The sequence below is a fragment of the Streptomyces sp. NPDC029041 genome (assembly GCF_040637515.1).
In the GTDB taxonomy this organism is placed as follows: Bacteria; Actinomycetota; Actinomycetes; order Streptomycetales; family Streptomycetaceae; genus Streptomyces.
This window is the reverse complement of the sequence record NZ_JBEZWO010000001.1, coordinates 112746-169590: the sequence shown is the minus strand read 5'-3', so window position 1 is coordinate 169590 and position 56845 is coordinate 112746. Positions and strand designations below refer to the sequence as shown.

At 72.9% G+C, this 56845-nt stretch carries 50 protein-coding genes and 2 pseudogenes (2 of these 52 only partly in view); 20 read left to right on the top strand and 32 right to left on the bottom strand.

What is annotated here, in order from left to right; translation table 11 throughout:
• Positions 1–1892, bottom strand: the 5' portion of a protein-coding gene (locus tag AB0F04_RS00775; protein WP_362036259.1) for an excinuclease ABC subunit UvrA. The gene continues 454 nt to the left of window position 1, outside the view; only the first 1892 of its 2346 coding nucleotides appear in the window; its start codon is at positions 1890–1892; the stop codon falls past the left edge of the window.
• An 11-nt stretch (positions 1893–1903) separates the two neighbouring features.
• A complete protein-coding gene (locus tag AB0F04_RS00770) occupies positions 1904–2899 on the bottom strand; it encodes an LLM class flavin-dependent oxidoreductase (protein WP_362036257.1) in 996 nt (331 codons plus the stop codon).
• Positions 2900–3030: 131 nt separating this feature from the next.
• Between AB0F04_RS00770 and AB0F04_RS00765 the strand changes: the two genes are divergently transcribed.
• Positions 3031–3741 (top strand): nucleotidyltransferase domain-containing protein, encoded by a 711-nt coding sequence (locus AB0F04_RS00765; protein ID WP_362036254.1) that lies wholly within the window; start codon positions 3031–3033, stop codon positions 3739–3741.
• Here the strand turns inward: AB0F04_RS00765 and rpmF are convergent.
• The 4 genes from rpmF to AB0F04_RS00745 form a co-directional block, all read right to left on the bottom strand.
• Complete coding sequence (gene rpmF, locus AB0F04_RS00760; RefSeq protein WP_053673734.1) at positions 3724–3894, bottom strand: 50S ribosomal protein L32; 171 nt, start codon at positions 3892–3894, stop codon at positions 3724–3726. The two genes, AB0F04_RS00765 and rpmF, sit on opposite strands and share 18 nt — an antisense overlap.
• Positions 3895–4071: 177 nt before the next feature.
• Positions 4072–5535: a glycosyltransferase family 2 protein gene (locus AB0F04_RS00755; RefSeq protein ID WP_362036252.1), complete on the bottom strand. Its 1464-nt coding sequence runs from the start codon at positions 5533–5535 to the stop codon at positions 4072–4074.
• Complete coding sequence (locus AB0F04_RS00750; protein WP_362036250.1) at positions 5532–6350, bottom strand: glycosyltransferase family 2 protein; 819 nt, start codon at positions 6348–6350, stop codon at positions 5532–5534. The genes AB0F04_RS00755 and AB0F04_RS00750 overlap by 4 nt, the downstream gene beginning before the upstream one ends.
• 41 nt (positions 6351–6391) lie before the next feature.
• Entirely contained in the window at positions 6392–7489 is a 1098-nt protein-coding gene (locus tag AB0F04_RS00745; RefSeq protein WP_362036249.1) for a glycosyltransferase family 2 protein, read from the bottom strand.
• A 458-nt stretch (positions 7490–7947) separates the two neighbouring features.
• On the opposite strand from AB0F04_RS00745, the gene AB0F04_RS00740 reads away from it, so the two are divergent.
• The 5 genes from AB0F04_RS00740 to AB0F04_RS00720 all read left to right on the top strand — a co-directional run bounded on the left by AB0F04_RS00740 (position 7948) and on the right by AB0F04_RS00720 (position 12269).
• On the top strand, positions 7948–8622 hold the full coding sequence (locus AB0F04_RS00740; protein ID WP_362036247.1) for an ABC transporter ATP-binding protein: 675 nt from the start codon (positions 7948–7950) through the stop codon (positions 8620–8622).
• Complete coding sequence (locus AB0F04_RS00735; RefSeq protein WP_362036245.1) at positions 8619–9299, top strand: hypothetical protein; 681 nt, start codon at positions 8619–8621, stop codon at positions 9297–9299. The genes AB0F04_RS00740 and AB0F04_RS00735 overlap by 4 nt, the downstream gene beginning before the upstream one ends.
• 197 nt (positions 9300–9496) lie before the next feature.
• Positions 9497–10582 (top strand): hypothetical protein, encoded by a 1086-nt coding sequence (locus tag AB0F04_RS00730; protein WP_362036243.1) that lies wholly within the window; start codon positions 9497–9499, stop codon positions 10580–10582.
• Positions 10583–10632: 50 nt separating this feature from the next.
• Positions 10633–11454 carry a geranylgeranylglyceryl/heptaprenylglyceryl phosphate synthase gene (locus AB0F04_RS00725; protein WP_362036242.1) on the top strand — a complete coding sequence of 274 codons (822 nt, stop codon included), beginning with the start codon at positions 10633–10635 and terminating at the stop codon, positions 11452–11454.
• Positions 11451–12269, top strand: a complete 819-nt coding sequence (locus AB0F04_RS00720; protein ID WP_362036240.1) for a Moenomycin biosynthesis protein MoeN5 — start codon at positions 11451–11453, stop codon at positions 12267–12269. The genes AB0F04_RS00725 and AB0F04_RS00720 overlap by 4 nt, the downstream gene beginning before the upstream one ends.
• Positions 12270–12399: 130 nt before the next feature.
• Here the strand turns inward: AB0F04_RS00720 and AB0F04_RS00715 are convergent, their stop codons facing one another.
• The 7 genes from AB0F04_RS00715 to AB0F04_RS00685 form a co-directional block, all read right to left on the bottom strand.
• Entirely contained in the window at positions 12400–13992 is a 1593-nt protein-coding gene (locus AB0F04_RS00715; RefSeq protein WP_362036239.1) for a carbamoyltransferase C-terminal domain-containing protein, read from the bottom strand.
• On the bottom strand, positions 13989–15260 hold the full coding sequence (locus AB0F04_RS00710; RefSeq protein WP_362036237.1) for a hypothetical protein: 1272 nt from the start codon (positions 15258–15260) through the stop codon (positions 13989–13991). The genes AB0F04_RS00715 and AB0F04_RS00710 overlap by 4 nt, the downstream gene beginning before the upstream one ends.
• Entirely contained in the window at positions 15250–16764 is a 1515-nt protein-coding gene (locus AB0F04_RS00705) for a radical SAM protein (protein WP_362036235.1), read from the bottom strand. The genes AB0F04_RS00710 and AB0F04_RS00705 overlap by 11 nt, the downstream gene beginning before the upstream one ends.
• A 105-nt stretch (positions 16765–16869) precedes the next feature.
• A complete protein-coding gene (locus tag AB0F04_RS00700; RefSeq protein WP_362036233.1) occupies positions 16870–18378 on the bottom strand; it encodes an asparagine synthetase B family protein in 1509 nt (502 codons plus the stop codon).
• On the bottom strand, positions 18375–19583 hold the full coding sequence (locus AB0F04_RS00695; RefSeq protein WP_362036231.1) for a Moenomycin biosynthesis protein MoeGT1: 1209 nt from the start codon (positions 19581–19583) through the stop codon (positions 18375–18377). Before AB0F04_RS00695 ends, AB0F04_RS00700 begins: the two co-directional genes overlap by 4 nt.
• On the bottom strand, positions 19573–21513 hold the full coding sequence (asnB, locus tag AB0F04_RS00690) for an asparagine synthase (glutamine-hydrolyzing) (RefSeq protein ID WP_362036229.1): 1941 nt from the start codon (positions 21511–21513) through the stop codon (positions 19573–19575). Before asnB ends, AB0F04_RS00695 begins: the two co-directional genes overlap by 11 nt.
• A gap of 16 nt (positions 21514–21529) precedes the next feature.
• Positions 21530–22552, bottom strand: a complete 1023-nt coding sequence (locus tag AB0F04_RS00685) for an NAD-dependent epimerase/dehydratase family protein (protein ID WP_362036228.1) — start codon at positions 22550–22552, stop codon at positions 21530–21532.
• Positions 22553–22900: 348 nt separating this feature from the next.
• On the opposite strand from AB0F04_RS00685, the gene AB0F04_RS00680 reads away from it, so the two are divergent.
• Together AB0F04_RS00680 and AB0F04_RS00675 are read left to right on the top strand one after the other, a co-directional pair.
• Positions 22901–24640, top strand: coding sequence for an ABC transporter ATP-binding protein (locus AB0F04_RS00680; RefSeq protein ID WP_362036226.1), 1740 nt, complete (start codon positions 22901–22903; stop codon positions 24638–24640).
• Between the two features lie 11 nt (positions 24641–24651).
• Positions 24652–26508, top strand: coding sequence for an ABC transporter ATP-binding protein (locus AB0F04_RS00675; RefSeq protein ID WP_362036224.1), 1857 nt, complete (start codon positions 24652–24654; stop codon positions 26506–26508).
• A gap of 182 nt (positions 26509–26690) precedes the next feature.
• Here AB0F04_RS00675 and hemA read toward each other — a convergent pair whose 3' ends face one another.
• Positions 26691–27887, bottom strand: coding sequence for a 5-aminolevulinate synthase (gene hemA / locus AB0F04_RS00670; RefSeq protein ID WP_362036222.1), 1197 nt, complete (start codon positions 27885–27887; stop codon positions 26691–26693).
• A gap of 202 nt (positions 27888–28089) precedes the next feature.
• Between hemA and AB0F04_RS00665 the strand changes: the two genes are divergently transcribed.
• Positions 28090–29682, top strand: a complete 1593-nt coding sequence (locus tag AB0F04_RS00665; protein ID WP_362036219.1) for a long-chain fatty acid--CoA ligase — start codon at positions 28090–28092, stop codon at positions 29680–29682.
• Here the strand turns inward: AB0F04_RS00665 and AB0F04_RS00660 are convergent.
• A pseudogene (locus AB0F04_RS00660) lies at positions 29660–29743 on the bottom strand (IS5/IS1182 family transposase); the annotation flags it as partial. The gene AB0F04_RS00665 and the pseudogene AB0F04_RS00660 overlap by 23 nt on opposite strands.
• A 79-nt stretch (positions 29744–29822) precedes the next feature.
• Here AB0F04_RS00660 and AB0F04_RS00655 point away from each other — a divergent pair.
• Positions 29823–30317 carry a hypothetical protein gene (locus AB0F04_RS00655; RefSeq protein ID WP_362036217.1) on the top strand — a complete coding sequence of 165 codons (495 nt, stop codon included), beginning with the start codon at positions 29823–29825 and terminating at the stop codon, positions 30315–30317.
• 33 nt (positions 30318–30350) lie between these two features.
• Here AB0F04_RS00655 and AB0F04_RS00650 read toward each other — a convergent pair whose 3' ends face one another.
• The 5 genes from AB0F04_RS00650 to egtA all read right to left on the bottom strand — a co-directional run bounded on the left by AB0F04_RS00650 (position 30351) and on the right by egtA (position 35077).
• Complete coding sequence (locus tag AB0F04_RS00650; RefSeq protein ID WP_053673732.1) at positions 30351–30566, bottom strand: dodecin; 216 nt, start codon at positions 30564–30566, stop codon at positions 30351–30353.
• A 125-nt stretch (positions 30567–30691) separates the two neighbouring features.
• Positions 30692–31654 carry an L-histidine N(alpha)-methyltransferase gene (gene egtD / locus AB0F04_RS00645; RefSeq protein ID WP_362036215.1) on the bottom strand — a complete coding sequence of 321 codons (963 nt, stop codon included), beginning with the start codon at positions 31652–31654 and terminating at the stop codon, positions 30692–30694.
• Positions 31651–32442, bottom strand: a complete 792-nt coding sequence (gene egtC, locus AB0F04_RS00640; RefSeq protein WP_362036213.1) for an ergothioneine biosynthesis protein EgtC — start codon at positions 32440–32442, stop codon at positions 31651–31653. The genes egtD and egtC overlap by 4 nt, the downstream gene beginning before the upstream one ends.
• Entirely contained in the window at positions 32442–33779 is a 1338-nt protein-coding gene (gene egtB, locus AB0F04_RS00635) for an ergothioneine biosynthesis protein EgtB (RefSeq protein WP_362036211.1), read from the bottom strand. Before egtB ends, egtC begins: the two co-directional genes overlap by 1 nt.
• Positions 33776–35077 (bottom strand): ergothioneine biosynthesis glutamate--cysteine ligase EgtA, encoded by a 1302-nt coding sequence (gene egtA / locus AB0F04_RS00630; protein ID WP_362036209.1) that lies wholly within the window; start codon positions 35075–35077, stop codon positions 33776–33778. Before egtA ends, egtB begins: the two co-directional genes overlap by 4 nt.
• A gap of 290 nt (positions 35078–35367) precedes the next feature.
• Here egtA and AB0F04_RS00625 point away from each other — a divergent pair, with 290 nt between their 5' ends.
• Positions 35368–36213: a TIGR02452 family protein gene (locus tag AB0F04_RS00625; RefSeq protein WP_362036207.1), complete on the top strand. Its 846-nt coding sequence runs from the start codon at positions 35368–35370 to the stop codon at positions 36211–36213.
• On the opposite strand, the gene AB0F04_RS00620 is transcribed toward AB0F04_RS00625, so the two are convergent.
• The 4 genes from AB0F04_RS00620 to AB0F04_RS00605 all read right to left on the bottom strand — a co-directional run bounded on the left by AB0F04_RS00620 (position 36176) and on the right by AB0F04_RS00605 (position 39933).
• On the bottom strand, positions 36176–36622 hold the full coding sequence (locus tag AB0F04_RS00620) for a type II toxin-antitoxin system PemK/MazF family toxin (protein WP_362036204.1): 447 nt from the start codon (positions 36620–36622) through the stop codon (positions 36176–36178). The genes AB0F04_RS00625 and AB0F04_RS00620 overlap by 38 nt on opposite strands.
• 42 nt (positions 36623–36664) lie before the next feature.
• The gene (locus AB0F04_RS00615) at positions 36665–38134 is read right to left on the bottom strand and encodes an SPFH domain-containing protein (protein WP_362037288.1); all 1470 of its coding nucleotides are present in this window, start codon (positions 38132–38134) and stop codon (positions 36665–36667) included.
• A gap of 133 nt (positions 38135–38267) precedes the next feature.
• On the bottom strand, positions 38268–38486 hold the full coding sequence (locus AB0F04_RS00610; protein ID WP_351641659.1) for a hypothetical protein: 219 nt from the start codon (positions 38484–38486) through the stop codon (positions 38268–38270).
• A gap of 19 nt (positions 38487–38505) precedes the next feature.
• Positions 38506–39933: an amidase gene (locus tag AB0F04_RS00605; RefSeq protein ID WP_362036202.1), complete on the bottom strand. Its 1428-nt coding sequence runs from the start codon at positions 39931–39933 to the stop codon at positions 38506–38508.
• Positions 39934–40174: 241 nt separating this feature from the next.
• Between AB0F04_RS00605 and AB0F04_RS00600 the strand changes: the two genes are divergently transcribed.
• The gene (locus AB0F04_RS00600) at positions 40175–41563 is read left to right on the top strand and encodes a glycoside hydrolase family 43 protein (protein WP_362036200.1); all 1389 of its coding nucleotides are present in this window, start codon (positions 40175–40177) and stop codon (positions 41561–41563) included.
• A gap of 56 nt (positions 41564–41619) precedes the next feature.
• On the opposite strand, the gene AB0F04_RS00595 is transcribed toward AB0F04_RS00600, so the two are convergent.
• The gene (locus tag AB0F04_RS00595; protein WP_362036198.1) at positions 41620–42069 is read right to left on the bottom strand and encodes a spore-associated protein; all 450 of its coding nucleotides are present in this window, start codon (positions 42067–42069) and stop codon (positions 41620–41622) included.
• A 348-nt stretch (positions 42070–42417) separates the two neighbouring features.
• On the opposite strand from AB0F04_RS00595, the gene AB0F04_RS00590 reads away from it, so the two are divergent.
• The 3 genes from AB0F04_RS00590 (at position 42418) to AB0F04_RS00580 (ending at position 46212) form a co-directional block, all read left to right on the top strand.
• Positions 42418–43392 (top strand): hypothetical protein, encoded by a 975-nt coding sequence (locus AB0F04_RS00590; protein WP_362036196.1) that lies wholly within the window; start codon positions 42418–42420, stop codon positions 43390–43392.
• A gap of 472 nt (positions 43393–43864) precedes the next feature.
• A complete protein-coding gene (locus tag AB0F04_RS00585) occupies positions 43865–44662 on the top strand; it encodes a serine/threonine protein kinase (protein ID WP_362036194.1) in 798 nt (265 codons plus the stop codon).
• Positions 44659–46212 carry a serine/threonine-protein kinase gene (locus AB0F04_RS00580; RefSeq protein WP_362036191.1) on the top strand — a complete coding sequence of 518 codons (1554 nt, stop codon included), beginning with the start codon at positions 44659–44661 and terminating at the stop codon, positions 46210–46212. The genes AB0F04_RS00585 and AB0F04_RS00580 overlap by 4 nt, the downstream gene beginning before the upstream one ends.
• A gap of 75 nt (positions 46213–46287) precedes the next feature.
• Here the strand turns inward: AB0F04_RS00580 and AB0F04_RS00575 are convergent, their stop codons facing one another.
• Complete coding sequence (locus AB0F04_RS00575; protein ID WP_362036189.1) at positions 46288–47475, bottom strand: hypothetical protein; 1188 nt, start codon at positions 47473–47475, stop codon at positions 46288–46290.
• 257 nt (positions 47476–47732) lie between these two features.
• Here AB0F04_RS00575 and AB0F04_RS00570 point away from each other — a divergent pair, with 257 nt between their 5' ends.
• Both AB0F04_RS00570 and AB0F04_RS00565 read left to right on the top strand, forming a co-directional pair.
• On the top strand, positions 47733–48182 hold the full coding sequence (locus AB0F04_RS00570; protein WP_362036187.1) for a hypothetical protein: 450 nt from the start codon (positions 47733–47735) through the stop codon (positions 48180–48182).
• A gap of 232 nt (positions 48183–48414) precedes the next feature.
• Positions 48415–48843, top strand: a complete 429-nt coding sequence (locus AB0F04_RS00565; RefSeq protein WP_362036185.1) for a VOC family protein — start codon at positions 48415–48417, stop codon at positions 48841–48843.
• A 74-nt stretch (positions 48844–48917) separates the two neighbouring features.
• Here AB0F04_RS00565 and AB0F04_RS00560 read toward each other — a convergent pair whose 3' ends face one another.
• Both AB0F04_RS00560 and AB0F04_RS00555 read right to left on the bottom strand, forming a co-directional pair.
• A complete protein-coding gene (locus AB0F04_RS00560; protein ID WP_362036183.1) occupies positions 48918–50177 on the bottom strand; it encodes an MFS transporter in 1260 nt (419 codons plus the stop codon).
• A gap of 140 nt (positions 50178–50317) precedes the next feature.
• Positions 50318–50770, bottom strand: a complete 453-nt coding sequence (locus AB0F04_RS00555) for a YbhB/YbcL family Raf kinase inhibitor-like protein (protein WP_362036182.1) — start codon at positions 50768–50770, stop codon at positions 50318–50320.
• 107 nt (positions 50771–50877) lie between these two features.
• On the opposite strand from AB0F04_RS00555, the gene AB0F04_RS00550 reads away from it, so the two are divergent.
• The gene (locus tag AB0F04_RS00550) at positions 50878–51897 is read left to right on the top strand and encodes a sigma-70 family RNA polymerase sigma factor (protein WP_362036180.1); all 1020 of its coding nucleotides are present in this window, start codon (positions 50878–50880) and stop codon (positions 51895–51897) included.
• Between the two features lie 110 nt (positions 51898–52007).
• Here AB0F04_RS00550 and AB0F04_RS00545 read toward each other — a convergent pair whose 3' ends face one another.
• From AB0F04_RS00545 to AB0F04_RS00530, 4 genes and pseudogenes are all read right to left on the bottom strand, one after another.
• Positions 52008–53114 carry a CapA family protein gene (locus tag AB0F04_RS00545; RefSeq protein WP_362036178.1) on the bottom strand — a complete coding sequence of 369 codons (1107 nt, stop codon included), beginning with the start codon at positions 53112–53114 and terminating at the stop codon, positions 52008–52010.
• A gap of 33 nt (positions 53115–53147) precedes the next feature.
• The gene (locus AB0F04_RS00540) at positions 53148–53603 is read right to left on the bottom strand and encodes an archease (protein WP_362036176.1); all 456 of its coding nucleotides are present in this window, start codon (positions 53601–53603) and stop codon (positions 53148–53150) included.
• Between the two features lie 56 nt (positions 53604–53659).
• Positions 53660–54262, bottom strand: a pseudogene (locus tag AB0F04_RS00535) (DJ-1/PfpI family protein).
• Positions 54259–55266: a DJ-1/PfpI family protein gene (locus tag AB0F04_RS00530; RefSeq protein WP_362036174.1), complete on the bottom strand. Its 1008-nt coding sequence runs from the start codon at positions 55264–55266 to the stop codon at positions 54259–54261. Before AB0F04_RS00530 ends, AB0F04_RS00535 begins: the two are co-directional and overlap by 4 nt.
• A 117-nt stretch (positions 55267–55383) precedes the next feature.
• Here AB0F04_RS00530 and AB0F04_RS00525 point away from each other — a divergent pair, with 117 nt between their 5' ends.
• Positions 55384–56043, top strand: coding sequence for an alpha/beta family hydrolase (locus AB0F04_RS00525; RefSeq protein ID WP_362036173.1), 660 nt, complete (start codon positions 55384–55386; stop codon positions 56041–56043).
• 227 nt (positions 56044–56270) lie between these two features.
• Positions 56271–56845: the 5' portion of a phosphoribosyltransferase family protein gene (locus AB0F04_RS00520; RefSeq protein ID WP_362036171.1), read on the top strand. The gene runs 70 nt beyond the window's last position; the window shows 575 of its 645 coding nt (coding positions 1–575); it begins with the start codon at positions 56271–56273; its stop codon lies off the right edge, out of view.

Genomic DNA, 56845 nt, shown 5'->3' with positions numbered 1-56845 from the left:
TCCACCGTCAGATCCAGCACCTGTGCGATGTTCCGCCCCCGGTACCTCACCTCCAGCGTCTCCGGGTTGTAGCGGGCCCCGCCGCAGTCCGGGCAGGGCGCGTACGTGCTCGGCAGGAAGAGCAGCTCCACGCTGACGAACCCCTCACCCTGGCAGGTCTCGCAGCGCCCGCCCGCCACGTTGAAGGAGAACCGCCCGACGCCGAAACCGCGTTCGCGCGCCCCCTCGGTGGCCGCGAACACCTTGCGCACGACGTCGAAGAGGCCGGTGTAGGTCGCGAGGTTGGAACGCGGAGTGCGGCCGATCGGCTTCTGGTCGACCGACACCAGCCGGCCCACGCCCGCCGAGTCCTCCGTGATCTCGCCGATGAGCGTGGACTTGCCCGAACCGGACACGCCGGTGACCGCGGTGAACACGCCGAGCGGGAACTCCCCCGTCACGCCGCGCAGGTTGTGGCGGGTGATCGGGCCGGTCGTCAGCCACCCGGTCGCCTCGCGCACCTCGCGGGCCGGGGCGGGGGAGCGGCCGAACAGGTAGCGGGCGGTCGCCGACTCCTCGACGCCCGCCAGCCCCGCCACCGGGCCGCTGTGCAGCACCCGCCCGCCGTGCTCACCCGCGTCCGGACCCACGTCGACCAGCCAGTCGGCGGCACGCACCACGTCCAGGTGGTGTTCCACCACGAACACCGAGTTCCCGGACGCCTTCAGCCGCGCCAGCACCGTGAGCAGCGCCTCGGTGTCCGCCGGGTGCAGTCCGGCCGACGGTTCGTCGAGGACGTAGACGACTCCGAACAGGCCGGAGCGCAGCTGGGTGGCGAGGCGCAGGCGCTGCAGTTCGCCCGCGGAGAGGGTGGGAGTCGGCCGGTCGAGGCTGAGGTAGCCCAGACCCAGCTCGACGACCGGTGCGATACGGGCCCGCAGGTCGTCGGTGAGCACCCGGGCGGCCGCCGAGCTCGCGTCGAGACCGGCGGCCAGGTCCACCAGCGGCAGTGCCGCCAGCTCGGCGATGGTCCGGCCGCCGAACGTCACCGCCAGGGCCTCGGGGCGCAGCCGGCTGCCGCCGCAGGCCGGGCAGGGCGCACTTTTGAGGAACCGCTCAGCCCTGGCCCGCAGGGTGGCGCTCCTGGAGTCCGAGAACGTCTTCATCACGTAGCGGTGGGCGCTCATGTACGTGCCCTGGTAGGGCCGTTGGATGCGGTCGGCGTCCCGCACGGGGTGCACCGTGACGACCGGCTGCTCCTCCGTGAACAGGATCCACTGCCGCTCGTCGGCGGGCAGCTCCCGCCACGGCCGGTCCACGTCGTGGCCGAGCGCGTCGAGAATGTCCCGGAGGTTCTTGCCCTGCCAGGCTCCCGGCCACGCGGCGATCGCCCCGTCGCGGATCGACAGCGACGGATCGGGGACCAGCAGCTCCTCGCTCGTGCGGTGCACCCGCCCGAGCCCGTGGCACCGCGGGCAGGCGCCCACCGCAGTGTTGGGCGAGAAGGCGTCGGAGTCGAGCCGCTCGGCGCCGGGCGGGTAGGTGCCGGCCCGGGAGAACAGCATGCGCAGGGAGTTGGACAGGTTGGTGACGGTGCCGACGGAGGAGCGCGACGTAGGCGCCGCCCGGCGCTGCTGGAGCGACACCGCCGGGGGCAGACCCGTGATCTCCCCGACCTTCGGCGCGCCGACCTGGTGGATCAGCCGGCGCGCGTACGGCGCCACCGACTCGAAGTAACGCCGCTGCGCCTCCGCGTAGATCGTGCCGAACGCCAGCGACGACTTGCCCGAGCCGGACACGCCGGTGAACACGGCCAGCACGTCCCGGGGGATGTCGACGTCGACGCCCCGGAGGTTGTGCTCACGGGCTCCGCGGACACGGACGTACGGGTCATGGAGGTCGCGGTCGTGCATGGGAGACGACTCTAACCGGATCCAGCCGAGGTGATCGCGGCCAGCCGCCGGTAGGAGTCCAGCAGGGCTTCACGGTCGTACGTGCTGGTCGTGACGAGTACCTCCTGGGCGCCCGTCTCCTTCAGCAGCGTCTGCAGTTCGTGCGCCACCTGCTCCTCGGTGCCGGCGATGTGGCCGGTCAGACCGGACTCGTAGAAGCCGCGTTCCTTGGCGGTCATCGTGCCGGTCTCCACGCGCTCGGCGGGCGGCAGCGGCGGGAAGGTGCCGTGGGTGCGGGAGTGCGCCATGGACCAGGCCTCCGGGATCAGCAACCGCCGGGCCTCCTCGGGGGTACCGGCCACGGCGATCGTGCCCGAGACGACGACGTAGGGCTCCGCGGCCCAGACGGAGGGGCGGAAGTGGTCACGGTAGTGGTCGATGCCGCGCCGCATCCTGTCCCTGTTCCTGAGGTCCCCGATGACCATCGGCAGGCCCGCCCGGGCGGCGATGCCGACGCCCTCGCCCATCGCCAGGACGAAGGGCGGAACACTCAGGCCCTCGGCGGGACGGGCGTGGACCCCGGTGGGGGAAGTGCCCCGGAACCAGCCGAGCAGCTCCGCGAGCTGGGCCTCGAAGTCGTCGGCGTCGCCCTTGTCACGGCCGAGGGCCCTGCGCACCCCGTCCGTGAAGCCGACGGAGCGGCCGAGGCCCATGTCGATCCGTCCGGGGAACAGCGACTCCAGCACGCCGAACTGCTCGGCCACGATCAGCGGCCGGTGATTGGGCAGCATCACCCCGCCGGTGCCGACCCGGATCGTCCGGGTCGCGCCCGCGACGGCGGCGGCCAGCACGGTCGGAGCGGAGCCCGCGACCCCCGGCACGCCGTGGTGCTCGGATACCCAGACGCGGTGGTAGCCGAGCCGCTCCAGCTCCTGCGCCAGCCGCACGGTGTCGCGCAGCGCCTCGGGGTGGGTGTGCCCCTCGCGGGTGCGGGAGCGGTCGAGGACGGACAGGCGCACGGGATCCATACCAGGTTCTACGCCGGGCGGCCCCGCCCGTATTCCGCCGTCCCGCGTGGACCACCGCCGGAAAACCCGGTGACCGCGTCCGGGCACGTCAGGACAATGGTCCGGTACCCCGTAGCGAAAGGCGGCCGACCGTGACCGTCCCCCACGTCCTGCTCTCCGGCATCGTCGGATCGACCGCCTACGGCCTGGCCCGCCCGGGTTCGGACATCGACCGCCTCGGCCTGTTCGCCGCGCCGACCGAAGAGCTGCACGGTCTGCACCGGCCGAAGGAGTCCCACGTCAGCACGGCCCCGGACCGGACTCTGCACGAGGCCGCCAAGTGGTGCCGGCTGGCCCTGGGCGCCAACCCGACCGCGATGGAGCTGGTGTGGCTCCCGGACGAGCTGTACGAGGTGCGCACCCCGCTGGGCGACGAACTCATGGGCATCCGTTCGTCGTTCCTGAGTGCCAAGCGCGTCCGGGACGCCTATCTCGGGTACGCCACCCAGCAGTTCCGGCGGCTGGAGAGGCGCGGTGACGGTTCGTTCTCCGCCGACACCCGTAAGCGCACGGCCAAGCACGCCCGGCATCTCAAGCGGCTGTGCGCGCAGGGCCTGGAGCTGTACACCACCGGGCGGTTGACGATCCGCGTCGAGGACCCGGACGAGTACCACGCCTTCGGCGAGCGCGTCGCCGCCGACCCCGCGGCCGCCCTGCCCCTGCTCCGGCACCACGAGGCCGCCTTCGACGAGGGCCCCACGGCACTGCCGGACGAGCCCGACGAAGCGCCGGTCGAGGCGTGGCTGCGCCGGGTCCGGGCGCACTTCTGGGCCGAGACGGAGTACTCAGCCGTCGGGGCGTAGCAGGCCGCGTTCGTAGGCCTTGACGAGGTTCTGGGGGACCAGGTGCCGGACGCCGTCCACGGTGACGGGGACCAGCGTGGGTGTGGCCGCCTTCCACTGGGCCCGGCGGTGACGGGTGTTGCTGCGGGACATCTTCCGCTTCGGGACAGCCATGGGACTCCTCCTCGGTGGTCGGGCACCGAGACGCTACATGAAAATGGATCCCATTAACAATATGCGTCGTCCGGGTCCCGGCCTCCGCCGCCCCGGGACCCCTTGGTGAGGAGCTGATTTCGTCCCGCCCGGTGCAGCCGTATCCGTCGTAGGGCGGCGTGGGCGTGGCGCGGGGTGTCAGAGGTAGGGGACGCCCCGTTCCACGCTGCCGGCCAGGAAGCCGGAGAGCCGGGCGCCATAGCGGATCCAGCGGCGGCGCAGGGTCGGGGAGCGGGTCAGGTCCGGGGTGTGCAGCAGGAGCCAGGACCAGTTCATCAGGACGGTCCGGCCGTCCCGGCGCTCGAAGCCGGCGTGGCGGTAGGCGGCGTACAGGCGGGCGCCGGACCTGCCGTAGTTCCACTTCTGCCGGGCCAGCGAGGAGAGTTCGGCGCGCAGTCGGTAGTGCATCCGGGCGTCGTGCGTGTAGCGGACGCGGTAGCCGCACAGATGGGCCCGCCAGGACAGGTCCATGTCCTCGCCGCCGCCCCGGTAGCGCTCGTCCCAGCCGCCGATCGTGGTCAGCACGTCCTTCCAGACGGCGCAGTTGGCGCCGCGGGCGAAGGGCAGGAAGTCCGACTGCTCGGTCATCGGCGCCGGCTGCTCGTCGGTGTAGGCGGGGCTGAGGACACTGCTGTCCAGCGAACCGCCGATCAGGTCCGCGTCCGGCGCGGCGGCGGCGAGCGCGGCGAGCCAGCCGGGGTCGGCGACGTCGTCCGCGTCGCAGAACGTGATGAGGTCCCCGCGGGCGGCGGCGATCCCCCGGTTGCGGGCATAGCTCTCGCCGGGTCGTTCGCCCGCGTCGACGACCCGCAGACCGGGCAGGCGGAGACGGGACTTCTCCGCCACCTCGCGGGTCGCGTCGGTCGATCCGTTGTCGACGACGAGGACCTCCCAGTCGCCCCGGTAGGTCTGGGAGGCGAGCGCCTGGAGCTGTGCGGGGAGGGTGAGCGCGCCGTCGCGGACGGGAATCACGACGGAGACCTGCTCCGGGGCGCGCCTGTGACGGGCGGCAGCCATGGGCGGGACGTCCACGGCGGAGGTGAGGCGGGTCTCCCGTACGATCGCCGCTCCGGCGGCACGGGCCGCCGACTCGGTGGCGGCCGCGTCGCCGGTACGGCGCCGCACCAGCAGCCGCGGCACCATGACCCGCGCCGCCGTACGGCCCGTCGTGCCCAGCAGATCACGGCGTGCGGCGTAGGCGGCGCCGTCGAGTCCGGGCGTCAGGGCGATGCCGTCGACCAGGCCGTCGGGCCGCAGCCGGAGCGTGCCGCACGTGACGAGGCCCGCGCCGTCGCGGGCGGCCCGGGCCAGGTGGCGCAGCAGGTCCGGGAGGGGTTCGTCGCGGCCGTGGAGGAAGGCGACGTACGGAGTGGGCAGGGCGCGCGCCGCCTCGACGCAGGTCTCGGCGGCGGTCTCGGGGGTGCAGGGCTCGAAGCGCAGCCCGGGGTCGGGGGAGGGGTCCGCCGGGGTGACCACGGTGACGGCCGCGGGCGGCGCGGTCTGGCCGAGCAGGCCGCGCACCGCCGGCCCCCAGTCGCCGTCGGGAGCGACGACGACGACGCCGAACGCGGGCAGGGGCGGTTCCGTGGGCGTCACCGTCACCCGCCCACCGTGACGGGTTCCAGGCGGAAGTCGACGTCGTTGGGCGGTGCCACCAGCAGGGGGAGCAGTTCCTCGCGGGTGCGGGCCGCGCGGCGCCGGCGTTCCTGGGCGTTCATGGCCTCCGTGTAGGACCGGCGCTGCGCCGACCCGAACCCGGTCTCGGGCGCCTGGGTCAGGGACTGCGGCCAGATCCGGTACCGGTAGAGGACGTGCCGGACGCTGCGCAGCCGGAACAGACGGGCCGCCCGCAGATGGAAGTCGGTGTCGGCGCCCAGCCGGACGGTGCCGTCGAAGCCGCCGAGCCGCTCCAGCACCTCGCGGCGCACGACCGACGAGGGGTGCAGCAGCACCGTCGAACGGCCCAGGCGTATCCACAGGTTGCCGTTGCGGGGCATCCGGCGGTGTCCGGTGCCCCGGCCCGACGCGTCGATGTACTCGTAGGCGCAGCCCACCAGGTCGGCCTTGCCCCTTTCCAGCAGGGCGAGTTGGTGGCGCAGCCGGCCGGGCAGGCTGATGTCGTCGGCGTCCTGGAAGGCGATGTACGGAGTGTCGGCGGTCTCCAGCACCTTGTTCTTGATGCGCAGATGGCCGACGTTCTCGGAGGCCCGCAGCACGGTCAGCCGTGGGTCCCCGGCGAACGGACGCAGCGCCGCGGTCCACGTCTCGTCGGGGGAGCAGTCGTCGACCACGACGAGGCGGAGGTCGGGCCGGTCCTGGGCGAGGATTGAGCCGACCGCCGCGCCCACGTAGTCCGCGCAGTCGTAGTGGGGCAGGACGACGGTGACCGCCGCCTGCGTGGGTGCCGGTGTCCGCACGGCGTCTCCCTTCCGGGGCCGCCGATGCGCGGCCGCCTGTGTCAGCGTCCGGTGTGCGCCGCCGCGGCCCGCGCCTCGGCGGCCGGGCTGCGGAAGTCGCCCTCGTGGCCCCAGGCCACGTGGCGCAGCGGGCGGCCCACCACACCGCGTGCGGCGAGCTGCGTGCCGACCGCGCAGAACCATGTCAGGTGGACGGCCTTGACGGTCCAGCGCTTCAGTCCCCGTACCGTGCCGCCGCTGCCGTCCCACGCGGCGAGCGGCCACAGGCCGTGGAACAGGGTGCCGGTGAGGTAGGTGCGGGCGGTCGCCCAGGGGTAGTCGGCCGTGCACGTGACATGGCTGTAGAGGGAGCGGCGCAGCCGGCGCAGGGTGTCGGAGGTGCGGGCGACGCGGTAGAAGCTGCCGTGGGCGTCCGGCACCACTTCGAGGGCGTGCAGGGGGTCGGCCGCGTCGGGGTCGAGGAGTTCGAAGAGCACATGGCCGTCGTCGGCGAGTCGCCGGGCCGGGATGCCTCCGGCGAGCACGTGGGAGGCGACGAGCATGCAGGCCGCCGCCGGCAGGGCGCCGGGCGGCACCGTGACGCCGGAGACCCGGTCCATCGTGCGGGACGTGGCCGAGTCACGCGGCAGGGCGACGAGCCGGGCGCCGACGGCGCCGGTGCGGCCGCGTTCGTGGAAGCGGTCGACGAGCCGGGCCAGGCAGCCGGGGCCGAACTCCACGTCGTCGTCGGTCCACAGCCAGCCCACGTGACCGAGCGGGCGGGACAGCCCGAGGGCCGTGTTGATCGTGCGGATCTTCCCCGGCCCGGGCAGCGCGAAGCCGATGACGGGCAGGGCGGTGGACCGGGTCAGCTCGCGCAGTCGGTCGAGGGCCTCCGCCTGTTCGCCGGGGCCGTACTGCATGCCCAGCCAGACCGTCAGCGGCAGGTCGGGACGGGCCTGTCGTACGCCTTCGAGGGCGTCGAGGAGGTGGTCGAGCGCGGTCCGGTGCGCGCGTCGGTCGCAGCGCGCCACATAGGTCGGCAGCAGCACGCCGAGTCCGCCGGAGGGCAGTGGTCCGAGGTCCTCCCGGATCTCTCCCGAGCGGACCAGGGTCACCGGAGTGGGGGGCGGGGGCGGCGGATCGAAGCCCCGGGCCACCGCGCGTTGCCACACTGTGCGCCCGTTTCCGGTGCCCCCGCGCATCCGCGTCCCTTCGTCGGCCGAACCGTGCGTCGCCCGTTCCGGCCCTCCGCCGGATTACCGCGGACGAATGCGCTGATTCCGACGAGGCGCACTCTAACCGGCGTTTTCAAGTGATCACAAGAGGTCGCTCTGTTTCTGATTCATGGCCGAAATGCCGTTGTTCCACTTGTATCCGTCCGGTAAATCCGCCGGATAGGCGGGCGTCATTAGGGTGGCAACCTGGCCGAATTCCGTTGCTGCCGCACACGGTTCACCCCGGGGGTCATCCGGGAAACGACCGAAAAGCGTCGGCCGGATTTTTCCGCTCCGCCCCGTGTGCCGGTGGCCGGTACGGTCTGCCGATCCGGCTGTGGCAGGCTAACGGGACGGCATTCCGCGCCATTCGTCGCGGCGGCGGAAGGAAGGTGGCACACATGAGGTATTCCGCACCTGCGGAACAGCAGTTGGGAGGGGCGTCCGGGCCGTCGTCCGGGCGCGACGTCCGGCTGCACGCTCAGGGGATCGTCAAGAGCTACGGCCGCCGCCGTGTCCTGAACGGTGTCGACCTCGTCGTCCGCGTGGGAGAGGTCGCCGCGATCGTGGGAAGCAACGGGGCCGGCAAGTCCAGCATGCTGAAGATCTGCGCGGGCCTGCTCGCCCCGGACAAGGGCCGGGTGACCATCACCGGCCGCCTCGGCTACTGCCCGCAGAACGCCGGTGTCATGGGGTTCCTCACCCCCCGCGAGCACTTCACGTTGTTCGGCACGGGCCGGGGCATGGGCGGCCGTGACGCCGACCGCCGCGGCCGTGAACTCGCCTCCAGGCTCGACTGGTCCGTCGCCCGGGGCACCCTCGCCAAGGACCTCTCGGGCGGCACCCGGCAGAAGCTGAACGTCGTCCTGTCCGCTCTCGGCGATCCCGACGTCCTGCTGCTCGACGAGCCCTACCAGGGCTTCGACCGGGGATCCTACGTGGACTTCTGGCAGAACGTCTGGAACTGGCGCGACCAGGGCAAGGCGATCGTCGTGGTGACCCACATGCTCAACGAGCTCGACCGGGTGGACCAGGTGCTGGACCTCAGCCCGCGCACGCAGGGGGCCGGCCGATGACCCGCACCCTGCGCATGGCCGAGATGACCCTGCGGGAACTGCTGCGCCGGCGCGGGGTCCTGGGCCTGCTCCTGCTCGTGCCCCTGGTGTTCTACCTGGGCCGGCACGACCAGCCTGGCCAGGCCATCCGCTTCGCCAGCCTGGGCGTCGGCTTCGCGGTGAGCACCGCGGCCCTCTTCTCGGCCGTAGGCGGCCGGGAGGTCGAGTCCCGTCTGACCCTGTCCGGTTTCCGGCCCCGGCACCTGTACCTGGGCCGTACCCTCGCTCTGCTCACCGCCGGACTGCTGATCTCCGCGCTGTACGCCGTGGTCGTCGTCGTGGACCAGGACGTGGCCGACCCGCAGGCGATCGCCCTGGAGTTGGCCCTGACCACGCTGGTCGCGGTGCCGCTCGGGCTGCTGCTGGGCCTCGCCGTTCCCCGGGACCTGGAGGGCAGCCTGCTGCTGATCTCCGTCATCGGCGCGCAGATGGTGATCGACCCGGCCAAGGACGTCGCCAAGATCCTGCCCTTCTGGTCGACCCGGGAGATCATCACCTACGCCGTCGACGGCGCCGACAGCGGATCCCTCGCCTCCGGCGCCACGCACGCCGTCGTGGTGACCGCGCTGCTGGTCCTGACGAGCGGTGCCGTCCTGTCGGTGCGATTGCGGCGACGCAGGCACATGCAATTCGTGTGAAGCCAACGCGCCATTGTCCGCCCATCGGGGGCCGGGTCCGTCCCGGCCCCCGATGCTTTGCGGAACCTGTCCAGGAAGAAGTGACCCTGTCTCGCCGATACGAACACGTGTAGGGTTGGGTAATCGTCCCGCCGACGTGGCGTCCGCCGCTCGGTATGGTGGCCCGGCTCGTCGCCTCTCCCCAGAAAGGAGAGTTCGTGAACGGTGCACAGCGATTACCCTCCGATGATTCCACGGAACAAGCCCTGTCGAGGGCGACGGAATTCCTCCGTTCCGCACGGGACGCGGACGGTTGGTGGAACGACTACGAAGTCCGCGGCCCCGGCCAGTTCTGGGCGACCGCCTTTGTCGGGGCCTCACTCGGGGAACTGCCCGGGGGCCCCGGGCGAGCGGCGGCGGTCTCCGCCTGGGAACTGCTGAAACAGGCCCGCGGCCCGTCGGACGGCTGGGGCTACTGCCCCCAGGTCCCCGGTGACGCCGACATCACCTCCTGGGTGCTGCGCCTGGCCGAGGCGCTGGACGCCTCCCGGGATCCCCGTGCCGACGAGGGATACCGCTTCGTGGCGGCGCACCTCCAGAAGGACGGCGGCATCTCCAGCTACCTCCCGGAGGTCGCCGCGCCGTTCCTGGACCGGGTCGCCCCCCGCTGGGACGCCTGGTACGGCAGTCACGCCTGCGTCACCGCGGCCGCCGCCGGACTCCTCGAACTGGGCGTCCGCGAAACGCTGTTGGCCCGGCTCCGGGAGATCCAGCGGCCCGACGGGGCGTTTCCCGCCTACTGGTGGCCCGACCGGGAGTACCCGACGGCACTCGCGGCGGAGGCGCTCACCACCGGCCGGCCGGCCGGGATTCCGGCCGAGGTGCGCTCCGCCGCCCGCTGGGCCGCGGCCCGGATCGGTGCCGACGGTGCCGTACGCACCGAGTGGGAGCCGGAGGGCTCCGCCTTCGCTACCGCCTTCGCGCTGCGCGCCGTCCTCGCGGGACAGGCGCCCGAACACCGTGACGCCGTCCGGCGGGCGGTGTCGTACCTGCTCGACTCGCAGGAGAAAGAAGGCGGCTGGCGGCCGTCGGCATGGTGCCGGGTGCCCGGCCCCATGGAGTGGGACCCCGACGCCCGCGAGCACTGGGAGCGCGGGCGGCGCGGAAAGGCCGCACTGGGCTCCGTCGTCCTGGACACCAGGGCGCTCTACACCACGGCGTCCGTCGTCGCCGCCCTGGCCAGGGCGAGCGCCGCGGCTGCGGCCCCGGCGGCCGGGCCGGGCCGCGCCGCGGACCCCGCATGACCGGCGCGCGACACGCCACGACCGGACAACAAGCCGGATAACAAGGGGGAATGCCGGTGAACACCTCACCGCAGCTCGTCCAGGGCACGCAAGTCCCGGCCCTGCCGGACCTGTTGGGCCGGGGCGACGTCCTCGCGCGGCTGCGGGACCACGAACGGGGGCCCATCCACATCATCGACCCGTTCAAGGTGCCGCTGGCCGAGGCCGTGGAGAAGGCCAAGCTCCTCGACGCGCTCGGCTATCCCGCCCTGATCCTCGCCAGCACCGACTACGAGTCGTTCGAGGCCCGGATGATCCCGTACGTGGCGGCGATCAAGGAGGTCACCTCGCTGCCGGTGCTGCTGCACTTCCCGCCGCGCAAGGGGCTCGGCTTCCCGCTGGCACGCGGCGCCGACGCCGTGGTGTTGCCGGCGCTGCTCGGCTCGCGCGACGACTACTACGTGTGGAAGAGCTATCTGGAGACCCTGGTCGGGCTGCCCGGCCGAATCGACCACGAGGACTGGCCCGAACTCCTGCTCACCGTCGCCCTCACCTTCGGCGAGGACCACAAGACGGGCCACCTGCTGGGCACCGTGCCGGTCGCCACCGCCGGAACCGAGCAGATCGACCGGTACATCGCGGTCACCCGCAGCTTCGGCTTCCACATGGTGTACCTGTACTCGCGCTACACCCAGGTCCCCGTCGACGTGGTCCGGCACTTCCGCCGGGGGCTGCACCCCGACCAGATCGTGTTCGTCAGCGGCAACGTCCGCCGGCGGGAGCACGTCACCGCCTATCTGGAGGCGGGCGCCGACTACGTGGGCTTCGCCGGGGCGCTGGAGCACGCCGACTGGCGGACGACGCTCACCGAGATCAGCCCGGACCGGCCGTGACCGCCGTACTGCCCGCGGACTACACCGCGGCCATGCTGGTCACCGAGTCCGAGAACCGTGACCACGTCACCGGGTTCGTCGCCCGCAACGGCGGATCGCCCGAACTCGTCGCCCACACCGCCGCGTTGCGTCTGTACCTGCGGGTGCCGCACTTCCTCACCGAGTGGGTCACCGACCCGCGGACGCGCGCGGGGGTCGCCCGCGCGCTGGCCATGGACATCGTGGCGATGAAGCTGCTCGACGACCTCATGGACGACGACACCGGGCTCAACCGCATCGAACTCGCTTGTCTGTGCCTGCATCTGCATCTGACGGCAGTGAAGGAGATGTGCGAGCTCGCCGCGGACGCCCGGTCGGTGACCAACCTGCTGGAAACCGATTTCACCGCGGTCTGCACCGGCCAGATCCGCACCAAGAGCCACCGTGCCCGGGACCTCGACGAGTGGTGCGCCAACGCCAGCACCTACGGCGCCACCTTCCTCGGCTGCTACGGCTCGCTCGCCGCGCTCTGCGGCCGGGAGGAGAAGTCCGTGGACCCCGCGCGGCGGTTCGCCGAGGCGTTCGGCACGATCATCACCATCGCCGACGATCTCACCGACTACGACCGCCACGGCGAGCGCGAAGGCAACCTCGGCCATCTGATGCGCACCGGGGCCGTCCCGGCCGCGGACGTCGAAGCACTGCTGGAGCGGCTGCGCGCCCAGGCGCTCGACGCGGTGCGGGAGCAACCGGCCTCCTCGGGACTGGTCCCCGTCGTCGGCCTCTACACCGACGACGTGCTGGACCGGTTGCTGCCGCGACATCTGGTGCACTGAGCTGCTTCGAGGTGGCCACCGACCGGATGACGGTCCATGAAGCGCGACGAGCGAGGCCCCCGGGCAGTCGACCGAGATGTCTGACGACTCGACCGCGCTGCTCGAAGCTCACCGACCGCCGGCCGATGGCCTACCGGGGCTCGCCCCGGTAGGCCATCACGTCGTCGAAGACGAACAGGTCCACGTCGCTGTCCGCGAAGTCGTCCAGGACGTGCCGGGCGGTGTGCGCGATGGCCCGGCCGGGGCCGTTGAGCGAGGTGTTGATCAGCGCCGGGACCCCCGTCAGCGTCTCGAACGACCCGAGCAGCCCGTGCAGCCGCGGCTGATCCGCGCCCAGTGTCTGGATCCGGCAGGTGCCGTTCACGTGCCGGGCCTCCGGAGCGGTCCCCTCCGGCAACTGGTACTCGAAGAGCATGTACGGCGAGGGCCTGCCGCCCGGGTACAGCTCGGCGAAGCGCTCGTCCCGCATCACGGCGCCCAGCGGGCGGTACCACTCACGCTGCTTGAGCTTCTCGCTCAACCGCTTGCGCATCCCGGACACGGCCGGGCTGCCCAGCAGCGAGCGGTGTCCGAGCGCCCGTGGCCCGAGCTCGGCCGCCCCCTCCGTCAGGGCCACCACACCGCCCTCCGCAAGCAGTCGGGCGACCGCGGAGGCGTCGTAGGGAACGGCCTTCAGCCCGGCGGTGTCCAGGGCCGCCAGGACGTCGGCGGGGGCCTCGCCGATGCCGTTGCCGTAGACGCTGAGGGGCTCGGGACGCCGGCCCAGGACGTAGGTGAGGGCGTAGATGCCCGCGCCCGCGAGGTGGCCCGCGTCGCCGCAGGCCGGGGGGATGGCGATGTCCCGGCCGAAGGCCTCGCGCAGCGCCGAGTTGGCGACGATGTTCAGCGCGCAGCCGCCGCCGAGGGCGATCGGGCCGACGCCTGTGGCGGTGCGGGTGACATGCCGGTCCAGGGCCGTGTGCACGGTCTCGGTGAACAGCTCCTGGAAGGTGGCGACGACATGGGCCACCGTCTCGAACTCCGGGTTGAACTCCGGCCGTCGGGCGAGGTCGGAGCGCACCCGCTCGGCCAGCTCCAGGTCGTGCGTCACCCGGGGATCCACCGCGAGCAGTTGCTCGCGCACCCGGAGGTCCGGCTGTCCGTAGCCGCCCAGGGCCATCACCTTGCCGGCCACGCTGGGGCTCTTGCCGAAGCCCAGCAGATGCCCGATCGCGGTCCAGCCGAAGCCGTTGCCGTACCAGGGCAGCGGGTCCTTGGCCACCCACTCCAGACGGCCTTGCTCGACCCGGAACAGGGAGCTGCGGGTGACCTGTCCGCGGCCCTCGTTGACCAGGACGAGGGTGCCCTCCTCGTGCCCGGCGTAGTGGGCCGCCAGCGCGGCGTGGGAGACCTCGTGCGTGACGACCAGACAGTCCACGCTGCGGCCGAGCAGCCCGCAGGTGGTCCGGTGGTGGAGCGCGCCGCCGTGGATCCGCTCCATCGCCCGGTCCAGGTCGGGGATCTGCAGCAGGGCGCTGCGGACCGGGGTGCTGACCGCCACCAGGTCGATGCCGTCGACGTCCACGCACGCCTGGGACAGCACGTGTTCCAGCGCGAGGTCCGAGCGGTGGTCGTGCTTGACGCGGGTGAGCCGTTCGGTCTCGACGGCGAAGACCAGCCGTCCGTCCTCGAAGTAGCCGACGCCGGTGTCGTGGCCGGCGGAGTGGAGAGACAGTACCTTCATCGGCGCTCCTGGTCAGCAGGGGTGAAGGGGGTGACCGCCGAGTACGGGGCCCACTCGACGCGGTGCAGCGGCCGGCCGGTCAGCCCGCGCAGGAACAGCTCCGTGCCGATTCCCGCGAACCAGGCGAAGTAGAGCCACTTGATGGCCGCCTTCTGGACACCGCGGCGGTGTCCGCCCTCGGCGTCGAAGCCGGTCAGCGGCCACATGCCGGAGAACAGCAGATGACGGAAGTAGTGGCGGACCACCGGCGCCGGCCAGTCGGCGAGGTCGACGAGATGGTTGATCAGCAGCCTGCGGATGCGGCGGCGGGTCTCGCCCGCGGGTCCGGCGACGTGGTAGTGGCACAGCGCGTCCGGAACGAGACGCAGCCGGCCCAGCGGATCGGACGCGTCGGGGTCCAGCAGCCGGAAGCAGACGTAGCCGTCGTCCGATATGTACCGGCCGGGTATGCCGCCGGACAGCACGTCGGTGGCCACCAGGATGCAGCAGCCGTGCGGGTAGGAGGTCGCGGGCGCCGCGATCTCCTTGGCCCGGGCCAGCAGCCGCGAGGTGGCGAACTCCTTGGTGTGCGGGACCTTCGTCGCGCCCACCGCGCCCCGGCAGCCGCCCGCCAGGAAGTCCCGGGCCAGCGCCGCCAGACAGCCCGGTTCCAGGGCCACGTCGTCGTCGACCCAGCCGACCCCGACACAGCCCAGCAGTTCGGCCACCTCGACGGTCGCGTTGAGCGTGCGGGGCTTGCCCGGCCCCGGCAGAGACAGCCCGCAGACGGTCAGCCGGGGCAGCCGGCCGCGGGCCCGGCGCAACAGCGCCCGCAGCCGTCGTACGGACTCGTCCTCCTCCTCGGCCGAGGACCACTGCATGCCGACGAACAGCACGACGGGCGCGTCCGGCTGTTCCTCGGCCAGGTCGGCCACCTGGTCCAGCAGAGCGTCGAGCCGTTGCTCCTGGTCGGCGAGGGGACCGCGGGAGACGTAGGTCGGGGCGACCAGGGCGAGGGCGGGGGAGGCGTCGGCGCGCAGCGCGTCGGCGGCGGCCTGCGCGTGGGAGAGCAGGGGCATCTCGCCCGACGGGCCGTCGGGCAGGACATGGCGCACCGGCACCGACCAGGACGCCGGCGGGCGGAAGCCCCGGGCCATGATCTTGCGGACGAGGTGGGTCACGAGCGGCTCGCCCGAGCGCTCGCGGCCGAAAGCCGGGAGCGGTTCGTTGAGCCGGACGGAAGGGCCCGGCCGCACCGGGCCGGCCGGGCGCGTGAGGTCAGAAGTCACGGTCGGTGTTGGATGTCGACCGGGCCAGGCTGCGCAGACCGTCCAGCGTGTTGCGCCACTGACCGGTGGCGGCCATGTGGGTCAGCAGCGGCTTAGCCATGGTGCGGCGCAGGAAGAAGGCGCGGTAGGCGGCCTGGGCGCGGCGCTGTGCGTCGGGCACCAGGTAGCCGATCCGGGCGTCGAACTCGCCCTGTACGAACCGGTCCCAGTAGTCGGCGGGTATCTGTCCGGCGGCCACCGACTCGGTGTGCAGCGGGGTGCCCGGCAGCGGTGTCGCGGTGTAGAAGCTCGCGTAGTCCAGCGGGATGCGGCAGGCGAGGTCGACGGTGGCGAGGAACTGCTCGCGGGTCTCGCCGAGCCAGCCGACGATGAAGTAGCCGAACCCCTTGATGCCGGCCTCGTGCGCGGAGGTGACGGCCCGTTCGATCTTCTCGATGTCGCTCTCCTTGCGCATCCGCTTGAGGATGTCCGGATCGCCGTGCTCGATGCCGAACCGCAGTCGCACGCAGCCCGCGCCGGCCATCGCCTTCAGCAGTGGCTCCGGCACCAGGTCCACCCGGGTCGGCGCCTCCCAGCGCACCTTCAGGCCCTGTTCGCCGATGAGCGCGCAAATCTCCCGGACCCGGCCGCGGTGCAGGGTGAAGACATCGTCGTAGAACATGATCTCCTTCACCCCGAACCGTTCTTTCAGTTCCGTCATCTCGCCGACGACGTCTTCGGGGCTGCGGTACATCGACTTCTTGTCGACGGCCTGCTTGAAGCAGAAACTGCACTTGAAGGGGCAGCCGCGGCTGGAGATCATCGTGGCGAACGGCCGCGGGGCCATGATCGAGTAGTAGTTGTTCATCGGCAGGCCGTCGCGGGTGGGCCAGCCGACCTCCTCGAGGTTGACCATCGGGGCGGCCCCGCCGTCGTGCTCGCGGGTCACCAGGCCCCGGATGCCCTCGGGTTTCTCGCCCTGCTCCAGCGCCTCGGCCAGCTCCGGCATGATCGTGATGCCCTCGCCGACGCCGACGTAGTCGATGCAGTCGTGGAAGAGGTTCTCGTGCGCGTAGACCTCGGTGTGCGGGCCACCGAGGATGACCTTGGCGCCGGTGCTCTTGGCCGCCTGACAGGCCTCGACCGCACCGGGCAGGCCGGGGGTGGTGGTGCTGACGCCGACCAGGTCCGGCTCGAAGTCGGCGAGGAGCCTGCGGAGGCCCTCGCTGTCGAGCCCGAGGGCGGGGGTGTCGACCTGGATGACGTTGTGGAAGCCGGCCGACTTCAGCGCGGTGTGGATGTAGCCGAGCCCGAGGTGCGGCAGAACGCCGGCGCGCTTTTGGACCTGGGTGATCTGGCGGGTGTTGAGGCACAGGTCGTGGTGGCGGACCAGGGCGATACGCAGGTTCCGTTTGCGCCAGCGCGGCAACTGCGGGCGGTCCGGCGCCGGGGCGACGGCCGTCGAGCAGCCACCCGACGCGGCCCCCGCCGCACCGGTACTGATGACGGGCAGTGTCTTCCGCATGATGTCCCCTCCTTCTGGGGTCGTGCGGGTGGTCGTGGTCGTGGTCGTGGTCGTGCGGAGGCGCTGTACGGGCGGTGGTCGTCGGGTCGGGGGCGCCGCGCGGCCTCAGGCGGCTCTGCCGGCCGCGAGGGACTCCAGTTGGAGCAGGTAGAGGGCGAGCGGCTGGAGCCGGCTGACCCGCCTCGGCGCTCCCGGGCCGCGGCCGGCGGCCAGCAGCCGTTGCAGGATCCGGTCGGGGCTGCGCCACCAGTCGCGTTCGGCGTACGACGCCTCGGCCAGCAGCCGCAGGAGATACGCCAGCCGGTGCCGGACCAGCGCGGCCCCGTGGCGCTGCGGTACGGCCGAGGCGAAGCCCAGCGCGGCATGCTCCGGGAACGCCTGGTGCAGTGCCTGGTCGTGGAAGGTCCCGTCGATCAGGAAGCGCCGCGGCACCGAGGCGAGATGGTCGACGAGGGCGTGATCGAGGTAGGGGGTGTGGATCACCGCGGTGCTGTCGCCGAGCGCGAAGGGGGCGAGGGCGATGGAACGCCGGGTGCGGTTGTGGAAGAAGAACGAGCCGAGCGGGAGGGCTGCCTCGGCGTGCCGGGCCAGTTCCCGCACCAGTCGGTCGCGGGCGCGCTCCCGGCTCCACAGGACCCGGGTCCGGGGACCGAGCAGGTGCTCGACGTGTGCTCCGGTGCGGCCGGCGGCCAGCAGCCGGTCGGCGAGGGAGGGCAGGTCCGTCACGTCGTAGGGATGCTCACGGATCAGCGCGATGCTCGGGTTCTGCGCCAGCTCGCCGCCGCCGAGGCCGTCGTACCACAGTCCGCTGCGCCGGCGCAGGAAGGCCAGCAGGGGCAGGGTCCAGGCGCCGTCCAGGGTGGCCATGCCCTGGGCCGGGTTCGCCACGCGTTCCGCCCGAAGCTGCGAGCGCGGCGCGGCCACGGTGCGGTGCGGCACACCGAGGCGTCCGGCGAGCACGGCGGCCACACGGGCGTCTGCGCCCGGGTCGGGCGGGAACTTCGCGCCGCTGACGCACAGCCGCGGCGGGGCCCCCTGGCGGCACAGCTCCAGCAGGATGTGCCGTGAGTCCCGGCCGCCGCTCAGCGGCAGGACGTACGGCTCCGTGGGCAGCTGGCGGGTCACGGCGGCGCGGAAGAGATCGACGAAGCCGTCGACGGCCTGCGCCCGGCTGAGGTCGGCGGGGCGCGGCACGGGGGATGCCGCGGAGGTGAGGCGCAGCTCCCCGCGGGTCCAGGTCAGGGTGGCCGCGGGAGGCAGCGCGCGGATCGCCGCGAAGGCGGTGTCCTCGCCGAGGAAGAAGCCCAGTCGCACGAAGACGGCCAGCGCGTCGTGGTCGAGGGCGGCGCGCGCGCCGGGGAACAGCAGGGCGAGCGGGTCGGGGGAAAGGGCCAGCGAGCCGGCGCCGACGCGGTAGTACAGCGGGTGCATGCCGTACCGGTCGTTGCGGGCCAGGAGGCGGTCTCCGTCCCACTCCCAGGCGGCGAAGACTCCCTCGGGCGGCGGGCCATCGGCCAGCGGGTCGCCCCCGAGGGCGTGTCCGAGCCGCGCCTCCTTGTCGCCCTCGGCCCGGACCCCGTCGGGCGTGACGACGAGCCGGACGCGGGGCTTCACCGGGGATCCAGCAGGGGCCGCATGGCATCCCCGATGCGGCGGGCCACCGCCTCCTGGTCGAGCACCGACTCGGCGAAGCCGATCGCGGCCTTCTTGTGCACCTCGATCGCCGACGGACGGGCCAGCCAGTCGTCGACGGTGCGGAAGATCTCCTCGGGCGTGGCACAGGCCCGGCCCAGGTTGTGCTCGTGGATCAGCCCCGGCACCCACTGCTCCATCGGCAGACCCGACTCCAGCATCAGCACGGGAATCCCGAAGTAGGCGGCTTCCAAGGTGGTGTTGGGACCGGCCTTGGAGACGAGCAGCCCGTACGGCGAGCGGGAGGCGCGGTCGATGTAGTCGAAGTACTCGGCCTGGGTGAGCCGGCTGTGGAACCGCCAGTGCGCGAGCCGCTCGGCACCGGCGGCGGCACGCCGGGCCAGCTCGGGGTCGTCGTAGCCGACGAACACCAGGTCGGTCTCCGGGTGCTGGGCGGCGATGTGGTGCACGAGCTCCAGATAGACGTCGCCGCCCCGGTTGCAGAACACGATCAGGCGGGGACGGCCGGACTCGGTGTCCCCGCCCCAGGTACCGGACGCCGGGGCGGCGGACTCGTCGGTCATGAAGTCGCGCAGGTCGTGCTGGGCGACCAGCGGGCCCACCACGCTCACCCGGTCCGGGTCGGCGCCGGCCCGCACCAACTCCTCCTTCGCCCAGGCGAACCCCACCAGTGTCAGGTCGGGGTGCGGGCTGCGGTGCAGCGGCAGTCGGAGCAGCCCCGGGTTGGTGACATGGCTGACCACCCGGGTGGGCAGTCCCGCGAGGCGTACGGCGGCCACGCACAGCCTGGCCACGAAGCCCTTGGTGCCGACCACCACGTCCGGTGCGCCCTCGCGCAGGTGAGCGATGAGCGGAGCGAGTTCGGCGGCATGCGCGGGCGTGGGGTCGGTCTCGAATCCGGTGGGGAATCGTTTCTGGAGGCGGGCCATCAGCCCCATGTACCGCTCGGTGCGGACGGCAGCGGTGGGGCTCTCCAGGGAGATCGTGCGGATCTCGGCCCCGGCCTCGCCGAGCCAGGGCAGGATCGGCTCGGCCTCCAGCAGGGTCACGTCCGCGTCGACGGCGCCGCGCAGCACCCGGGAGAACCGGGTAGCGGCGAGGTAGTTGCCGAACTCCCCCCAGGTCCGAGGGGAGAGCACCTGGATGCGGGGACGGTCAGGGCGCACGGTGGGGCTCCTCGGTCAGGTCGAGGCAGTCGGGGGACGGGGAGTGCACGGGCAGCGCCTGGAACCACATCTGGTAGGTCAGCAGTGCCCACAGTTTGCGTGAGGTGTCGCGCCGGCCGCTGAGATGGTCCTCGGCCAGCGCCCGGACGGCACCGGCGTCGAACAACCCGCCCCGGTCCAGGGCGGACGCCGAGAGCGTGTCCAGCAGCAGCGGCCGCAGCTCGCCGCGCAGCAGGGCCGCCAGCGGGGCGCGGAAGCCGAGCTTGGTGCGCCGCACGATGTCCTCGGGGAGCCAGTCGGCGGCCACCCGGCGCAGCAGGTACTTGCCGGTGAAGCGCCGCAGCTTCAGCGAGGTGGGCAGCGCGTTGCCGTACTCGACCAGGTCCAGGTCGAGGAAGGGCGAGCGCAGCTCGAGGGCGCTGCGCATGCCGCCGCGGTCGGTCTTGGTGAGGATCACGTCCCGCAGGAAGTGGGCCGTCACAGCGAGCTGACTGCGCTGGACACCGGTGAGGTGCGGCTGGCCGTCCAGGAGCCGGGCGACCTCGGTGAAGGGGTCGTGCCCGACCAGGGCCGCGCGGGCCTCTGGCCGCAGCAGGCCCGGCAGTTCGGCCGGGCCGAAGGGAGCCGTGGACAGGTAGAACCGGTGCTCGGGCGCGGCCCGGAGCCCGCGGGCCAGCAGGCTCAGTGCCGCGGCGGCGGGCAGGTTGCCCGACCGCGCGGGCAGCCGGCGCACGAGGGCCCGGCACAGCGCCTCCAGCCGGGGTGCCGGCATCAGCCGCAGCAGGATCTCGATCGCCCGCTCGGCCTGGAAGTACCGGTAGCCCAGCAGGAGTTCGTCGGCGCCGTCCCCGGTGAGCACGCCGCGCACCTGCCTTCGTGCCGTCCGGCAGACGATCCGGGTGGGCAGCAGGGAGGGGTCGGCGAGCGGCTCGTCGGCGCGGGCGTACTCGGACTCCACCACCTCGGCGAGCTCGCGGCCGCCGATGCGGACCTCGTGGTGCTCCGTGCCCAGGTGCCGGGCGACCGTGCGGGCGTGCGCGCTCTCGTCGAAGTCGTGTGCGTCGAAGCCCGCGCTGAACGTCGGGACCGGCCGGTGCGGGGAGAGCTGCTGGGCGACGACGGCCACCGCGCTGGAGTCGAGTCCTCCGCTCAGCAGCACGCCGAGCCGGCGCTCGGTGCTGGTGACCCGGCGGGCGACCGCGGCCCGGAACAGCTCCTCAAAGCGTGCGGCGGCCTCCCGCGGGCTCGGCGGCCGCCCCTCGACGGCCAGTTTCGGCCGCCAGTAATCCACTTCGCGCAGCCGGCCCTCGCGGTACTCCAGACGGCTGCCGGGGCGGACCTTGCGCACACCGGCCACGGCCGAGTCGGGCGCGCAGAACGCCTGGAGCGTCAGATAGCCGGCCAGCGCGCGGACGTCCGGGGTGGAGGGGACGTCGGGATGGCGCAGCAGCGCGGTGAGTTCGGAGGCGAAGGCGATCCCGCCGGGGACGCGCGTGTAGTACAGCGGCTTCTTGCCCATCGGGTCGCGCACCAGCACGGTCGTCGCGGTGCGCGCGTCGTGCAGCACGAAGGCGTACATGCCGCGCAGCCGCTCCAGCACCTTCGGACCGTGTCGCTCGTACAGCTCGACCAGCACCTCGGTGTCACTGCCGGTGCGCAACCGGGCGCCCGTGGCGCGCAGTTCGCGGCGCAGCTCCTCGTGGTTGTAGATCTCGCCGTTGAGGACGAGCGCCGTCGCGCCGCTCGCCGAGACGAACGGCTGTCGCCCCCCGTCCGGGTCGACGAACGTCAGGGCGCAGTGCGCGAAGGTCATGTCCCGGTGGTGGCACCAGCTACTGCCGTCGGGGCCGCGGTGCGCCACCGCGGCCAGCATCCGCTCGGCCGTGGCACGGGAGGCCTCCGAACCCGCGGCCGGGTCACTGAATCCCACGAAGCCGCACATACGGCTACGACCGGTGGGTGGGTGCCATCCCGGCCGAGGAGGCGGTCCCCTGCGGCGGAGCCTGGGCGAGCACCTGCCGCGCCCACTCGATCTGCGTGGTCAGTCCGGTGCGCAGGTCCGTGCGCGCGGTGAAGCCGAGCCGCTGCCGTGCCCGGCCGATGTCGGCCGTGGTGGCCCGTACGTCGCCGACGCGGGCGGGACCGTACCGGGCGTTCGGCGTCCGGCCGGTCAACTCCCCGGTCAGCGCCAGGATCTCGTTGGCCGACACGGCGTGTCCCGTGCCGATGTTCAGCACGCTGCTCCCCTCGTCGAACGTCGTGGAGGCGAGCCGCAGCGCGTGCACGACGTCCGACACATGGACGAAGTCACGGATCTGGGTGCCGTCCCCGTACACCTCGATGGGAGTGTTCTCCAGGGCGGCACGGATGACCCGGCCGATGAACATGTCCGGGCGCTGACCGGGGCCGTAGACCGTGAAGAAGCGCAGGGCGCTCACCGACAAGGTGGCGTCCCGCCGGGCGGCGAAGGCCAGGGCGAGGCGTTCCGCGGCGAGTTTGGTGACGCCGTACGGGGAGAGCGGGTGGGGCACGTCGTCCTCGGACATCGTCCCCTCGGCGCCGCCGTACACGCTGGACGAGGAGGCCATGACCACCTTGGGCACCCCGCGACGGACACAGGCGTCCATGAGGCGTTGGGTGGCCAGCACGTTGCAGTGGAGATACTCCGGGAATTGTGTCCAGGACGGACGGACGCCCGGCAGCGCGGCTAAGTGGAAGACCGCGGAGGCATTTTCCAGACAGGCCGAAAGGTCCGCGGAGACGAGGTCGGCGCGGATGGCGTGCAGGGATCCATGTTTCGAGGTAGGCGCGATTTCGCGGTTGACCCAGGAAGATTTACGGTCGATGCCTACGACGTTTGTCCCGGCGCGCCGCAAGGCCTCGACGAGATGCGATCCGATGAAACCCGCGGCACCGGTGACCACCGCTTTTCCTGTGTCGGCGGCCCCGTCGTACGCGTCACCCGACATTGCGAATCCCCCTTGGTCCGTCGAAATCCGGTCATTCAAGGCGGTGCTCCGTGCTGGTGCTGTCCCCAGGCTTCGGTCGACTGCGCGGCACGAAGATCCAGCCGGTCCGGAGGTGCACGGAAGCCAGAGAATGTGGCCGAGAATGACTGGTACGCAGCGACGGCGTGCAGGGCGAATTAGCCAGAGGACCCGTGGAGTCTAACAGCGCGATGAAACGGCGGCAACGACGCTTCGTCGCGCCACGTTCCGAGAAAAAGCGGCGGCACGTATTCCGCATCTGTATGCGTCATTCCCAACCACGGTGAACCGAATTTATGCTGAGGCCTTCCGCCGCGGGGGAGGGACGCGTTGGCAGGCAGTCCGTTACGGCAGCTCTCCGTTCTGATCCGCTATCTGCGCGGGGAACGACCGTCCGTCCTCCTTCTCGCGCTGCTCGTTCCTCTCGGGGTGGGGCTGCAACTCGTCGCGCCCCAGATGCTGCGCCGCTTCATCGACCACACGCTGACCGGGAGCCCGGCCGATCTCCTGCTGGCCGTCGCCGCCTGGTATCTGACGGCCGCCCTAGGACTGCTCGTGACGACCGTCGCCAGCGACGCCGTGGCGGCCCGGCTCGCCTGGCGCGCCACCAACCGGCTGCGCGCCGACCTGGTGGCCCACTGTCTGCGCCGGTCCTCCCGCTTCTACCAGCGCCACCCGCCCGGCGAACTCCTCGACCGCGTCGACGGCGACGTCACCCGGCTCGCCGCGGTGATGTCCGCGCTGGTGCTGGAGGTGCTGGCCCAACTGCTGCTGGTGGTCGCCATCCTCGCCGCCCTCTTCCAGCTCGACTGGCGACTGGCCCTGGTCTTCGCCCCGTTCGCGGCGGGCACCCTCATGCTGCTGCGCGGGCTCGTGGGCCGTGCCATGCCCTTCGTCGCCGCCCGCCAGGCTTCCTCCGCCGATCTCCTGGGCTTCGTGGAGGAACGTCTCGCCGGGGCCCAGGACCTGAGGGCCAACGGAGCCGCCGCCCACACCCTGGCCGACCTGGAGGCCCGCCAGGACGAGCTGTACCGGCGCGCGCACCGCGCGGCGCGGGTCTCCGTCCGCTGGCCCGCCACCGTCCAGGGCCTGTCCACGGTCAGCGTCGTCCTCGCCCTCGTCGTCAGCGTGTGGCTGCACGGCCGCGGACAGCTCTCCACCGGCACGGCCTTCGCCTGCCTGTCCTACGCCATGCTGCTGCGCCGCCCGTTGCTGGCCGTCACCACCCGCTTCCACGACCTGGAGGAGGCCGCGGTCAGTGTGCGGCGCCTGACCGAACTGCTGCGCCCGGACGAGGACGACGAGGGGGAAACGGCGGTCCCGCGCACCGGGCGGCTGCCCACCGGACCGCTGGGCGCCCGGCTCGAGGGGGTCTTCTTCGGCTACGAGCCGGACGAACCGGTCCTGCGGGACGTATCCTTCCGGCTGCGTCCCGGGGAGCGGCTCGGCATCGTCGGCCGCACCGGAAGCGGCAAGTCCACCGTGGTGCGGCTGCTGTTCGGGCTTCAGCACGCGGCGCGCGGCACCGTCAGTGTCGGCGGCCAGGACGTGGCCGGGCTCGACCCGCGGGCCCTGCGCAGCCGGGTCGCCCTGGTCACCCAGGAGGTGCAGGTCCTGCACGCCACCCTCCGCGACAACCTCACCTTCTTCGACCCCTCGGTCGACGACCACCGGGTGCGCGCCGCGCTGGACGAGGCCGGCCTCACCGACTGGTGCCGGGAGCTGCCCGACGGGCTGGACACCGTGCTGGGCGCCGGAGCGCGTGGGATGTCCGCGGGGCAGGAGCAGCTCCTCGCACTCGCCCGGGTGTTCCTGCGGGACCCGGCCCTGGTCCTGATGGACGAGCCGACGGCCCGCCTCGACCCGCACACCGAACGGCTCCTCATGCCCGCGATGGAACGGCTGCTGGAAGGACGCACCGCCGTCGTGGTCCAGCACCGGCCGCACGCGCTGCGCAACGTGCACCGCATCCTCGTCCTCGACGAGGGCACGGTGGTCGAGCACGGCGAGCAGACCGCACTCGCCGCCGACCCGACCTCCCGCTTCCACGAACTGCTGCGCACCGCATGACGGGACGGGGGGTGACCGACATCGAGACACAGCGGGAGAACCGGACGCGGGACCGTGACCGGGCCGGGGTGCGGGGCACGATCGGGCGGCTTGGGGCGGTGCTGCGGGGTTCGGCCGGCGCCTACTGGACCCTGACCGGGCTGTGGGTGCTGCTGCGGGCCGGGACCCTGGCCGTGGGCCTGCTGTTCCAGCGGCTGTTCGACGAGATCGGCGCCGGTGGCGGGGTCTGGCTGCTCATCGCCTGGGTGGCCGCGATCGAAGGTGCCCGCATATGCCTCCAGTTCGGCGTGATGATCAACCGCCTGGAACCTCGGGTCCAGTACGGCACGACGGCCCGGCTGCGCCGCCGCCTGCTGGGGTCCGCCCTGCACGGCGGCAGCACCGTGGCCCGGACGGCTCCTGGGGAGTCGCTGCGGGTGGTGGGCGAGGACGTCGACGAGACCGGCTTCTTCGTGGCCTGGGCGCCCACCAACCTGGCGCACTGGCTGTTCGTGGCCGCCGCGGTCACCGTCATGATGCGGATCGACGCGCTCGTCACGATCGCGCTGCTCGTGCTGCTGGTCCTGATCACTCTGGTCACCGCCGCGGTCCACGGCCGTTTCCTGCGCTACCGGCGTGCCACCCGCGCCGCGTCGGCCCGGGTCGCGGGCGCCGTGCGGGAGGCGGTCGGCGCCGTGAAGGCGGTGCAGGCGGCGGGCGCCGAGGACCATGTGGCCGCGCACATCGGCCGGTTGAACGCCGCGAGGGCCGAGGCGGCGGTGCGTGAGGAACTCTTCGCGGGCATGCAGCGCACGGTGATCGGCAACGCGGCGCCCCTCGGCATCGGAGTGGTGCTGCTGCTGACGGCGGGCCGGGCGCACGAGGGCTCGTTCAGCGTGGGCGACCTGGCGCTGTTCACCTTCTACCTCCAGATCCTCGCCGAGGCGCTGGCCTCGATCGGGATCCTGTCGGTACGGCTCCAGCGGGTGTCGGTGGCGCTGGACCGGATCGGTGACTTCCTGGGGAGACCCCCGGGGAAGCCCTCGGAGACGCCGGCCCCGCCCCCGGCTTCGGCCCCGGTCGGGAGGCCGAAGCCGATCCGGGCGCACCGACAGGGCTGCGAGCTGCGGGAGTTGACCGTCCGGGGGCTGACCGCGCGGCACCCCGGCACGGAGCACGGCGTCGAGGACGTGGACCTCACCGTCGTACGCGGCTCGGTCACCGTGGTCACCGGAGAGGTCGGCGCGGGCAAGTCGACGCTGATCCAGGGCGTTCTGGGACTGCTGCCGCACGAGCGGGGCACCGTGCTGTGGAACGGGGAGCCGATCGCCGACCCCGCGTCCTTCCTGGTGCCCCCGCGCTGCGGCTACACCCCCCAGGACCCGCGCCTGTTCAGCGGGACGCTGCGGGACAACATCCTGCTGGGCCTGCCCGACGAGGACGGCACGGTCCTCCGGGACGCCATGCACACCGCTGTCCTCGCGCCCGACGTGGCGGCCATGCGGGACGGCGTCGACACCGTGGTGGGTCCCCGGGGCCTCAGGCTTTCCGGCGGCCAGCTCCAGCGGACGGCGATCGCCCGGATGCTGGCCCGGCGCCCCGAACTGCTGGTCCTGGACGACGTTTCCAGCGCCCTGGACCCCACCACCGAGCAGCTCCTGTGGAGCAGGCTTCTCGACAGCCCCGTCACCGTCCTTGCCGTCTCCCACCGGCCCACGCTGCTGCGTGCCGCGGCCCGCGTGGTAGTCCTCAGGGACGGACGCGTGGAGGCGACGGGGACGTGGGAGGAGGTACTGGCCGAGTCCGACGAGATGCGCCACCTCGTCGCGGGGCCCGGCCGCCCGGACGGCCACGACCACCCGGACGGCCCCGGCCCGGCCCTGGACTAGGGCCTGCCCGCCGGACCGCACCGTGGCCCGGGGGCACGCCCCGGATCTCCGCCGCCGCTCGGACACCGTGGCTCGCACGCGCCCCGACCTGCCGGACAGACGTCGGCCGACCCCGACTCTCGGGCCCGGTCTTCGCCCCGACTCCGGCACTGGCCCCGGCCCCGCCCCGGAGCCCGGCGCGCTCACCCCCGTGCCGCGCCCACTTCCGTCCAGATCCCGTCCAGCGCGTCGACGAACCGGCGAATGTCGGCGGCCTCGTGCACGGCGGAGGGCGCGACACGGAGGATCTCCTCACCCTTCGGGACGCTGGGCGCGTTGATGGCTTGGACGTAGGCGCCGTGCCGCTCCAGCAGCAGTGCGGACATCCGCTTGCACAGCCGGTCCTCCCCGACGAGGACCGACACGATGTGGGTCTCATCGGACAGGAAGGGAATACTCCGCTCGCGCAACAGGCCATGCGTCAGCGCCGCGTTGGCCGCCAGCCGGTCCCGCTCGCTCCGGGAGGACCGCAGATGCCGTACGGCGGCCAGCGCGCCGGCCGCGACGGCGGGCGGCAGTGCCGTGGTGAAGATGAAGGACCGGGCGAAGGCCCGCACCGCGTCCATCAGCACGGCGGGCCCGGTGACGTAGCCGCCCGTCATGCCGAAGCCCTTGGCCAGCGTCCCCATGACCATGGTGAAGTCGGAGGCGATGCCCTCCCGGGCTGCGATACCGGCACCCTCCGGGCCGTACATCCCGACCGCGTGCACCTCGTCCAGGAACGTCACCGCCCCGTACCGCTTGGCGAGGTCGGCGATCTCCGCGAGTGGCGCGATGTCGCCGCGCATCGAGTGCACGGATTCCGTCACGACGAGTTTCGGCCGCTGTGGATCGACCTGGGAGAGCAGTTCCTCCAGATGCGCGCAGTCGTTGTGCCGGTAGATGAACTTCTCGGCCCCGCTGTGCCGCAAACCGTCGATGATCGACGCGTGGTTCAACTGGTCGGAGAACACGGCACAGTCGTCGATGCGTCCGGCGAGCACCGAGAGCGCGCCCTCGTTGGCAGAATAACCGGAGGTGAACAACACCGCGTCGGGTTTTCCGTGCAGCGCCGCGAGTTCGGCCTCCAACGCGACGTGATAGTGGTTGGTCCCGCCGATGTTGCGCGAACCTCCGGAACCGGCACCGCATTCATCGACCGCCCGCTTCATCGCGTCCAGGACGTCCGGATGCTGCCCCATACCTAAGTAGTCGTTGCTGCACCAGGTCAAGATCTCGCCATGGTGTGCGGTATCGGCTGCCGGGAAGCGGCCCGCGATGCGGCCGAGTTCCAGGAACTCCCTTTTCCGCTCGGCTGTTTCCTGAGCAAGGCCTGCGAAGAAATCCATGTACTCGGACATGTCTCATGCTCGCTCTCCGTCGCTTTCCCTTCGACGCGCCTCATCGTAGGATGCGCCGCGAGCCCTGCACAGTGCGCGTTTCCCCATTCGGCATGATCGCACGAAGCGGAGTATCGATGACCGAATGTGAAACATCCGTAGCCGGGATTCACGGCTTCATTTCCGGCCGTACCGGAACCCGCGGAACACCCGGACGCGGCCGATGAGGGGCGGCGCCACCCTCTCGGCGGTCTCCGTCCTCGCCGACACCGCGATCCGCTGCCCCGAGCGCACGGCCCTGGTGTCCAGCCACGAGCGCATCTCCTACGACGCCCTGTGGCTGGCCGCGCGCCGCTGCGCGACGGTGCTGCGCGAGCGGGGCGTCGGCCCCGGCGACCGGATCGCGCTGCTGTTGCCCAACACCCCGGCCTTCCCCACGACCTACTTCGGGGTCCTCGCGCTCGGCGCGACCGTCGTCCCGGTGAACGCGCTGCTGAAGGCCGAGGAGATCGCCTACATCCTCCGGCACTCGGGGGCCCGTCTCGTGCTGTGCGCGGGATCGCTCCTGCGCGAGGGGGAGCCGGCGGCGCGGCGCGCCGAGGTGCCACTGATGACGGTCGAGGCGGAGGCCGGTGACACCGGCCGGCCGGCGCTCGACGTACTCGCGGCCGACGCCGCCCCTCTCGGCACCCCGGTGCCCCGCGCCCCGGACGACATCGCGCTGATCCTCTACACGTCCGGCACCACCGGGCGCCCCAAGGGCGTCCTGCTCAGCCATCTCAACCTGGTGCTGAACATCGACACCACGGCCCTCTCGCCCTTCGCGATGCGGGCCGACGACGTCCTGCTGGGCTGCCTGCCCCTCTTCCACACCTTCGGACAGGTCTGCGGCATGGGGACGTGCTTCCGGGTCGGGGCCACGCTCGTCCTGACCCCCCGTTTCGCCCCGGACGAGGCGCTCGACCTGATGGTCCGCGAGCGCTGCACGGTCTTCATGGGCGTCCCGACGATGTATCTGGCGCTGCTGGAGGCCGCGGCCCGAGCCCCCCGCCGCCCGCCGCTGGCCCGCGCCTACTCCGGCGGCTCGGCGCTGCCGGTGCGGGTGCTCCAGGACATCGAGGCCACCTTCGGATGTCCGGTCTACGAGGGCTACGGCCTGACCGAGGCCTCCCCCTGCGTCGCCTACAACCAGCCCGCCTGGCCCCGGCGGCCGGGCACCGTGGGCCGGCCCATCCGGGGCGTGGAGGCGGAGATCGCCCGGGCCGGGACCGAGGACCGGATCGCGCTGCTCCCGCCGGGCGAGGTCGGCGAGATCGTGGTCCGCGGACACAACGTCATGACCGGCTACCTCGACGACCCCGAGGCCACCGCGGCCGTCCTCGTCGACGGCTGGCTGCGCACCGGTGACCTCGGCGTGAAGGACGCCGAGGGCATTCTGACACTCGTCGACCGCAAGAAGGACATGATCGTGCGGGGCGGGTACAACGTGTACCCGCGCGAGGTCGAGGACGTCCTCTCGCGCCACCGGTCCGTGGCCCGGGTCGCGGTCGTCGGCGTCCCGGACGCCCGCTACGGCCAGGAGGTCTGCGCGGTGGTCGTGCCCCGCCCCGCCGCCGTGCCGGACGCGGCCCTGGCGGAGGAAATCGTCGACTGGGCACGCCGGCACATGGCCGCCTACAAGTACCCGCGCCGCGTGGAATTCGCCGCCACGCTGCCCCTCGGCCCGAGCGGAAAGGTCCTCAAACGGGAACTCGCGGCCGTGCTGGGACCGGGCGGGGCGGAACAGGCTTTTCTCAGCGCTGACGCTCCAGAGTGAGGACGGCGGCAGCGATCGACGAGCGGCGGTTCGGGCTGCAGCGGGCTCGGCGGAAGATCCGGGAGCTCGGTTGACCGTCCGCTGTGTGGGAGTGAGCTGCTGTCTGAAAAACGAACCAACGCTCACTTAGGCTGGGCGGCGTGAGCGACGACCGCAGCAAGGCCCCGCTGGCCGTGTTCGACCTGGACAACACCCTCGCCGACGCCACGCACCGGCAGGGGTTCCTGGAGCGCAGGCCGAAGGACTGGGACGGCTTCTTCGCGGCGGCGCCGCAGGATCCGCCCGTCCCGGAGGGCATCGCGCTGGTCCGGGAGCACGCGCGGGAGTGCGAGATCCTCTACCTCACCGGGCGGCCCGAACGCTGCCGGCGCGACACGCTCGACTGGCTCGCCGCCCAGGGGCTGCCCGACGGGCGGGTGTACATGCGGCGGGACGCCGACCGCCGGCCCGCGCGGTTCACCAAGCTGGAGATCCTGCGGCGACTGGCCCGCACCCGTGAGGTCCGCGTCCTCGTCGACGACGACGAACTGGTCTGCGCCGACGCCCGGCGCGCGGGCTTCACCGTCGTCCGGGCCGACTGGGTGACCCGGTCCGCCGAGATGAAGGCGGCTCAGGAGCGCGAGGGGCGCACCTGACCGTGCCTGCGGAAAGGGGCCAGCGTCCCCGGCCTATTCGGACTCGTCCAGCCGGAAACCCACCTTCAGCCCCACCTGCCAGTGCGCGATCCGCCCGTCCTCGAGCTGGCCGCGCACCTGCGTCACCTCGAACCAGTCCAGGTTGCGCAGCGTCTGTGAGGCCCGGTCGATGCCGTTGCGGATGGCCTGGTCGACGCCGTCCGGTGAGGTGCCGACGATCTCCGTGACCCGGTAGGTGTGGTTCGACATCCGCTGCTCCTCTTCCAGTGACGGTCCCGGGACGGGAATGTCACGCGTCATTCCACCGTGCCCCAGGCGGCGGCGATGCGCGAGACGTCGTCTCCCGCCGTCGCCGCCTCCCGGGCCTCACGGGGTCAGCGCGCCACGCTCAGCGACAGCGCGAACCGGCCCGGCCCGTCGGTCCACCAGTGCGTCAGCTCCAGACCGGCCGCCGACAGTTCCGCGCGCACGCCCTCCTGCCGGAACTTCGCCGACACCTCGGTCCGCATCTCCTCCCCGGCCGCGAAGTCGACCGCGAGGTCGAGTGCCGGCACCTTCACCGTCTGTGCCGTACGGGAGCGCAGCCGCATCTCGATCCACTCGTGCCCGGCGTCCCACAGGGCCACGTGGTCGAACGCGGCGGGCTCGAAGTCGCCGCCCAGCTCGCGGTTGATCACGGACAGGACGTTCTTGTTGAACGCGGCCGTCACCCCGGCCGCGTCGTCGTACGCCCGGACCAGCACCTCCTCGTCCTTGACCAGGTCCGTGCCCAGCAGCAGGGCGTCGCCGGGGGCGAGCAGGGCGCGTACGGACGACAGGAACGCGGCGCGTTCGGCGGGCAGCAGGTTGCCGATCGTGCCGCCGAGGAACGCCACCAGCCGGGGCCTCGGCGTGTCCGGCAGGGTCAGTTCCGCGGTGAAGTCGGCGATCAGCGCATGGACGTCCAGGCCCGGCCGTTCGTCGGCGAGCGCCTGACCGGCCTGGGCGAGGGCACTCTCGCTGACGTCGACCGGGACGTAGGTGCGCAGGTCCGTGAGGGCGTCGAGCAGGTGGCGGGTCTTCTCCGAGGAGCCGGAGCCGAGTTCGACCAGGGTGCGCGCCCGGGTGGCCGCGGCGATGTCGCCGGAGCGCGCGAGGAGGATCTCCCGCTCCGCGCGCGTGGGGTAGTACTCCGGCAGTTCCGTGATCTTCTCGAACAGGTCGCTGCCGTGGGCGTCGTAGAACCACTTCGGCGGGAGCGACTTGGGGCGGCCGGTCAGACCCCGGTGGACATCGGCGCGCAGCGCGGCGTCCGTGGCGTCCTCGGGCAGGGTGCGGGTCAGACGGAACGGGCTCACGTACGGGGCTCCTTCGCGGGTGCGGGCACGGCGGCGTCGGCCGGCTCCTTCAGCGGCGTGAGCAGCACGTCTGTGCGGCTCGCCACGAGCAGGGTGCGGTCGGGGACCTCCTGCCAGTGCGGATCGTCGTCGTAGGGCTCGGAGGCCACGACGGTGCCGCCGCCGGGCCGGGTGAGGTACCAGAGGGTGTCGCCCCAGGCGGTCGCGGTGATCGTGGCGCCGTTGGTGAGCAAGAGGTTGAGCCGGGAACCGGGCGCCGCGGCGGCGACCTCCAGGACCGTGTCCGCCATCGCCTGGCCCTCCTCGTCGCCGCCGCGCAGCCGGGCCAGCACCAGCGCCCACACGAGCGCCGAGTCGTTGCGGGCCTCCAGGGACAGCAGGTCCTCGTGCGGCAGCGTCCGGGAGACGGCGGCCAGCGAGCCGGGCCAGCCCTTCACCGCCCCGTTGTGGCTGAACAGCCAGCTCCCCGCGGCGAACGGGGCCGCCGCGGCCTCCGCGTCCGCGCCCGACAGGGTCGCGTCCCGCACCGCGGCGAGCAGCCCCGTGGACCGTACGACCCGGGCGAGATCGGCGAAGGAGAGGTCCGCCCAGACCGGCCCCGCCCGGCGGTAGCGGGCCGGTACCGGGTCGCCCTCGGCGTACCAGCCCACGCCGAAACCGTCGGCGTTGACCGTCCCGTACTTCTGGTGCCGGGGCGCCCACGACTGCCGGTACAGCCCGTGCGGGGGCTCCACCAGGAGCCGCCCCAGCGCCTGTGGTGGTCCCACGTACGCCACATGACGGCACATCAGACGTCCTCCGACCGGGCCGTGCGGAACCCGGAGAAGATCTGCCGCCGGATCGGGTAGTCCCAGTTGCGGAAGGTGCCCCGGCAGGCCACCGCGTCCACGGCGAACGAACCGCCGCGCAGCACCTTGTACTCGGGCCCGAAGAAGACCTCCGAGTACTCCTTGTACGGGAACGGCCTGAACCCCGGGTACGGCAGGAAGTCGCTCGCCGTCCATTCCCACACGTCGCCGATCAGCTGCCGCACGCCGAGCGGCGACTCACCCGCCGGGTAGCTTCCGGCGGGCGCCGGACGCAGGTGCCGCTGGCCGAGGTTGGCGTGCTCGGGCCCCGGATCGGTGTCACCCCAGGGGTAGCGCATCGAGCGGTCGGCGGCCGGGTCGTGCCGGGCGGCCTTCTCCCACTCGGCCTCGGTGGGCAGCCGGCGTCCCGCCCAGCGGGCGTAGGCGTCGGCCTCGTACCAGGACACGTGCACCACCGGCTCGTCGGCCGGTACGACCTCGGTGACACCGAACCGGCGCCGGAGGAACTGCTTCCCGTCGCGCCGCCAGAACAGCGGCGCGTGAATCCCGTACTCGCGGATGTGCGCCCAGCCCTCGGCCGACCACCACCGCCGGTTGTCGTAGCCGCCGTCCTCGATGAACGCCTGGAAGGCGCCGTTGGTCACCGGAGTGGTGTCGATGTGGAAGGGTGCCACCTCGCGCCGGTGCGCGGGGCGCTCGTTGTCCAGCGCCCACGGCTCGCCGGAGGTTCCCATCGTGAACGGGCCGCCGGGCACGAGGACTTCGGAGGGGCCGGTGAACAGCGGCGCCGGATCCGGGTCGGGTGCCGTCAGGGCCGGGGGGCCGGTGCGCAGCTGATGGGTGATCAGCATGGTCTCGTCGTGCTGCTGTTCGTGCTGCGCGATCATCCCGAAGGCGAACCCGGCCTCGGTCAGCCGCGTCCCGTGGAACGCGGCCTTCTCCAGCACGTCCAGTGCCCGGCCCCGCACGTCGGCCGCGTAGGAGCGGGCCTCGGCCGGTGAGAGCAGGGGCAGCTTCGGCCGCTCGGCGCGGGGGTGCTCGAAGGCGTCGTAGAGGCCGTCGATCTCGGGGCGTATCGCCTCGTGCCCGGCGACGGCCCGCAGCAGCCACTGCTCCTCCTGGTTGCCGATGTGCGCGAGGTCCCACACCAGCGGCGACATCAGCGGCGAGTGCTGCGCGGTCAGGTCGGGATCCTCCACGCAGCTCGTCAGCAGGGTGGTGCGGTCGCGGGCGACGACGAGGGAGGCCACCGCCCGCTCACGGAGCACCTCGGGGTCGGCGGCCTGGGCGTCGACAGCGGATTCGGTGTCGGTCATGGGCGCGAGTCCTTCCCGTGGGCGCGACCGTCCGCGCCGCGCTGTCGGTCGAGCAGGTCGTCGGCGGGGCAGCGGCCCAGGACGACGTAGCGGTCCAGATAGGCCGTGACGGCCTCGACGACCTCGGGGCCGGCGCCGAGCCGGGGCAGGGCGTCCAGCGCCGTCGTGAAGCACGTGACGGCCACCTCGCGCAGTTCCGTGTCGGCCAGGCCGCCGCGGGCCGCGTCGAGCCACAGCGGGTTGTGCGGCGCGGGCAGCCCCAGGGTCCGCTCGGTCAGCGGCTTCACGGCCCGGTAGGCGGTCTCGGCGGCCTCCGGGTCGTCGAACAGCGCCGCCGTCACGGCCAGCGGCACGATCCAGCCGTCGTCCCCGGGCTGTGCGTCGATCATGCGCAGTTCGAGATGGCCGCGCGGCCTGACCGGCGGGAACAGCGTCGTGACGTGATAGTCGAGATCCTCCCGGGTGGGCGGCCGGGGCGCGCCGGTGCGGATCCAGTCCCGGAAGGTGAGCCCCTCGGGAACGTCCCAGGGCCCGCCGTCCCGCCGTACGCACATCACGGGGGAGTCCAGTACGTGCTCGGTCCAGGCGCCGCGCGGGTCGGTGTCCAGCCGGGGGCCGCCCGCCCGGCCGGCGCCGATCCGGGTCCACATCAGCTGCCGGGTGGACAGCCAGCCGGTCGGCCGGTTGCCGGCGAGCGGGGAGTTGGCGAACGCGGCCACCAGGACCGCGCCCAGATGGTGGGCCAGCCACCAGCGCCGCACGAGGCCGAGCGGCCCGGGCTCCTCGTGGCCGGCGTCCAGGCACACCTGCACGGAGGCGGAGGCGCACATCATGGCGCGGCCGGCCGGGCCCGTGCGGTCCAGGCACGCCTCCATGGCGTCGTAGCGCGGTTCGCGCAGGAACCGGCGGGGTTCGTGCCAGGGGTCGTGGCCGAGGCCGGCGAGGGCGAGGCCGTCGTCGCGCAGTACCGCGCGAACGGCGTCGAGGTCGGCGGAGACGTCGGCGATGACTTCCGTCAGCGAGGCGGCGGGGAGCGAGCTCAGCTCCAGCTGGCCGCCGGGTTCCACGGTGAGTGCCGACTTCAGCGGAACGGTACGCAGTGCGGCGTAGGCCGCTTCGAGCCGTTCGGGTGTGACGGGGAGCTGCGGTGCGCGCAGCTCGTGGACGAGCCATTCCACCTCGACACCGAGGCGGCGCGGGGGGCCGGTCTTGAAACAGATGCCGCGGACGAGGGCCTCGACCTCGGCTTCGGACAACGACGTGCGTGGCCGGGTACAGCCACTTACCGAATCGGACATGTCGGGATCCTCCTGAGATTCCACCATGCCACCGGTCCGGGCTCTTCGGCGGCCCGGGCCGGGATCACCGTCCCACCCAAGACGTTCATGTCGCTCGGCACAAGGGGGCGAAGCGGGGCGTTCCCAGGCGGTCACGCGGCCGGGCCCGGCGTTTCCAGGGACTTTCCCCGGCGTTCTCCCTGGGCGAAAACTCCGTTGCAGCGGGGATCGGACATCACGCACGATGCCTGCGTGAGCACGACAAGGCGAGCCGCGCGGGGCGCGCTCACGGCGCGTACGGGGGTCGCGCCGTGAGCGCGCGTCTGCGCGGTATCGCGCGGGAGACCGAGCAGATCGTCGCGGCCGGGTCCTACCGCGCGCCGGGCGGTCGCGAGATCTCGATCGCCGAGGAACTGCGGGCGGCGCGCGAGGGGACCCGCCTCTACGGGCCGGATCCGGTGCCTCTACCCGCCGATCGGGTGACGGGCGGGCGGACGACTCTGATCGAGGTCACGGGCGAGAGCAGCCTGGCGGCGGCCCGCCGCCTGGGCGGCCATGTGGCCGTGCTGAACTTCGCCTCCGCCCGGAACCCCGGCGGCGGCTACCTGAACGGCGCCCAGGCCCAGGAGGAGGCCCTGTGCCGGGCCTCCGCGCTGTACTCGTGCCTCCTGCAGGCCCGCGCTTTCTACGACCACCACCGGGCCCACCGCGACCCGTTCTACACGGACCGTGTCATCCACTCACCGGCCGTGCCCGTCTTCCGCGACGACCGGGGCGGCCTGCTGCCCGAGCCGTACACCGCGGGCTTCCTGACCTCGCCCGCGCCCAACGCGGGCGTGGTGCTCCGCACGGCGCCCGAACGGGCCCACGAGCTGCCGCGGGTGCTTGCGGTCCGGGCGGAACGCGTCCTGGAGACGGCCGCCGCCCACGGTTACCGCGCACTCGTCCTCGGTGCCTGGGGCTGCGGCGTGTTCCGCAACGACCCCGCCCGGGTGGCGGCGGCCTTCCGGGCCCTGCTGGGGCCGGGCGGCCGGTTCGCCGGGGCCTTCGAACACGTGACGTTCGGGATCCTGGACCGGACACGGGACCGTGCCGTACTGGGCGCCTTCGAGCGAGCGTTCAGCTCCAGCCGTAGCGCTCCTGCAGCCGGCGTCTGACCAGGTTGAATCGCATGCGGTCCAGGGCGCAGGCCTCCCGGCGCATGCCGTCCTCGTGCAGGCGCAGCACCCGGTCCACGTCGACCCACGAGTCCCGGCCCGTACGGTCCCACGGCCCGCTGCCGATCGGCACCCACTCCCGGTCGCCGTCGTGCCGCTTGCTGGACAACCGCACGGCGAGGAACGTGCCGCCCGGCTCGCGCGCCACCACCAGCACCGGGCGGTCCTTGCCGCGCCCGTCGTTCTCCTCGTAGGGGACCCACGTCCACACGATCTCCCCGGGATCCGGGTCGCCGTCGTGGGCGGGGGAGTACTCCGTGCGGACCCGGCCCACCTCGCGGGGGTCGGCCTGGACGGTGGCGGAGGGGCCGTGACGGCCTGGGGCGTTCTCGTCGGCAAACGTGCTCACGGGGGCACCTTAGAGGCCACCCCCGCGAGTACGGCGCCCGGGTCATTTGTCGTCCATCGGCACCTTCTGGGCGTGCCCGTCGAGGGCGGAGGCGTCCTGCGGCGCCTGCCCGCCCCGGTCCATCGACGCGAGCAGCTGACGGGCCAGGCCCAGCCCGGTGCCGCCCATGGTGAGCGCCTTGGCGAACAGGTCCGCCATGCCGTCGGCGCCGTTCAGCAGCACCATGTTGTCGACGTTGCCGAACACGGACGCGCCTGCCCGCACGATCTCCGGCCAGTTCTCTGCGAGTTGCTGGGCGACGACGGCCTCCTGGTTCTCCGCCAGGGCGGCCGCGCGGGCCTTGATGGCCTCCGCCTCCGCGAGGCCCTTCGCCCGGGCCGCCTCCGCCTCGGCGAGGCCCCTGGCCCGGGCGGCCGCCGCCTCCGCCTCACCGGTGGCCCGGGTCGCCTGCGCCGCCGCCTCGCCCCGCGCCTTGGTCGCCTCCGCGTCGGCGCCGGCGGCCGTCTTGACCCGGGTGGCCTCGGCGGCGGCCGCCAGTTCCGTCTCCTTCGCCTGCGCCTGGGCCGAGGAGATGCGCGCGTCGCGGTCGGCCTCGGCCAGGGTGCGCGTCTCATAGGCAGCCGCGTCGGCGGGTTTGCGGACGTCCGCCTGGAGTTGCTGCTCGCGCCGGTGCGCCTCCAGCTCCGCGACCCGCGTCTCCTGGACGACGACCTCCTGCCGGGCCCCGGCCTCGGCGAGCGGTCCGGCCTGCCGGGCCTTGGCGGCCGCCTTGTCGCGCTCGGCCTGGTAACCGGCCTGGAGGATCTCACTGTCCCGGGTGGCCTCCGCCATCCGGGCGAACGACTGCTGCTCGGCCTCGGTGGCCAGCCGGTTCGCCTCCGCCTGCGCGATGCGCGCGTCGCGCTGAACGGCCGCCGCGTGCGGCATGGCGAGGTTCTGGATGTATCCGGTCGGGTCCTCGATCTCGTGGATCTGCAGCGAGTCCACGATCAGGCCCAGCTTCTCCATCTCGGTACCGCACGCGGCCCGCGTCTGCCCGGTGAGCTTCTCCCGGTCGCGGATCATGTCCTCGACCGTCAACCCGCCCACGATGGACCGCAGATGACCGGCAAACACGTTGTGCACCCGCTCCGACATCAGCTTCTGCTGGTCGAGGAACCGGCGGGCCGCGTTCGCGATCGACACGAAGTCGTCACCCACCTTGAAGATGACCACGCCCCGCACCTTCAGCGGAATGCCCTGGTGGGTCACGCAGTCCACCTGCAACTCGGTCTCGTTCAGGTCGAGCGAGAGCTTGCGCACCGCCTGCACGCCGGGCAGCACGAGCGTGCCGCGCCCGGTGACGATGCGGAACCCCATGCCCTCCTCGAGGCCCTCCGTGCGGTGCTTGGACCCCGAGATGATCAGCGCCTCGTTGGGTTCGGCGACCCGCCACATGAGCTTGAACAGACCGATCAGAACGAGGACGGCGGCAACCGCCACCCCCGCAACGACGCCGACGACCATCGGCATTCGCCCCCTCTGCATGGTGCCCTCTCGGCACCGAACGAAGGGGAGTGTGCTCCTCGGCGGAGCGCGGGTACAGCCACCGGCGCATCCTTGGCACAAGCTTGACGCGTACGGCTCTACCTGCGTCGCAGGGGGCTCAACTGTCGTACGCCGCCGTGACGTAGACGGTCCTCGGGGGCAGGTACTCGACCACCATCACAACCGTGCCCGTCTCGATGCGGTCCCTCGCGGAGGCCGGATGGGCGAGGAAGTGCTCGGCGCCGCCGCGCACCCGGACGATCACCTCGCCGACCAGCCCGGGCCCGATCGTCCCGGTGACCCGCCCCATGAGCCCGACCATCGACGCGTCCGCCATGACATCAGCGTACGGTCGCTCAGGCGGCGGCGGAACGCTCCGGGACCGGCGGCGACGGCCACTTCTCGGCCCAGCGCAGCTCCGCCTCCAACTGCGCGGCCACCTGCACCAGCAGCGGCTCGCTGTTCGCCGGGCCCAGCAGCTGCGCGCCGACCGGCAGTCCGTCCGGCGTGAAACCGGCGGGTACGTTGACCCCGGGCCACCCCAGCACGTTCCACGGCCAGGCGTACGGGCACGCGGCGATCATCGCCCGGTCGGTGGCGAACCCGCTGAGTTCCAGCAGGGCCCCGATCCGGGGCGGGGGAGCGGCGGTCGTGGGCGCGAGGACGACGTCGTACGAGGTGAAGAAGGCGCCGATACGCCGGTGCAGCACGCTCTCCGCGCGCCGGGCCGCCCGCAGCGGGGCGCCGCCCAGCATCCGGCCCAGCCGGGCCGCGCCCCGGGTGCGCCGGTCCAGCAACGCGGGGAAGGGAGCCTCGCTCACGCGCTCGGCGATGCCGGCCGTGGCGCGCGGCACGAAGGTCAGCCCGATCTGCCCGTACGGCGGGTCCGCCTCCTCGACGACGTGCCCCAACGCGGCGAGTCGTTCGGCCAGTTCGACCACCCGGGTGCGGACCTCGGGCAGGAGCCGGGCGGGCACGGCGGTGAAGGGCGGCGTGAGGGAGAGCGCGATGCGCAGCCGTCCGGGGTCGCGGCCGACGGCCGCGGACACATCGAGGTGCGGGGGCCGGTGCGGGTCCTGCGGGTGGTTGCCGCTCGCAGCGTCCAGCAGCAGGGCCGCGTCGGCGACCGTGCGGGCCAGGGTGCCGTTGACGGTGATGCCCTGGAAGGACTCGCCGCGCGGCCAGGTCGAGATACGGCCGCGCTGCGGCTTGATCCCCACCAGATGGGTCCAGGCGGCCGGGATCCGCACCGAGCCGGCACCGTCCGAGCCGAGGGCGGCGGGCACCAGACCGGCGGCGACCGCTGCGGCCGAGCCGCCCGAGGAACCGCCGGGCGTGTGGTCCGTGCTCCAGGGATTGCGGGTCGCGCCGAAGGCGGGACCCTCGGTGAAGGGCCACTGGCCGAACTCGCAGGTGTTGGTCTTGCCGACGATCACGGCGCCGGCGGCGCGCAGCCGGCGCACGGCCTCACCGTCCTCGGCGACCGGCGGGAACTCGCCGCAGCACCCGAACGCGGTCGGCTCACCGGCCACGTCCATGTCGTCCTTCACCGCGACCGGCACCCCGAGCAGCGGCTTGTGCGAGCCCTTCGAGGCCAGTTCGCGGTCCGCGGCGTCGGCCTCCGCGAGCGCGGCCTCGGCCCGGACGATCCGGAAGGCGTTCAGGCCTGTCTGGGTCGCCTCGATCCGGGCGAGGGTCCGCTCGACCAGCGCCCGCGCCGTCACCTCGCCCACGGCCAGCGCACGGGCGGTTTCCACCAGGCCTTCGCAACGGTCGAGCGTCATACGGACACCTCCGGAGGCTGCTCCTCTACCGAACGGTAACGTCCGGCGGCCCGTGGCGTCATGCCGACGGCGGGAGTGGATGTTCACCCACCGGCCGCTTCCGCCCCACCGGGTGCGTCGCTCCGGTGCAAACCATTGACCGCCCGCCGGGCCGCCCCTACCTTCTGAGCCCCCACATTTGATCGATGTGCCGAACTTGGTTCGGCATGTCGAACGTCAGCGTCCAAAGGGAGAGCCGCCCATGACCCCTCACCCCGCCACCCCGTCCCGCCGTACGCTGCTGCGCGCCCTGACCGCCCTGCCCGCCTCGGCGGTCCTGCTCGGCGAATCCCCCGGACTGCTCGGCACCGCACTGGCCGCCGCACCCCCGAACGGCTCGGCCACCCGCTACACCATCGTGCCGTTCCGCGACAGCAACGACGGCACGGTCGACGTCTACCAGTCGGACGACGCCACCGACTTCCGGCTGCTGCGCTCCGCCGCGTACACCCCGCCCGCGAACCGGATCCGCGACGCCAGCGTCATCAGACACACCGACGGGTTCTACTACCTCACCTACACGACGCACACCTGGCAGGACCCCAGCACGACCATCGGCTTCGCCCGCAGCTCCGACCGGCTCGACTGGACGTTCCTCTACGACTACACCGTGCCGGTCGCGCGCCTTTCCCGCGCCTGGGCGCCCGAGTGGTTCGTCGACGGCGACGGCAGCGTGAACGTCATCGTGTCCTGCTCCACCACGAACGACGAGTGGATCTTCACGCCGTACCTGCTGAGGGCGACGAACTCGACGCTCACCGCATGGAGTGCGCCGGTCGCCCTCTCGGGCATCGGCGCCAATCACATCGACACGTTCATCGTGAGGATCGGCTCGACGTACCACGCCTTCCCGAAGAACGAGACGACGAAGTACATCGAGTACGCCACCGCCGCCAACCTCACGGGCCCCTACACCATCCGCCGGACGGGTGACTGGGCGGGCTGGGGCAGCTACCGCGAGGGACCGGCCCTGGTACCGCTCGACAACGGCGGCTGGCGGATGTTCTTCGACGGCTACGGCGACGGGAACTACTACTACAGCGACAGCTACGACACCTTCGCCACCTGGTCGGCCCCGGCGGCCCTGCCCGCGATCTCCGGTACGGCACGGCACTTCACGGTCGTCAAGGAGACCGTCGCGGGCGGCCCGGCCCTGGCCCGGAACGGCACACGATCCTTCCGCTCGGTCAACTACCCGACCCGCTACTGGCAGCAGCGGTCCTCGCTGCTCGACCTGCCCGTGGTCAGCTCCTCCAGTACCGCCGCGGAGAAGCGGGCGGCCACCTTCACGGTCGTCGCCGGCCTCGCCGACGGCAGCGGCTACTCCTTCCGGGACGCGAGCGGTGCCTACCTGCGCCACTGGGACTTCCGTGCCCGCTTCGCCACGAACGACGGCACCAGCACCTTCGCCAAGGACGCCACGTTCGTCCTCCGGGCCGGCACGGCCTCGGGCTCCGTGCGCTTCGAGTCGTACAACTACCCGGGCCGCTACCTGCGCCACTACGCCTACGAGCTCCGTGTGGACCGCTCCGACGGATCGGACGGATTCCGCCAGGACAGCTCGTTCCTGCCCGTGACGGCCTGGGCCTAGGGCCGGCACGGAGAAGCCGGGCTCCACGGTCGCCCGTGGAGCCCGGCCGGAGGGGGTCAGCGGGTGAAGGTGACCCGGTGCTCCTTCAGGGAGCCGCAGTTGGAGCCGTACACCTGCACGTACGTGTTGGCGATGCCGCCGCCCCAGTCCACGCAGTGGCCCTTGCCGTAGGCGTAGGTCGGTCCGGCGTACGACGTGAACAGGCCCTCGTCGTAGTCGCTCTGCTCGGTGTCCGGGACGGACACCCAGGCGGACATGCTCACCTTCGTGCCCGGGTTGTTGCGGATGGTCGTGACGCAGTTCTTGCCGTTGGAGGCGTTGTAGGTCAGGTAGACGGTCCCCAACGAGCCGACGGTCGCGGAGTTGACCGTCTTGTACCCACTGCCGCAGACCTTCTGCGGAGTGGTGTTGGGCGCGGCCGAGGCCGGCGACGCCAGGGCGGTCATCGATCCCACGGACAGCGCCGCCACGGCGGACGCCGCCAGGATGGAACGGGTGAATCGCATATTTCCCCCATGCAACTCTTCGAGGTGGTTGCTCCTGCATGGTGTGACTGCCCGGGTGTTCAAAGGGTTGTGCGCCGATTGCCAGGAAAATCGGGGGAGTTGAGGGGCGCCGCGAGCGGAGGGGCGGGCTCCGTGGCGGAGGGGGCCCGAGCGTTCCCATGGGGCGACTCTTTTACTCACGCGTCGCTTGTGGCACACGTGAGATCCAGAGGATCTGTGCAGGGATGTCACACAGACTGCACACCGCCCTTTCAAAGTCTCGTTAGCGTTACGGCTCGATCCCACGTGCGAACGTGACCAGGCAGCGGCCGGCGAGCCGCCGGAACAGCCAGATCGGGAACACCACACATGGACTACTGCTCGTCGTGTCGTCGGCACCTCAACGGCGCCTTGGTCTGCCCGGGGTGCGGCGCCTATGCCCCGGACATCGCCCCCTCCGTCCTCGGCAGCCGCCCCGGCCCGGACCGCGGGCCCGCAACGGACCCGGGCGGACCGGCTTCCTGGGAGTACCCGGCAGGCCTCGGCAGCTGGCACGACGGCACCGTGTGGGACCAGACCCCCGCGCACACCCAGGACGGCCCCGGCTCGGCCGCCGCCCATGACTCCTCGGCCGCCCACGACTCCTCCGACGCCCCCGACGCTTCGGATGCCGACGCTGCCGAGGGGTACGAAGCCCGGCCGGCGGGGCGGGCGGCCCGGCGGCGCCAGCTGGCCCGCTGGAAGAAGAACCAGCGGCGGGCCGTGGTGGCGACGGCCGTCGCGCTCGTCGGAGGCGGTCTGACGGTCGCCGCGATGAACGGCAACGCGAAGCCCGGAGTGCAGGCGTCCGCGACGCCCGAGGACACCACCATGGGCGGCGCCCTGGGGGAGGCGCCGACCGTCACCGAACCGACGTCGAGCCGGCAGGACGCCCCGCGTGCCGCCTCCACCGACCCGTCGCACACCGACCGGGCCTCGCGCCACCAGCGGTCCCGGTCCGCCGACCCCCGCACCACGCCGACGGACACGCGGACGGACGCAGCCGCGGCACCCCGCGAACTCCCGCTGACGACCGCGCCCGGCAAGACCGTCAGGGACACCGTCGACGCGGCCACCGGCAGCATCGGTTCATCGGGTTCATCGGGTTCATCGGGTTCGTCGGGCTCTTCCGGTTCCACGGCCACCGAACCGGCAGCACCCCCGGCCGCCGCGTCCGGCTCGGACGCACAGCAGCCGGAGTCCTCCTCGACACCCCCGCCCGCGGCGACGACTCCGCCCGAGACGTCCCCCTCCGACCCGAAGTCCAAGGAGCTCTGCCTGCTCGTCATCTGCCTCGGAGGCTGAACGGGGACGGACGACCGCACGCAGTCGCCCTGCGGACCGTCGGGCCATGGCTCACGAGTGCTTCCGGCATCCGCGGCTCGCCGGGCCTCGACATCGGCTGCGGCACAGGTGTGTTCGCGCCGCTGCCCGCCGAACGCGGCACCGGGGTCGTCGGCGACGCGGACACCCGTCCACCGCGCCCGGGAGCAGGGGAACCGCGAGGCCACGCACGGCGTGACGAAGAGTGCGGGCGCAGGGCGCCGTCGAGTCCTGGGTCGACCTGCCGGACGTGACCGGTCCGCTCGTGACGTACCGGTGGAACCATGCGCTCGCCGCGGACGGCAGGTGCTGACGTCGGAGTCGACGCCGTGCCTGCCGCGCGCGAGGGCCGGAACGCGTCCGCTGACGCGGCTGCGCCTCCTCCGCGGGACGCGGACACCGCCCGTACAATCCTCGCGACCAAATCGGGGGCGACATCAGCGGGGGAGTCCGCATGGAAACGATCATCGTGCAGTTGCCCGGCACCGCCCAGGAGGGCGGGGACGAGACGGGCAGTCCCGAGCTGATCCACCTGGGGCCGGGGGACATCGCGGACTTCGGACGCGGCGGGGCGGGGGTCCGCATCGTCCTGGCCGACCCCGGGATCTCCCGCCGCGCCGGGCAGCTGGAGGCAGCGGGGGACTACTGGCGGCTGTCCAACTTCAGTCGCAGCGTGTCCTACGTCGTGGAGAACCTGGAGGGGGCCGGCGAGTACCTCACCGTCGCGCCCGGGCGGCTCGGGGCGCCCGTGCCCTTCGAGTTCTCCCGCGTCGTGCTGCCCGCCCTGTCCGGCACCGCCACGTTCAAGGTGTTCGCACCCCAGCACGCCTACCTCGGTGAGCAGTCCGTGCCGGGCGGCGGCGAACAGACCGTCCACCCCTTCGCCCTGGACCCGACGTCGAAGTACTTCCTCGTCCTGGTGGCCCTGTGCGAGCCCCGGCTGCGCGACCCCTCCGACTCGGCGCTGCCCGGTGTCGGCCAGATCGTGGAGCGGCTGCGGCCCCTGGAGTCCTGCCGGGACCTGACGCGCTCCGCCGTCAACTACCACATCGACTACCTCGCCTTCGCCAAACTGCGCCTGGAACTCGGCGAGGAGGCCACGGCCGCGACCGACGGCGGCCGCACCGGCGCCAAACGCACCCGGCTCGCCTCCGTCGCCCTGCGCTTCGGCCTGGTCCGCGAGGAGCACCTCGGTCTGCTGCCGCCCCGGGGCGCCGCCCGCCTCACCGGTCCGCTGGAGGCAGGCGCATGACCACACCGGAGCAACAGGACGGCGAGCTGGAGGCGCCCCGCCCGGCCGGACTCCCGGAGGGCTTCCGCATCGACGGCTGGGAGCTGGGCGCGGTCATCGGCTCCGGTGGCTGGGGAACGGTGTACGAGGCCCGTACGGTCGCCGACGGCACGCCCGTCGCGGTGAAGGTGCTCCCGACCGGCGCCCTCGGCCCCGGCCAGCGCGCGGCACTCGGTGAACTCGTCGCGCGCGAGGTCCGGTTCAGCGCGGAGGCCGACCACCCCCATCTCGTCCGCACCCACGCCGTGCGCACCCTGCAAGCACCGGAACTGCCCGCTCTGGACGGCGCGATCGCGCTGGTCATGGACCGCGCCGAGGCCAGCCTGCGGGACGTCCTGGACGCCGCGGACACCGGCGGGCCGATCGCGGACGCCGTCCGCGTCCTGCGCGGAGTGGCCGCGGGACTCGCCCACATGCACGACGCCGGCTGGGTGCACGGCGACCTCAAACCCGCCAACGTCCTGCTGGGCCCGGGCGGCCGGGTATGGCTCGCGGACTTCGGCCTGGCCGCCGAACTCGACGGCACCCACGCCCACTTGCCGCCGCTCGGCACCCTCGACCACCTGCCGCCCGAGTGGTGGTCGCAGCGCACCGGCACCCAGGGCGCCGTCGTCCGGCCCACCGCCGACATCTGGGCCTTCGGCGTCCTCGCCCACCAGGTCCTCACCGGCGGACTCCATCCCTTCCCGGGCGCGACGGCCCGCGCCCGCTCGCTCGCGGCCCAGTCCTACGCACGCGGCACCGCACCCCTGCGGCTCGACGCCGGCCTCGACGAGGAGATGCGCCGGCTCATCGCCGACTGCCTCGCCCCGGACCACGCCGCCCGCCTCCCGCACACGGCCGCCGGTGTCGCCTCCCGGATCGAGGCCATCACGGGCGGCCCCCACCGCCGAAGACGCAGGGCGCCGGCCGTCGCGGCCGGGCTCGTCGTCGTCCTGGCCGCCGCCGGGGTCGCCGGAGCGGCCCTGCTCGGGGGAGGCGGCGGCACCCGGGACGACGACCGCGACCGCGACACCCACACCGTCGCCGGCACCCCCAGCCCGCCGGCCGGTGAGATACCCGAGGACTCCGACGTACCCGAGGCCCTGCGCCCCGTCATCGCCCGCGCGGCTCACCGCTGCACCGACGAGGAGATCACACCCGCCCTGCTCGCCGCGCTGATCAAGGCGGAGAGCAACTTCGACCCGAAGGCCTCCCGCCCGCAGAGCGAGGAGTACGGCATCGCCATGTGGACGCCGTCGGTGTTCCGCGCCTGGGCGGTGGACGGGGACGGCGACGGCGACAAGGACCACATGTCGCCGCCGGACGCGATCTCCACCATGAGCCTGTACGTGTGCTGGCTCGACCAGCGCTTCAAGCAGGCGGGCCTGCCGAAGAAGGACCTTCCCGCGCTCGTCGCGGCCGGCTACCGCACCAGTGACCGCACGGTCATCGAGGAGCGCGGCGTACCGGAGCGGGTGAGACCGCACGTCGACAAGGTGATGCGCTACCTCGCCGAGTACGAGCGCTGAGCCGCGCGAACGCGAGCGGTGGGCGAGGCCGCAGCCCCGCCCACCGCTCGTCCCCCGTTCCCGCCCCGGCCGCGATCAGCCGCACTCCGGGACGTTCGGCAGCCGGTTGTCCGGCGAGCTGATGTAGATGTTGGAGATGTAGCCGCCGTACTGGGGCAGATAGGCCCACCAGTCGTTGGTGTAGGGCGGCACACTCACCGTCTCCCCCCGGGTCTGGCAGCCCACCAGCACCTCGACGCCGGCGGGGAGTTGCGTCAGCCGGTCCCCGCCCGTGGCCGGACCCCTGCGGACGTTCACGAACTCACCCCAGGTGCCGAACCAGGTGCCGGCGGGCCGTACCCCGCCCGGCACGTTCAGCGAGCGGGTCAGCCGGCCGATGTCGGTGTACGCCTTGCCGTACGACGTGCCGGCCTGGTGCAGCGTCAGCACCGCCACGATCGCGCGGTCGTCCGCGCCCACCGTGCCGGTGGTGTGCAGTGCGGGCGAAGTGAGGTCGACGGCCGTGGCGGCGCGGGGAGCAGGGGCGGCTGACTCCGCCTGTGTTCCCGAAGCCGTGGCCTGGGGGCCGCAGGTGCCCTTCGCGTACTTCCCGGACCAGCCCTGCTTCACCGCCCAGGGCTTGTCGAACGAGCCCGCGATGCCGAAGTGCTGGTCGAAGTGGTCGGTGGCGGAGCAGCGGGTGGAGCGGCGCAGGTTGTCCATGATGAAGTCCCGGACGGGCGCGGGGGCCTTCTCCAGGATGTACCGGTAGATCGCCACCGTGTCCCGCGCGGAGATGGCCGTGTAGCCCCAGAAACCCTCGTAGCCGGGGGGCGGTGGCGCCGTGTCGCGCAGGCCGAGCGCGGGCTCGGCGGTCATCCGGTCGATGATCGCCGAACCGCCGTACGTCGACCAGTAGTGGTTCGCGGCGTTGTCGTCGCTGCCGCGCAGCATCGGCTCCAGCCGGGCGCGGTCGGCCGCGGGAATGGTGTAGTCGGGTCCGCGGTCCCACAGGAAGTCCAGCACCAGCAGCAGCTTGACGACCGAGGCGGAGCGGAACTGCCTGCTCACCTCGACCTGTTCGGTGAATGTGCCGGTCCGGCGGTCGAAGACGGCCACGCCGGCGGTGACGCCGGGCGGGATCTGCGCGGCTGCCGGGGACCGGACGGTCCCGGCGCCCTCCACCGCCCCGCCCGTCCGGGGCTGTGCCGACGCACCGCTCGTGAGTGATGCGACCGTGACGACGGCCGCGAGCGCGGCGGCGCCGCGCAGGAGCATGCGCATGGTTGCCCTTCCTGGATCGCCCGGTGGCCCGACGGAGCCTCGGACCGCGGAGTCACGATAGGAGCGGGGGCGGGGCGGGCGGTCCTGACGAATGTCAGGGCTCCATGGGAGCGCGGCGCCTCGGGCGCCGACCCTGATAAGTGTCAGGTACCGGTGGTGCGGTGACGCCCCGTACGGTCACGACCAGCGAGCGACGGCGGCCGGGGGCCGGCCGGCGCGCACGACCGTTCCACCCGCCGACACACGAAAGAGGGCTCATGAGCCGCCGATCACTCACGACACTGCTGGCCGCGGGGGGCGCCGCCGCGGTGATGGCGCTCCTTCCGACCACCGCCCAGGCCCAGCCGTACTCGGGCGGCAACTACGGGTTCTACGGGCAGGAGGGGCAGTACCCCACCACCACGTTCTGCTCGGGAACGTTCCGGCAGATCGGAGCCACCAAGTACTTCGAGGGCATGGCCCTGAAGTACTTCTACTCCGACAAGTGCGGCTCGTACGCCCGGATCGAGAACTCCCGGCCCGGCTGCGAGGCCGTACTGCAGCGCTCCGACAACGGCACGGGCCGCACCGACGGCTGGGTCTCGGAGACCGTCGACTCCGGCATCAACTACGCCTACACGCAGATGGGCAACAACCTCAACGGCCGCGTCTCGCGGGCCCTGCTCGCCTGCGACGGCCACGACCTGGTGAACACCGGCTGGTACTGAGCCGCACCGCACGCCGCACGGGGCCGGCCGGCACTCCGGTCCGCCCCTTCGGGCGCACCACCCGTACGCGCCGTTCCGCGAGACGTTCACCGGAGCTCCGACACGGCCGAAAAAACACCTCGACGACACCGGCTGCCGCTGTCTACGATCCACCGCGCGCGGCATCGCGTGCCGGTCACCGTCCGGGTGAGGCATGGAGGCGCCGCGGAGATGCCCGTGGAGGCATTCAGCCGTGTCAGTCGAGTTCAATCACACCATTGTCCTGTCCCGTGACCGGGAGAAGTCCGCTCGTTTCCTCGCCGAGATCCTGGGACTGGAGGTCGGGGCACCGACCGGGGTCTTCCTGCCGGTGACCACCGCCAACGGCGTCACGCTGGACTTCCTCACCATCGACGCCGACATCCCCATGCAGCACTACGCGTTCCTCGTCTCCGAGGAAGAGTTCGACCAGGCCCTGGCCCGCCTGGTCGAGGCCCGCGTCCCCCTCCAGGCCGACCCGCACGGCAACCACCCCCGCCGCATCAACCGCAACGACGGCGGCCGGGGCGTCTACTTCCTCGACCCGGCGGGCCACGGCCTGGAGATCCTCACCCGCCCCTACGGCACGGATCCGGCCTCCGAGCTGAACGGCGTCACGGAGGAGGTGCCCGGGGCGGTCTGAGCCGGACCGGGCGGTCCGGGGCGGGGGCGCTGCCGCGTCCGTTCCGGACCCACCGGGCGAGCGCGCCACGACGGTCAGCCGCGGTCCGACTCCACTGCGACGCCCGCCCGTTCGGGGCCGGCCTCCGGCGTGCGATCCCGGCGGGGCAGCAGCAGCGGTGTGAGCAGGAGCAGGGCGCCGGCCAGTGCGATGGCCGCCCGGGGACCGGTCCAGGCGGCCAGTACGCCCCACAGGGCGGTGACCATCGCGGTGGCGGCCTTGCCGGTGGCCGACCAGGCGGCCAGGGTGCGGGTGACCCGGCCGGTGGGGGTGCGGTCGAGACGGTGGGTGGCGAGGACGGGGTTGAACACGGCGCAGCAGGTGATCAGGCCGAACTCGACCAGCATGACCAGGACCAGACCGGGCGTGCCGGGGCCGGTGAAGGCCAGGCCGATCGACCAGCAGGCCCGCAGTACCCCGGCGGTGAGCAGGACCCGGTACCGGCCGTGGCGAGCGACGAGGCGCGGGGCCAGGCGGGAGCCGAGCAGGCCGCCGGTGCAGGGGACCGCGAAGGCCAGGGCGTACTGCCACGGGGCGAAGTGCAGGTCGTCCACCATGAGGATCAGCAGCGGCGGGGATGCAGCCATGATCAGGGAGTTCACCACGAGCGAGTTGAAGAAGAGCGGGCGCAGTGCCGGATCGGCCAGGATGTGGCGCCAGCCCTCCAGCAGGTCCCCCGGCCGGGTCACCGCGGGGTGCGGTCGCGCGGGGCGCTTCTCGGCGTCGCCGATCGCCCGGAGGCCGAGCGCCGAGAGCAGATAGCTCACCGCGTCGGCCACCACCGTCGTCACGGGACCGAACAGGCTGATCGCGGCCCCGCCCAGCGGCGGGCCGACCATGCTGGCGGTCCAGGTCGTCGCCTCGAACCGCCCGTTCGCCACCAGCAGGTCCTGCCGCGGCAACAGGTCCTTCAGGAACGCCCCGGCCGCCGCGTTGAAGGTGATGTCGGCCGCCGCCACGGCCACCGACACCAGCAGCAACTGGCCGAAGGTGAGCCGGCCGAGCGCGAACGCCACGGGGATGCTCAGCAGGACCGCGCACCGGACCAGGTCCGTCGCCATCATCACCGGCCGCTTGCGGCGGATCTCCACCCACGGCCCGAGAGGCACGGACACCGCCGCGCCGACCGCGGGCCCCACCGCGGCCAGCAACGACACCTGCGCCGGTCCGGCGTCCAGGGCCAGGACCGCGATGAGGGCGAACGCGTCGAACGCGAGCCATGTCCCGGCCGTGCTGACCGCGTACGCGCCCCACAGCCACCCGAACCGCCGCCCCAGCGGCCGTCTGCCCGCCATACCCGGCGCACTCCCCGCTCCCGTGGACAACCCGGCGTTGTCCGGGAGTCATCCAAGCGAGAGCGGGCCGGCCGGGCAAACCACCGACCGGCACCGGCGTCACAACCGACCGTTGTGACGCGGCGGTGCGGGTGTGCGGCTCAGCGCTGGTACAGCCCCACCAGCGTCCCGTCCGCGAGGCGGCGCTTGTCGACCTCCTCGTGCACCTGGTCCGCGCGCGGCGCGTCGGGCAGGACACACGGCTCGGCCAGCGCGTAGAGCCGGAAGAAGTAGTGGTGGGCGTCGTCACCCGGCGGGGGGTGCGGGCCGCCCCAGCCGTGCTGGCCGTAGCCGTTGACGAGCTCCGTGCCGCCGGGTGGGACCTGTCCGGCCTCGACGCCGTCGCTGTGCGGGTCGATGCCGACCACGACCCAGTGCGCGAAGGTGCCCGACGGGGCGTCGGGGTCCTCGCACAGCAGGACCAGCTCCGCCGCGTCGTCCGGTACGCCGCTCCAGGTCAGCGGCGGAGAGACGTTGGGTCCCTCGTACGCGTACCGGCGCGCGATGAAGGAATGGTCGTTGAACGCGTCGCTGCTGAGTTCGATGCCGGTCATGTGCCCCGGGGTACCCCCGAGGCATCCGGAGCACACGGTTCGGGGGGATTGCCCCGGGTACCCGCCAAGGCGAGCCGGAACGAGACGGGAGAGGGAGGAACCCGACGATGTCTCCCCTGGCAGAAGACCCCGCCACGGACGCCCGCGAGGACCGGCGCGGCCCCGTCCGCACCGCCCGGCTGCGCAGCCGCATCCCCGAGCCGGACGAAGAGCCGGACCTTCTCGGCCAGTACCTCGCGCAGATCTCGGCGACGGCGCTGCTCACCGCGGAGGACGAGGTACGCCTGGCCAAGCGGATGGAGACCGGCGTACAGGCGCTGGAGGAACTGGACCGGGCCGACGCCGGCGAACACGAGATCACGGCGAGGCGGCGCAGCGAGCTGGAGGAGGCCGTCCGCGACGGGCAGGCCGCCAAGGACCACATGGTCCGGGCCAACCTCCGGCTCGTGGTGTCCATGGCCAAACGGCACGCCCACCGCGGTCTGCCCCTGCTGGACGTCATCCAGGAGGGCAATCTGGGGCTGATCCGCGCCGTGGAGAAGTTCGACCACACCAAGGGCTTCAAGTTCTCCACGTACGCCACCTGGTGGATCCGGCAGGCGATCGAGCGGGGCCTGGCCGCGCACGCGCGCTCCGTCCGGCTGCCGATGCACGTCGTGGAGCAGCTGCAGAAGATAGGCAAGATCGAGCGGCGGCTGCGGCTCGACCTGGAGCGTGAGCCGAGCCTCGAGGAGGTGGCCCGGGAGAGCGGCCTCACCGAGGACCGGATCGGCTGGCTGCGCCACGTCGGACGGGACGCGGTCAGCCTGGACACCCCGGTCGACGAGAAGGGCGAGACCGTCGTCGGCGACCTCATCGCCGACACCGAGGTCCTCCAGGCCCCGGAGGTGGCCGAGTTCCGGGCGCTCGCCGAGGAACTGCGTGAGGCCGTCGGCACGCTGGCGCCCCGCGAGGCCATGATCCTCAGCCTGCGCTACGGACTGCACGACGGGCACACCCGCACGCTGAACGAGGTCGCCGGACGGGTCGGTCTGACCCGGGAGCGGGTGCGCCAGCTGGAGAAGGAGTCGCTCGCCCGGCTGCGGGAGCCGGAGAGCCGCGAGCGGCTGGTGGCGTGGGCGGGCTGACCTCCCGCTTCGGCTTCAGAGGCGGCCCTGACACTGGAGCCTCACACGTCGCCCTCACACGTCGGCCTCACACGCAGGCCTCCCTTGTCGGTGCCCCTCGTCCACCGACGTCACGCGGCCGGCGCCGCCGCGAGCACCAGCGAACCGTCCGCCGCCTCCCGCACCGCCACCCCGCCGCTGATCCGGTCCAGTGTGCTGCGCAGCCAGGCACGCTCCTCCCCGGACGCGGGCTCCAGCCGCATCCGCCGGACCCGCAGCGGCACCATGCGCAGCCCCGCCAGCCGGCCGCTGTCCGCCTCGACCGACACGAGGAAGGCCAGACGCAGGTCGTCGCGGTACTCCTCGTGGCCGGAGATGCCCTCGTAGTCGTCGACGAAGTCGCCGCAGCCGTAGAGGATCAGCCGGTCCCGGTACACCTCCACCGGGCGGGGGTGGTGCGAGGAGTGCCCGTGGACGACGTCGGCTCCGCCGTCGATCAAAGCGTGCGCGAAGCGGACCTGCTCCCGCGGGACGCGGTACCCCCAGTTCGAGCCCCAGTGCACGGACACCACGGTGAGGTCACCGGACCGGACCAGCCGCCGCACCACGGCTTCGGCCGCGGCCGGCGAGAGATCGGGCAGATACGCGACGCCCGGCCGGTCCGCCGTCGCCGCCCAGCCGGACGGGATGCCGCTGGAGTGCGCCCCGAGGGCGCACACCGGCAGGCGGCGGCCGCCGGCGAGCGGGACGACGGCGGGTGCGTACGCCGCGCCGGCGTCGCGTCCCGCGCCCGCCGTCCGCAGGCCCGCCCGGGCCAGGGTGTCCAGGGTCTCCAGCAGTCCCTGCCGGCCGAAGTCGAGGACGTGGTTGTTGGCGAGAACGGTCACGTCCGGCCGGACCACCGCCAGGGCCGGCAGGTTCGCCGGGTGCATGCGGTAGTGGATCTCCTTGCCGGGGGCGAACGTGGCGGCGCGCGTCACCGAGGTCTCCAGATTCACGATCCGGGCGTCCGGGGCGGCCTCGTCGAGCACCCGCAGCACCGCACCCCACGGCCACGCCGCGGCCACCGGCGCGGGCACCGGGCCGTGCGCCGACTCCGCCAGCCGGACGTAGGACCGGGCGTCCTCGACGTACGCCTCCCGCAGTGCCGGGTCACCGGGGTGCGCGAGGATCTGGTCGACGCCGCGCCCGAGCATCACGTCACCGCACAGGAACAGCGTCACGACTGCGCCGCCCACCCCTCCACGGTAGGCGCACCCCGGCCACCGGGATCAGGCGTCGACCCTCACCGCACACGACCACCCGTACGGATCCGGCCCGATCCGCAGCGTGTTCCACGCCACCGCCGTCGGAATCGCACCCGTGATCTGCACGTCGTCCAGGCCCGTGACCGCCAGCCGTACGTCCAGGCCGCCGTCGGCCTCGTCGGCCTCCACGTCCACGGGCACCCGGCCGTACGCCTCCAGCCGGAAGATGACCTCGTCCAGCAGCGCGGCGAGCAGGTCGTCGTCGCTGGCCTCGGGCAGACGGACCCGGTCCACGGCGGTGGGCCGCACCCGGGAGACGTCCGCGAAGCACTCCACCATCGCCAGGACGGCCTCCGCCAGACAGTGCTCTCTGCACGCCGCCCACGCCTCGATCAGGATGTCGCCGGGATGCGGCACCGCCCGGTGCCCGCACTCGCCGGGCTGCCGCCCTTGTCCTCCGTCGCCCGTGTCACCGCCCATGAACATCGCCTGCCCGAGGCTCGCCCACCCATGCGGCCCCACGCCGCGCGGGTCGATCAGACCGGCTCGTCCGCGAGGTACGGGGGCGCCGGGTCGTACTGGATGTACCGCCGTACGGCCCGCGCGTGCTCCCGGCCGTGCAACCGCCCGACCAGCCACTACGCACTGTCGATACCGGCCGAAACACCCTGGCTGGTGACCAGGTTGCCGTCGACCACGTAGCGGGCGTCCCGGACGACGGTCACGTCCCCCCGCGCCTGAAGGGTGTCCTCCCGGCTCCAGTGCGTGGCCACCCGGCGTCCCCGGGCGGGTCCGGCGGCGTGCAGCAGGAACGTGCCCGTGCACACGCCGTGCACCCACGCGGCCCGCTCCGCCGTCTTCGCGATCCAGTCGGTGACCACCGGGTTGTGCAGCTGGGTCTCCCGGGCACCCAGCCCGCCCGGCACGTGCAGCACGTCCAGCGGCGGATGGTCGTCGAGGGTGTGGTCGGGCAGGACACGCAGGCCCTTGTTGCAGCGCACGGGCCCGGCGTGCTCGCAGACCAGCACGGCCGTGTCGGCGCCGTCCCGGAGCCGGGCGGAGACGGTGAAGACCTCCCAGGGCCCCACGAAGTCGAGTTCCTCCGCGTCCTCGAAGACCAGCAGGCCGTAGGCGGTCATGCGGTACGTCCTTCCTCTGCGGAATCTGCCCGGGGCACCGAAGGTCCCGCGGGTCCTGTCGTGGAGCGGAACCGGGCGCGGTAGTCCGACGGCGCGACACCGAGCCGGCGGTGGAACGTGCGGCGCAGGGTCTCGGCGGTCACGAAACCGCAGCGGCGGGCGATGGCGTCCACCGGTTCGTCCCCTGCGGTGAGCGCCCGCTGGGCCGCCTCGACGCGTACCCGCTCGACGTACGCCGCCGGAGGCTCACCGAGTTCGGCGGTGAAGCGGCGCTGCAGGTGACGGGGGCTCAGCCCGGCGTGCGCGGCGAGGGCGGCGATGTCGTGCCGGGCGCCGGGGTCGGCGTGGATCGCGGTGACGGCGGCCCGCACCGGGTCCGTCGCCGGCTGCCGCGACCACAGCGCCACGCTGAACTGCGACTGGCCGCCCGGGCGGCGCAGGAACAGCACCAGCCGCCGGGCCACCTCGTGCGCGGCGTCCCGGCCGAGGTCGTCCTCCACCAGGGCGAGCGCCAGATCCATCCCGGCCGTCACTCCGGCCGAGGTCCACACCCGCCCGTCCCGGACGAAGATCGGGTCGCAGTCCACCCGCACCTGAGGATGCTCCCGGGTCAGCTGCTCCTCGCGCGCCCAGTGCGTGGTGACCCGTCGTTCGTCCAGCAGCCCCGCGGCCGCCAGCAGGAAGACCCCGCTGCACACCGAGGCCACTCGCCGGGCACCGGCCGCAGCTGCGGCCACCCAGGCGACCAGCTCCGCGTCCTGCCGGGCCCGGTCGACGCCGTGGCCGCCGACCACCACCAGGGTGTCCGTGCCGGCCGGATCGAGGGTGTCCACGCCGTGCGCGGCCTCCATGACCAGCCCGCTGACCGACCGGACCGGCCCCGCCCTCGGCCCCACGACCTCGCAGGCGTACCCGCCCGCGCTGTGGAACACCTCGTGCGGTCCGGTGAGGTCGAGCGGCTGGAACCCGTCGAAGACGACGAAGACGACGCGGCGATCGGTCACCCCCTCACGCTCTACCGGGGCGTGCGACGGCGTCAACGACACGCATCCCACGGATCGCGCCATGGGACGTCCGGCCGGGCGGGGGTACCACGGGGAGCGGGGGAGAGGAGGCTGACGATGATCTCCCGGACGGTCACTCTGCCCGCCGACGGTGCCGGCCTCACCGGCGACCTGACCGTGCCGCCGGACGCCCGCGGGGTCGTGCTCTTCGCGCACGGCAGCGGCAGTTCCCGGCACAGCCCCCGCAACCGCGAGGTCGCCGCCGGCCTGCGCATCGCCGGGCTCGGCACCCTGCTCATCGACCTGCTCACCGAGGACGAGGAACACCGGGACGCCGTCACCGCCGAACTCCGCTTCGACATCCCGCTGCTGGGCCGCCGCCTGGTGGACGCCCTCGACTGGCTGGCGCGGGACCCGGACACCTCGGACCTGCCCGTCGTCCTGTTCGGCGCCAGCACCGGCGCGGGCGCGGCCCTGGTCGCCGCCGCCCGCCGCCCCGACCGGGTACGGGCGGTCGTCTCGCGCGGCGGACGGCCCGACCTCGCGGGTGATGCCCTGGACGCCGTCCGTGTCCCGGTGCTGCTCATCGTCGGCGGCCGGGACACGCATGTGCTGCGGCTCAACGAGGAGGCGGCCCGGCGGCTGCCCGCCCCGCACACCCTCCACGTGGTGCCCGGCGCCACCCACCTGTTCGAGGAGCCCGGCGCACTCGACCAGGTCACCGACGCCGCCCGGCAGTGGTGCGACGAGCAGCTGAGGACGGCCACGGGCCGATGACCGCCGGGCGCGGGAGTCGCGCATCGTCCCGCGGGCGCGGGGGTACGCGGGAAGCCGGACAGCCGGCGGGCAGCCGGATGGGCCGAGGGCCGGCAGCCGGACCGGCAGGCGACGGCAGCCCGGTCGGCAGACGACGGCAGCCCGGTCGGCAGACGACGGCAGCCGGGTCGGCGGGGCGGACCCCGACCGGCCGGGGCTCTCTCGTGCGGAAAGCGGAGGTGACCGTCATGCGGTTCCGTGATCGCCGGCAGGCCGGTGGGGAGCTGGCCGCGACGCTGCGCACCCGGCAGCGCGCGGGAGACCTGCCCGACCCGCTCGTCCTCGCCCTGCCCCGCGGCGGGGTCGCCGTGGCGCGCGAGGTGGCCGCCGCGCTGGACGCCCCGCTCGACGTCCTCGTCGTACGGAAGATCGGGGCGCCCCACCAGGAGGAGCTCGGCGTCGGCGCGATGGCCGGGGACGAGGTGCCGCTCCTCGATGAGGACGCGCTGCGGTATCTCGGTATCGGCGAGGCCGCCCTCGCCCCCGTCATCGAGCGGGAGCGGGCCGAACTGCGGCGCCGCGAACGGCTGTACCGGCAGGGCCGGCCGGCCCCGGACCTGCGCGGACGGACCGTGATCGTCGTCGACGACGGCCTGGCGACCGGTTCCACGGCTCGCGCCGCGCTGCGCTTCGTACGCCGCCAGGCGCCCGCGCGGGTGTTGCTGGCCGCGCCCGTCTGCTCTCCGGAGGGCGCCGAGGCGCTGGGCGCCGAAGCCGACGAGGTGATCTGCCTGCACCGGCCGGCCGCGTTCATGGCCGTGGG

Bases quoted from the DNA above. Each gene is read 5' to 3' on its own strand.
- AB0F04_RS00740 (WP_362036247.1), top strand. From the start codon at position 7,948: ATGAGGTATTCCGCACCTGCGGAACAGCAGTTGGGAGGGGCGTCCGGG.
- AB0F04_RS00600 (WP_362036200.1), top strand. From the start codon at position 40,175: ATGACCCCTCACCCCGCCACCCCGTCCCGCCGTACGCTGCTGCGCGCC.
- AB0F04_RS00715 (WP_362036239.1), bottom strand. From the start codon at position 13,992: ATGAAGGTACTGTCTCTCCACTCCGCCGGCCACGACACCGGCGTCGGC.
- AB0F04_RS00770 (WP_362036257.1), bottom strand. From the start codon at position 2,899: ATGGATCCCGTGCGCCTGTCCGTCCTCGACCGCTCCCGCACCCGCGAG.
- AB0F04_RS00650 (WP_053673732.1), bottom strand. From the start codon at position 30,566: ATGTCGAACCACACCTACCGGGTCACGGAGATCGTCGGCACCTCACCG.
- AB0F04_RS00585 (WP_362036194.1), top strand. From the start codon at position 43,865: ATGGAAACGATCATCGTGCAGTTGCCCGGCACCGCCCAGGAGGGCGGG.
- AB0F04_RS00580 (WP_362036191.1), top strand. From the start codon at position 44,659: ATGACCACACCGGAGCAACAGGACGGCGAGCTGGAGGCGCCCCGCCCG.
- AB0F04_RS00665 (WP_362036219.1), top strand. From the start codon at position 28,090: ATGAGGGGCGGCGCCACCCTCTCGGCGGTCTCCGTCCTCGCCGACACC.
- AB0F04_RS00525 (WP_362036173.1), top strand. From the start codon at position 55,384: ATGATCTCCCGGACGGTCACTCTGCCCGCCGACGGTGCCGGCCTCACC.
- egtA (WP_362036209.1), bottom strand. From the start codon at position 35,077: ATGTCCGATTCGGTAAGTGGCTGTACCCGGCCACGCACGTCGTTGTCC.
- AB0F04_RS00570 (WP_362036187.1), top strand. From the start codon at position 47,733: ATGAGCCGCCGATCACTCACGACACTGCTGGCCGCGGGGGGCGCCGCC.
- AB0F04_RS00610 (WP_351641659.1), bottom strand. From the start codon at position 38,486: ATGGCGGACGCGTCGATGGTCGGGCTCATGGGGCGGGTCACCGGGACG.
- AB0F04_RS00615 (WP_362037288.1), bottom strand. From the start codon at position 38,134: ATGCCGATGGTCGTCGGCGTCGTTGCGGGGGTGGCGGTTGCCGCCGTC.
- AB0F04_RS00560 (WP_362036183.1), bottom strand. From the start codon at position 50,177: ATGGCGGGCAGACGGCCGCTGGGGCGGCGGTTCGGGTGGCTGTGGGGC.
- egtB (WP_362036211.1), bottom strand. From the start codon at position 33,779: ATGACCGACACCGAATCCGCTGTCGACGCCCAGGCCGCCGACCCCGAG.
- AB0F04_RS00550 (WP_362036180.1), top strand. From the start codon at position 50,878: ATGTCTCCCCTGGCAGAAGACCCCGCCACGGACGCCCGCGAGGACCGG.
- AB0F04_RS00590 (WP_362036196.1), top strand. From the start codon at position 42,418: ATGGACTACTGCTCGTCGTGTCGTCGGCACCTCAACGGCGCCTTGGTC.
- egtC (WP_362036213.1), bottom strand. From the start codon at position 32,442: ATGTGCCGTCATGTGGCGTACGTGGGACCACCACAGGCGCTGGGGCGG.
- AB0F04_RS00735 (WP_362036245.1), top strand. From the start codon at position 8,619: ATGACCCGCACCCTGCGCATGGCCGAGATGACCCTGCGGGAACTGCTG.
- AB0F04_RS00685 (WP_362036228.1), bottom strand. From the start codon at position 22,552: ATGTCGGGTGACGCGTACGACGGGGCCGCCGACACAGGAAAAGCGGTG.
- AB0F04_RS00575 (WP_362036189.1), bottom strand. From the start codon at position 47,475: ATGCGCATGCTCCTGCGCGGCGCCGCCGCGCTCGCGGCCGTCGTCACG.
- AB0F04_RS00595 (WP_362036198.1), bottom strand. From the start codon at position 42,069: ATGCGATTCACCCGTTCCATCCTGGCGGCGTCCGCCGTGGCGGCGCTG.
- AB0F04_RS00540 (WP_362036176.1), bottom strand. From the start codon at position 53,603: ATGGGCGGTGACACGGGCGACGGAGGACAAGGGCGGCAGCCCGGCGAG.
- AB0F04_RS00555 (WP_362036182.1), bottom strand. From the start codon at position 50,770: ATGACCGGCATCGAACTCAGCAGCGACGCGTTCAACGACCATTCCTTC.
- hemA (WP_362036222.1), bottom strand. From the start codon at position 27,887: ATGTCCGAGTACATGGATTTCTTCGCAGGCCTTGCTCAGGAAACAGCC.
- AB0F04_RS00705 (WP_362036235.1), bottom strand. From the start codon at position 16,764: ATGCGGAAGACACTGCCCGTCATCAGTACCGGTGCGGCGGGGGCCGCG.
- AB0F04_RS00605 (WP_362036202.1), bottom strand. From the start codon at position 39,933: ATGACGCTCGACCGTTGCGAAGGCCTGGTGGAAACCGCCCGTGCGCTG.
- rpmF (WP_053673734.1), bottom strand. From the start codon at position 3,894: ATGGCTGTCCCGAAGCGGAAGATGTCCCGCAGCAACACCCGTCACCGC.
- AB0F04_RS00725 (WP_362036242.1), top strand. From the start codon at position 10,633: ATGCCGGTGAACACCTCACCGCAGCTCGTCCAGGGCACGCAAGTCCCG.